Annotated in this window: 54 protein-coding genes and 1 pseudogene (1 of these 55 cut by a window edge); 26 read left to right on the top strand and 29 right to left on the bottom strand. The window is 57.2% G+C overall.

Annotation, left to right across the window (positions count from 1 at the left end; genetic code table 11):
* On the top strand, positions 1-528 hold the 3' end of the coding sequence (locus PFAS1_RS28235; RefSeq protein ID WP_083671770.1) for an amylo-alpha-1,6-glucosidase. Its footprint begins 1,629 nt before the window's first position; only the last 528 of its 2,157 coding nucleotides appear in the window; the start codon falls outside the window, past its left edge; it ends in the stop codon at positions 526-528.
* 8 nt (positions 529-536) lie between these two features.
* Here PFAS1_RS28235 and PFAS1_RS28240 read toward each other — a convergent pair whose 3' ends face one another.
* The 5 genes from PFAS1_RS28240 to PFAS1_RS28260 all read right to left on the bottom strand — a co-directional run bounded on the left by PFAS1_RS28240 (position 537) and on the right by PFAS1_RS28260 (position 6,051).
* Positions 537-794: a DUF1652 domain-containing protein gene (locus PFAS1_RS28240; protein ID WP_076031410.1), complete on the bottom strand. Its 258-nt coding sequence runs from the start codon at positions 792-794 to the stop codon at positions 537-539.
* Positions 795-1,000: 206 nt separating this feature from the next.
* Entirely contained in the window at positions 1,001-2,659 is a 1,659-nt protein-coding gene (locus tag PFAS1_RS28245; protein WP_076031411.1) for an arylsulfatase, read from the bottom strand.
* A 224-nt stretch (positions 2,660-2,883) separates the two neighbouring features.
* On the bottom strand, positions 2,884-3,963 hold the full coding sequence (locus tag PFAS1_RS28250) for an HAD family hydrolase (protein WP_076031412.1): 1,080 nt from the start codon (positions 3,961-3,963) through the stop codon (positions 2,884-2,886).
* Between the two features lie 480 nt (positions 3,964-4,443).
* Positions 4,444-4,890, bottom strand: coding sequence for a hypothetical protein (locus PFAS1_RS28255; protein WP_076031625.1), 447 nt, complete (start codon positions 4,888-4,890; stop codon positions 4,444-4,446).
* A gap of 201 nt (positions 4,891-5,091) precedes the next feature.
* Entirely contained in the window at positions 5,092-6,051 is a 960-nt protein-coding gene (locus PFAS1_RS28260) for a LysR family transcriptional regulator (protein ID WP_076031413.1), read from the bottom strand.
* A 154-nt stretch (positions 6,052-6,205) separates the two neighbouring features.
* On the opposite strand from PFAS1_RS28260, the gene PFAS1_RS28265 reads away from it, so the two are divergent.
* The 4 genes from PFAS1_RS28265 to PFAS1_RS28280 all read left to right on the top strand — a co-directional run bounded on the left by PFAS1_RS28265 (position 6,206) and on the right by PFAS1_RS28280 (position 11,012).
* Complete coding sequence (locus PFAS1_RS28265) at positions 6,206-8,236, top strand: alkyl/aryl-sulfatase (RefSeq protein ID WP_076031414.1); 2,031 nt, start codon at positions 6,206-6,208, stop codon at positions 8,234-8,236.
* 326 nt (positions 8,237-8,562) lie between these two features.
* Positions 8,563-9,831: an OmpP1/FadL family transporter gene (locus PFAS1_RS28270; protein ID WP_076031415.1), complete on the top strand. Its 1,269-nt coding sequence runs from the start codon at positions 8,563-8,565 to the stop codon at positions 9,829-9,831.
* 47 nt (positions 9,832-9,878) lie between these two features.
* Positions 9,879-10,556, top strand: coding sequence for a DUF3313 domain-containing protein (locus PFAS1_RS28275; protein ID WP_076031416.1), 678 nt, complete (start codon positions 9,879-9,881; stop codon positions 10,554-10,556).
* A 27-nt stretch (positions 10,557-10,583) separates the two neighbouring features.
* Complete coding sequence (locus PFAS1_RS28280) at positions 10,584-11,012, top strand: hypothetical protein (protein ID WP_076031417.1); 429 nt, start codon at positions 10,584-10,586, stop codon at positions 11,010-11,012.
* A 26-nt stretch (positions 11,013-11,038) separates the two neighbouring features.
* Here PFAS1_RS28280 and PFAS1_RS28285 read toward each other — a convergent pair whose 3' ends face one another.
* Both PFAS1_RS28285 and PFAS1_RS28290 read right to left on the bottom strand, forming a co-directional pair.
* On the bottom strand, positions 11,039-11,941 hold the full coding sequence (locus PFAS1_RS28285; RefSeq protein WP_076031418.1) for a universal stress protein: 903 nt from the start codon (positions 11,939-11,941) through the stop codon (positions 11,039-11,041).
* A 148-nt stretch (positions 11,942-12,089) separates the two neighbouring features.
* Positions 12,090-12,710: a cell wall hydrolase gene (locus tag PFAS1_RS28290; RefSeq protein ID WP_076031626.1), complete on the bottom strand. Its 621-nt coding sequence runs from the start codon at positions 12,708-12,710 to the stop codon at positions 12,090-12,092.
* Between the two features lie 174 nt (positions 12,711-12,884).
* On the opposite strand from PFAS1_RS28290, the gene PFAS1_RS28295 reads away from it, so the two are divergent.
* Together PFAS1_RS28295 and moaA are read left to right on the top strand one after the other, a co-directional pair.
* Complete coding sequence (locus tag PFAS1_RS28295; protein WP_074875889.1) at positions 12,885-13,736, top strand: CAP domain-containing protein; 852 nt, start codon at positions 12,885-12,887, stop codon at positions 13,734-13,736.
* A 197-nt stretch (positions 13,737-13,933) separates the two neighbouring features.
* On the top strand, positions 13,934-14,932 hold the full coding sequence (moaA, locus tag PFAS1_RS28300; protein WP_076031419.1) for a GTP 3',8-cyclase MoaA: 999 nt from the start codon (positions 13,934-13,936) through the stop codon (positions 14,930-14,932).
* Between the two features lie 2 nt (positions 14,933-14,934).
* Here moaA and PFAS1_RS28305 read toward each other — a convergent pair.
* Positions 14,935-15,543 (bottom strand): annotated as a pseudogene (locus tag PFAS1_RS28305) (DeoR/GlpR family DNA-binding transcription regulator); the annotation flags it as partial.
* A gap of 301 nt (positions 15,544-15,844) precedes the next feature.
* Here PFAS1_RS28305 and speF point away from each other — a divergent pair.
* Positions 15,845-18,040, top strand: coding sequence for an ornithine decarboxylase SpeF (gene speF / locus PFAS1_RS28310; protein ID WP_076031420.1), 2,196 nt, complete (start codon positions 15,845-15,847; stop codon positions 18,038-18,040).
* A gap of 366 nt (positions 18,041-18,406) precedes the next feature.
* Positions 18,407-20,083 carry an MFS transporter gene (locus PFAS1_RS28315; RefSeq protein ID WP_076031421.1) on the top strand — a complete coding sequence of 559 codons (1,677 nt, stop codon included), beginning with the start codon at positions 18,407-18,409 and terminating at the stop codon, positions 20,081-20,083.
* Between the two features lie 76 nt (positions 20,084-20,159).
* Here PFAS1_RS28315 and PFAS1_RS28320 read toward each other — a convergent pair whose 3' ends face one another.
* A complete protein-coding gene (locus tag PFAS1_RS28320; protein WP_076031422.1) occupies positions 20,160-20,582 on the bottom strand; it encodes an HD domain-containing protein in 423 nt (140 codons plus the stop codon).
* Positions 20,583-20,647: 65 nt separating this feature from the next.
* On the bottom strand, positions 20,648-21,019 hold the full coding sequence (locus PFAS1_RS28325; protein WP_046049313.1) for a PH domain-containing protein: 372 nt from the start codon (positions 21,017-21,019) through the stop codon (positions 20,648-20,650).
* Between the two features lie 196 nt (positions 21,020-21,215).
* On the opposite strand from PFAS1_RS28325, the gene PFAS1_RS28330 reads away from it, so the two are divergent.
* Positions 21,216-21,641: a hypothetical protein gene (locus PFAS1_RS28330; protein ID WP_076031423.1), complete on the top strand. Its 426-nt coding sequence runs from the start codon at positions 21,216-21,218 to the stop codon at positions 21,639-21,641.
* Between the two features lie 17 nt (positions 21,642-21,658).
* Here PFAS1_RS28330 and PFAS1_RS28335 read toward each other — a convergent pair whose 3' ends face one another.
* From PFAS1_RS28335 to PFAS1_RS28350, 4 genes are all read right to left on the bottom strand, one after another.
* Positions 21,659-22,138, bottom strand: a complete 480-nt coding sequence (locus PFAS1_RS28335; RefSeq protein WP_074875872.1) for a VOC family protein — start codon at positions 22,136-22,138, stop codon at positions 21,659-21,661.
* A 103-nt stretch (positions 22,139-22,241) separates the two neighbouring features.
* Positions 22,242-24,011, bottom strand: coding sequence for a SulP family inorganic anion transporter (locus PFAS1_RS28340; RefSeq protein ID WP_076031424.1), 1,770 nt, complete (start codon positions 24,009-24,011; stop codon positions 22,242-22,244).
* A 49-nt stretch (positions 24,012-24,060) separates the two neighbouring features.
* Positions 24,061-24,882, bottom strand: a complete 822-nt coding sequence (gene ppk2, locus PFAS1_RS28345) for a polyphosphate kinase 2 (protein ID WP_076031425.1) — start codon at positions 24,880-24,882, stop codon at positions 24,061-24,063.
* Between the two features lie 43 nt (positions 24,883-24,925).
* Positions 24,926-25,588 carry a VIT1/CCC1 transporter family protein gene (locus PFAS1_RS28350; RefSeq protein ID WP_076031426.1) on the bottom strand — a complete coding sequence of 221 codons (663 nt, stop codon included), beginning with the start codon at positions 25,586-25,588 and terminating at the stop codon, positions 24,926-24,928.
* Positions 25,589-25,935: 347 nt separating this feature from the next.
* Here PFAS1_RS28350 and PFAS1_RS28355 point away from each other — a divergent pair, with 347 nt between their 5' ends.
* The 7 genes from PFAS1_RS28355 (at position 25,936) to PFAS1_RS28390 (ending at position 32,830) form a co-directional block, all read left to right on the top strand.
* Complete coding sequence (locus PFAS1_RS28355) at positions 25,936-27,246, top strand: flavin-containing monooxygenase (RefSeq protein ID WP_076031427.1); 1,311 nt, start codon at positions 25,936-25,938, stop codon at positions 27,244-27,246.
* A 24-nt stretch (positions 27,247-27,270) separates the two neighbouring features.
* Positions 27,271-27,687, top strand: a complete 417-nt coding sequence (locus PFAS1_RS28360; RefSeq protein WP_076031428.1) for a RidA family protein — start codon at positions 27,271-27,273, stop codon at positions 27,685-27,687.
* Positions 27,688-27,851: 164 nt separating this feature from the next.
* Positions 27,852-28,529: a DUF1028 domain-containing protein gene (locus PFAS1_RS28365; protein WP_076031429.1), complete on the top strand. Its 678-nt coding sequence runs from the start codon at positions 27,852-27,854 to the stop codon at positions 28,527-28,529.
* A complete protein-coding gene (argE, locus tag PFAS1_RS28370) occupies positions 28,526-29,674 on the top strand; it encodes an acetylornithine deacetylase (RefSeq protein WP_076031430.1) in 1,149 nt (382 codons plus the stop codon). The genes PFAS1_RS28365 and argE overlap by 4 nt, the downstream gene beginning before the upstream one ends.
* Positions 29,675-30,140: 466 nt before the next feature.
* Positions 30,141-31,556, top strand: coding sequence for a purine-cytosine permease family protein (locus PFAS1_RS28375; RefSeq protein WP_076031431.1), 1,416 nt, complete (start codon positions 30,141-30,143; stop codon positions 31,554-31,556).
* Between the two features lie 194 nt (positions 31,557-31,750).
* Positions 31,751-31,969, top strand: a complete 219-nt coding sequence (locus tag PFAS1_RS28385; protein ID WP_076031433.1) for a PLD nuclease N-terminal domain-containing protein — start codon at positions 31,751-31,753, stop codon at positions 31,967-31,969.
* A 567-nt stretch (positions 31,970-32,536) separates the two neighbouring features.
* Positions 32,537-32,830, top strand: a complete 294-nt coding sequence (locus PFAS1_RS28390) for a fructose-bisphosphate aldolase (RefSeq protein WP_074875855.1) — start codon at positions 32,537-32,539, stop codon at positions 32,828-32,830.
* Positions 32,831-33,011: 181 nt separating this feature from the next.
* Here PFAS1_RS28390 and PFAS1_RS28395 read toward each other — a convergent pair whose 3' ends face one another.
* Positions 33,012-33,617, bottom strand: a complete 606-nt coding sequence (locus PFAS1_RS28395) for a LysE family translocator (RefSeq protein WP_074875853.1) — start codon at positions 33,615-33,617, stop codon at positions 33,012-33,014.
* Between the two features lie 601 nt (positions 33,618-34,218).
* On the opposite strand from PFAS1_RS28395, the gene PFAS1_RS28400 reads away from it, so the two are divergent.
* Both PFAS1_RS28400 and PFAS1_RS28405 read left to right on the top strand, forming a co-directional pair.
* Positions 34,219-34,719, top strand: a complete 501-nt coding sequence (locus PFAS1_RS28400; RefSeq protein WP_076031434.1) for an Hcp family type VI secretion system effector — start codon at positions 34,219-34,221, stop codon at positions 34,717-34,719.
* On the top strand, positions 34,712-35,398 hold the full coding sequence (locus tag PFAS1_RS28405; protein ID WP_076031435.1) for a DUF4225 domain-containing protein: 687 nt from the start codon (positions 34,712-34,714) through the stop codon (positions 35,396-35,398). The genes PFAS1_RS28400 and PFAS1_RS28405 overlap by 8 nt, the downstream gene beginning before the upstream one ends.
* 11 nt (positions 35,399-35,409) lie before the next feature.
* Here the strand turns inward: PFAS1_RS28405 and PFAS1_RS28410 are convergent, their stop codons facing one another.
* From PFAS1_RS28410 to PFAS1_RS28435, 6 genes are all read right to left on the bottom strand, one after another.
* Positions 35,410-35,832 (bottom strand): hypothetical protein, encoded by a 423-nt coding sequence (locus PFAS1_RS28410; protein ID WP_074875847.1) that lies wholly within the window; start codon positions 35,830-35,832, stop codon positions 35,410-35,412.
* Between the two features lie 381 nt (positions 35,833-36,213).
* Entirely contained in the window at positions 36,214-36,663 is a 450-nt protein-coding gene (locus PFAS1_RS28415; RefSeq protein ID WP_076031436.1) for a hypothetical protein, read from the bottom strand.
* 67 nt (positions 36,664-36,730) lie between these two features.
* A complete protein-coding gene (locus PFAS1_RS28420; RefSeq protein WP_007895886.1) occupies positions 36,731-37,279 on the bottom strand; it encodes a cupin domain-containing protein in 549 nt (182 codons plus the stop codon).
* A gap of 444 nt (positions 37,280-37,723) precedes the next feature.
* A complete protein-coding gene (locus tag PFAS1_RS28425; RefSeq protein ID WP_074875843.1) occupies positions 37,724-39,010 on the bottom strand; it encodes an NAD(P)/FAD-dependent oxidoreductase in 1,287 nt (428 codons plus the stop codon).
* 55 nt (positions 39,011-39,065) lie between these two features.
* Positions 39,066-40,556, bottom strand: coding sequence for an aldehyde dehydrogenase (locus PFAS1_RS28430; protein ID WP_076031437.1), 1,491 nt, complete (start codon positions 40,554-40,556; stop codon positions 39,066-39,068).
* Positions 40,557-40,765: 209 nt separating this feature from the next.
* A complete protein-coding gene (locus PFAS1_RS28435) occupies positions 40,766-42,142 on the bottom strand; it encodes a glutamine synthetase family protein (RefSeq protein ID WP_056745147.1) in 1,377 nt (458 codons plus the stop codon).
* 280 nt (positions 42,143-42,422) lie between these two features.
* Here PFAS1_RS28435 and PFAS1_RS28440 point away from each other — a divergent pair, with 280 nt between their 5' ends.
* From PFAS1_RS28440 to PFAS1_RS28460, 5 genes are all read left to right on the top strand, one after another.
* Positions 42,423-43,184 (top strand): gamma-glutamyl-gamma-aminobutyrate hydrolase family protein, encoded by a 762-nt coding sequence (locus tag PFAS1_RS28440; RefSeq protein WP_076031438.1) that lies wholly within the window; start codon positions 42,423-42,425, stop codon positions 43,182-43,184.
* A gap of 371 nt (positions 43,185-43,555) precedes the next feature.
* Positions 43,556-44,698, top strand: coding sequence for a polyamine ABC transporter ATP-binding protein (gene potA / locus PFAS1_RS28445; RefSeq protein ID WP_008151829.1), 1,143 nt, complete (start codon positions 43,556-43,558; stop codon positions 44,696-44,698).
* A 29-nt stretch (positions 44,699-44,727) separates the two neighbouring features.
* A complete protein-coding gene (locus PFAS1_RS28450; protein ID WP_162493971.1) occupies positions 44,728-45,609 on the top strand; it encodes an ABC transporter permease subunit in 882 nt (293 codons plus the stop codon).
* On the top strand, positions 45,606-46,490 hold the full coding sequence (locus PFAS1_RS28455) for an ABC transporter permease subunit (RefSeq protein ID WP_076031439.1): 885 nt from the start codon (positions 45,606-45,608) through the stop codon (positions 46,488-46,490). Before PFAS1_RS28450 ends, PFAS1_RS28455 begins: the two co-directional genes overlap by 4 nt.
* A 225-nt stretch (positions 46,491-46,715) precedes the next feature.
* Positions 46,716-47,813, top strand: a complete 1,098-nt coding sequence (locus PFAS1_RS28460; protein WP_076031440.1) for a polyamine ABC transporter substrate-binding protein — start codon at positions 46,716-46,718, stop codon at positions 47,811-47,813.
* 282 nt (positions 47,814-48,095) lie between these two features.
* Here PFAS1_RS28460 and thpR read toward each other — a convergent pair whose 3' ends face one another.
* Positions 48,096-48,635, bottom strand: a complete 540-nt coding sequence (gene thpR, locus PFAS1_RS28465; protein ID WP_076031441.1) for an RNA 2',3'-cyclic phosphodiesterase — start codon at positions 48,633-48,635, stop codon at positions 48,096-48,098.
* A gap of 60 nt (positions 48,636-48,695) precedes the next feature.
* On the opposite strand from thpR, the gene PFAS1_RS28470 reads away from it, so the two are divergent.
* Positions 48,696-48,890: a hypothetical protein gene (locus PFAS1_RS28470; RefSeq protein ID WP_033056474.1), complete on the top strand. Its 195-nt coding sequence runs from the start codon at positions 48,696-48,698 to the stop codon at positions 48,888-48,890.
* 14 nt (positions 48,891-48,904) lie between these two features.
* Here the strand turns inward: PFAS1_RS28470 and PFAS1_RS28475 are convergent, their stop codons facing one another.
* Positions 48,905-49,258: a DUF1428 domain-containing protein gene (locus PFAS1_RS28475; RefSeq protein ID WP_076031442.1), complete on the bottom strand. Its 354-nt coding sequence runs from the start codon at positions 49,256-49,258 to the stop codon at positions 48,905-48,907.
* A 16-nt stretch (positions 49,259-49,274) separates the two neighbouring features.
* The gene (locus PFAS1_RS28480) at positions 49,275-50,342 is read right to left on the bottom strand and encodes a hypothetical protein (RefSeq protein ID WP_076031443.1); all 1,068 of its coding nucleotides are present in this window, start codon (positions 50,340-50,342) and stop codon (positions 49,275-49,277) included.
* 351 nt (positions 50,343-50,693) lie between these two features.
* Here PFAS1_RS28480 and PFAS1_RS28485 point away from each other — a divergent pair, with 351 nt between their 5' ends.
* Positions 50,694-50,954, top strand: coding sequence for a hypothetical protein (locus PFAS1_RS28485; protein WP_074875826.1), 261 nt, complete (start codon positions 50,694-50,696; stop codon positions 50,952-50,954).
* On the opposite strand, the gene PFAS1_RS28490 is transcribed toward PFAS1_RS28485, so the two are convergent.
* Genes PFAS1_RS28490 through PFAS1_RS28510 form a run of 5 tightly spaced genes read right to left on the bottom strand, consistent with a single transcriptional unit; the run spans position 50,926 to position 56,521 of the window.
* Positions 50,926-51,873 carry an NAD-dependent epimerase/dehydratase family protein gene (locus tag PFAS1_RS28490; RefSeq protein ID WP_074875824.1) on the bottom strand — a complete coding sequence of 316 codons (948 nt, stop codon included), beginning with the start codon at positions 51,871-51,873 and terminating at the stop codon, positions 50,926-50,928. The two genes, PFAS1_RS28485 and PFAS1_RS28490, sit on opposite strands and share 29 nt — an antisense overlap.
* A 3-nt stretch (positions 51,874-51,876) precedes the next feature.
* The gene (locus tag PFAS1_RS28495; RefSeq protein ID WP_076031444.1) at positions 51,877-52,992 is read right to left on the bottom strand and encodes an HlyD family secretion protein; all 1,116 of its coding nucleotides are present in this window, start codon (positions 52,990-52,992) and stop codon (positions 51,877-51,879) included.
* Between the two features lie 6 nt (positions 52,993-52,998).
* On the bottom strand, positions 52,999-53,847 hold the full coding sequence (locus PFAS1_RS28500) for a hypothetical protein (protein ID WP_076031445.1): 849 nt from the start codon (positions 53,845-53,847) through the stop codon (positions 52,999-53,001).
* Between the two features lie 2 nt (positions 53,848-53,849).
* Positions 53,850-55,178, bottom strand: coding sequence for a glycosyltransferase family 2 protein (locus PFAS1_RS28505; RefSeq protein ID WP_076031627.1), 1,329 nt, complete (start codon positions 55,176-55,178; stop codon positions 53,850-53,852).
* A 5-nt stretch (positions 55,179-55,183) separates the two neighbouring features.
* Positions 55,184-56,521, bottom strand: coding sequence for a TackOD1 domain-containing metal-binding protein (locus PFAS1_RS28510; RefSeq protein ID WP_472515473.1), 1,338 nt, complete (start codon positions 56,519-56,521; stop codon positions 55,184-55,186).
* Between the last annotated feature and the right edge of the window lie 184 nt (positions 56,522-56,705).

The raw sequence follows: 56,705 nt of genomic DNA on the forward strand, positions 1-56,705 counted from the left end.
AGTATTTTTTATAACGGCTGGGGCGTTCGAACACTCGAAACCGGAGCCGTGCGGTTCAACCCGATGTCATATCACAACGGTTCGGTCTGGCCACACGACGTAGCCCTCTGCACAGCGGGTATGGCCAGGTATGGCGAGCATCTGGGCGCTGTCCGTGTCCTGAGCGGAATGTTCGAGGCCGCGACCTTCTTCGGGATGCGATTACCAGAACTGTTTTGCGGGTTCAAGCGCGGTCCGGGAGAGGCGCCGGTTGCCTACCCGGTGGCCTGTTTACCCCAAGCCTGGGCAGCAGGTTCCATTTTTATGCTGTTGCAGGCATGTCTGGGCATCACCATCGATGCCTCAGACTATCGAGTAGTTGTCAGACAACCTCGACTGCCCATTGGTATTGACCGTTTAGAGGTTCGGGAACTGACGTTTAATCAACACCGTGTCGATCTCGGTTTCCAACGGATCGGCGAACGCGTCGCCGCTTACATAGAGCGGCAAGACGGCCCGAATCTGATTCGGCTGGACGTAAAACTTTAAATTAGCTGTCAGCCAACAGAGTTCTGACAGGGAAGCTCTGTTTTCAAAGCCTGCATTTCACCTCGTAATTCGCTGATCAACTCCGCGATAGCGCGGCTGGAGGTTAGTGTTTCGGTTCTGACACCCGTGACCAACAACTCCACGTGATCCGTTGACGGGTCGATCACTTTTATCATGAGCGATCCATCCGGATTTGCGGTGCAGGTGCAAGAAAGAGGCAGAAAACCACATTCAATGATGTGGCGAAGCTCAAGTCTGGAGATCATGACTCACGCCCTCAAAGTCAAAGGTGGTTTGCGTTTCTGTCTAGTAATAATAGGCAAGCCGCCTCGCGGCTGACCGGGATCGCGACCAATTGCATCAGTGGGGCTCCGACCGGCAAAGTCCTGCCTCTCTCGACGGTTTTTTTTAAAGAACCCGACTCTCGACAGTGGCGACCTCCGGAGAGGCCGCCATTTTTCAGCGGGTTTGATCAGTTGCCGTTAGGCAGTGACAAGTTGATGCCTTCTTTTTTCAGCGCATCACGCACGTATTGGAATTTCTGGTATTGCGACAGCTCAATCGGTCCGTCATAGCCCATGCTTTGCAATTTGCGTGGCGGGTAATCAAGGTAGGTTTTCATCAATTTCATGATCGCTGCCGAGATCGGCACCATGGTCCAGGTCCGCTCGGTAAAGTTGTTCATGAACAGGTCGTAGCGTTCTTGCGGGTCTTGCCACAATTCAAAAACCTGCGGGACGGTGGCCACATACTTTTGTGCGCCTTTCCAGCCCAGGTTCGAGTCCACGGCGAGACCGCCTGTTTGTGCGCCATCGTCGCCTCGCAGGTTGAATACCGCTTTGTAGTTCCCGACACGCGCCGCGCCTGGGGACAATTCATTCTCGGTAAAGTAGAACCACTCTTTGCGCGGCGAAGAGGCGCTACCGGTGAGTACTGGCGTCATGTCGTAACTGTCGAAGATGATCGGCTGGCCTTCGCGATCCTTCTCGGGCAGCTTCACTCCAGCCACTGAGGCGAAAGTCGCCATCAAATCCAGGCCACCGAGTATCTCGTGGTTTTTTGTATTCGGCTTGATCTTGTCTGGCCAGACGGCAATGGCCGGTACCCGGTTCCCGCCCTCACGCACCGTGCCTTTGGTGCCGCGAAACGGGGTGTAGCCAGCATCCGGATAAACGTCCTGCCAGGCCCCGTTGTCGGTGGTGTAAACCACCAGCGTGTTCTTATCCAGGCCGAGTGCCTTGAGCTTATCCATGATGCGGCCAATATGGGTATCGAGTTCGACGACCGAATCGGCATATTTGGATTTGGACATCGATTTATGAACGAACTCCGGGGCCGGCAAGTTCGGTTGGTGCACTTTCATGAAGTTGACGTTGATGAAAAACGGCTTGTCCGATTTTGCCGCTGTGTCGAGAAACTCCAGCGCAGCCTTTTCGACATAGTTATCAAAAAAAGGAATGCCGACCACGCCGGGTTTACCATCCACGACAGGCGTATCCACGTATTGACCATTGACCTTGAATTCTTCAACCACCTTTTCGCCGGCCTTGCCGGACAGCGCGCCTTGGGTCACCTTCTGGAACATCTCGCGGGTTTCCGGATCCATGTCGGGGAACCATGTTGGGTCGGCGTAGGTATAGGCATTCAGGTGATACAGACCGGCGTACTTCATCACGTCATAACCCTGGGCATTGGGCAGCGCGTAGTCGGCCTCGCCCAAATGCCATTTCCCAGTGAAATAGGTGTCGTAGCCGCCGGTCTTCAATACGGATGCCAGCGTCCATTCGGCTGCTGGCAAACCACCGCCCTGGCCCTGGAAAGCCACGGTGGTCATGCCGCTGCGATTGGGGATGCGCCCGGTTTGCATGGCCGCCCGGCCAGGGGTGCAACTCGGCTGTGCATAGAAGGAGTAGAACGTCACACCTTCTGCCGCCAGCTCATCGATTTTGGGTGTAGGCATGCCGCGCCCGATCCCACCACCATAGGGGCCCAAATCGCCATAACCGGTGTCATCGGAGACAATTAACAGGATATTAGTCTTTTCTGTTTGAGCGGCGTGGGCAAGCCCGTTCAATGACAACAGTGCAGCAAACACGACAGACAACTTGAAACGATCCGATAGCTTATTCATACCAGCAACCTCGTTGTTTCATTATGTTGGCCGGTGACAAGTGCACAACTGCATTGATTCTGGGTGCAACGACCACCGTGCGATTAGCCTAAGTACTGCATACAGAATCATTCCCCCTTGTTATATGAGCCCGTACGGTTTAAGGCGCACGAGGGAGTCTAGTGCGGTTTTTTGCCGCTAAGCGGGGTATTTGCTCATACGTAAAACTCACCTGCAGCTGCATTTCACTCGAATGCAAATACCTTCTTCCAATCCTTTTTCATGCTGATGATCGTCCAGCCATCTCGCTTTGCCTGGTCGTAGAGGGGTTGAGTAAAGGTGCCTACTTTGGTATCGGGCAGTGCTTGAGCCGGGCCATAGGCATATTCGCGCTCAGCGTCATCATGCAGCACCAGCATCACCAGTCGCGCGCCCTGCCCTGCCTTGGTGTACTCCAACATTTGCTTATCACCGGTGGAGTTGCCAAAAGCCGCATTCGGCTGACGGCCCGTCATCAGATAGATGTTCTCTGGCTTGCCGGCATCGTTGTCGTTGAGCACTACTTTGGGTTGCTTGATCAACTGCGGTTTACCGCTCTTATCGTAGACATACTCGGTTGCTCCAGCGCTACCGACGACCTGCTCTGGAGGCACGCCATAAATCTTCTCGGAATAGGCGCGAACGAAGTCCTGACCACCCCCGGTAACAATGTAGGTCTTGTAACCATTGTCACGCAGGTACTGCATGACTTCCTTCATCGGCTGATACGTCAGCTCGGTGAAAGGACGCTTCCAGCGAGGGTCACGGGCTTCGGCCAGCCAGGCACGAACTTGCTGCCTGAACTCATCCGTAGGCATGCCACTCAGGGTCACCATGGCGATTTTCAGGTAGTCATCGAGGGTCAGTTTTGCCATGGCAGCGCGGTCGCCCGAAAGAACCGTCTTGAAGGGTTCGACGCTGGCCAACTCCGGTTTTTCCTTGACCACCGCAGGAACGCGGCTCAGGCAATAAAACAATTGGCCATACGCGGGATGCTCGACCCATAGCGTGCCGTCCTGGTCGAAAGTCGCGATGCGTTCGCCTGGTGAAACGAACTGGCTACCACCTTCCTGGGTCGTCGCTTTGACAAATTCCACGATGGCTTGCTTGGCCGGCCCTTCATTCCAGGACGCCAAAGGATCGGCAGCGAACGCCGCCGTCGAAGCTATCAGGCTCAGCCCGAGTATGGCGAGGGGCTCGCGATAACGTCGTTCGACGCGCGAGCAAAGCCGGTTCGTAGAGACTGCGGAGTTCCAGGTACGCTGCATCCAGATCATGAGCTTCATGAGTTCTACCTACTGTGGATGGGTTAATCATTGGCGGCTACATGGCCGCTCACTCTGGCAAGGACTACAGCAGTCAGTTGGGAGTCCAGTGTAGTGCTCAATGCAGGAACGGGGCACGGGTTGGACTTTTGAACGAAGTGCGCCTGTTTCCATGACTGACCTGTTGTCCGGGAAGTACTTCATCGTCGTGCGCACGACACCTGAAGTGTGGCAGCGTCGATCTTTTTTACGGGGATATAACACAAGCGGTTCGGTGAAGCGTTTTCTACTTTCGGCCACCAAATTTGGTTGATTAATGCAGATCGGGTTCGAGCTTTTTGTTCCTTCGCTCAACTGCAAAGCTCTCATGCAAAAAAAACGGGCGCCTGTTTCGGACGCCCATCGTTTATGGCAGCTGATCAGCCACGGCGTTAACATCAATTCCTTCTCACAGAGCAACTGTCCGACCGACAACATGTTCCAGTTGTTCATCGCATCATTTCAGTGCTTTGCCTGCGCGACATCGCCGCAAAAGATATCGACGCTGCCATCTTCGGGTGATGTCCGTACGACGATGGAATATTTTCCGGAAAGCAACTCTGATGTTGCGACAGGCGCATTACGGTAAAAGCTCCAACCGTTGGACCCTGCTTCGCTTTTTGTATTGACCTTATTGTTCATTGCATAGGCGACTGGCCCGGGTTGCTGGCAACTGCCTTTATTGATGAACGTAAAAATGCGCGGGGGCAGGATGGTTCCGTTCGGAACACCCGTGATATAGAAGTCAAAATTGGTTTGATTGCCTTCGGCGGTCAATATGGCGTTACCAGTGTGACCTACATTGGCGTGGGTCGCAGCCAGAGGCAAATTCATTGAGTGGTTTGAACCGGTACTGCAACCGAACAGACTTGCCATGAGTAGCGCGAACGGGACGATGCGGGTATTCATAAACAACCTCCAAAAGTGGAAGAAGTGCATGGGGGAACATTGGGTATAGCTCATAAAATAAAGGTGCTGTTCTCAATAAATCCGCATTGAGAAACTTCGTACTGGTCAGTCACCGTCCAGGCAAAAAATGGAAGAATCGCAGGCAGCGTCCGCCACGCTCAAGCGGCGGCTCTGAGACGGGGCATTCGCACGTTCTGTGCTTTACGCTTCCATGATCTTGATCAACAGACTTTCACGTTGGCGAACGTCGGCCTCCACAGCCCTCACTTCTTTCATGTACACCTCTACCGCAGGCGGCAGCGAACGCTCCTTGAGATAAATGAAGCCATAGCGGGTACGCAGTGCGAGGTCTTGAACCGGTAACGGCACGATTTCACCCGCCGTGAATTCGCGTTCGAACGTCGACAGATTCCCCAGCGCCAGGGCATTGCTGTTCTCGACGAATTTGATGATTTGCATGGGCACATCAATCTCGATGGCCGGGACGAAGTCTCCGGTCAGCGCATCATAGGCACCCGCACAGCCCAGCGTTGCCGGAAGCAAGTGGGTCGCCAATCGCAAGGGAATGCGCGACGCCACCCATGGGTAATCGAGTGTTTGCCCCAGTGTCAGGGAACGGTTTTGCGCCAGCAGTGGATGATCGGGACGGCAAAACAGCCGGCCCTCATGTTCCCCCACCAACTCGCAGGTGAGTTCTTCCCGGCCTTGCAGCGTACTGATTTCAGCGATCCCCAGATCTACCACGCCTGTCAGGACCTGATGCGCCACCTCGCGCCATCCGGCCACATGTGCCGTCACCTTGATTTGCGGATGCCGGGCATGCATCCGCGCAATGCTGGCATAGCCACTGATGATGCTCGGGTAAGGGCCAAAAGCGACTTTCAGTGCGCCGATATCCCCGCCCGCGAGCAAGGCAATGTCACGCCGCAGATCCTGTTCTGCCATCAACAGGCGCTGACTTTTCTCCTGCAGCAGATGACCAAATGCGGTCAATACAACGCCGTCGCTCCGTCGATCGAACAGCGTGACTCCGAGCTCGCGCTCGAGCAATTGGATGCTTTTACTCAGCGCCGGCTGAGACACACCCAACGCTTTTGCCGCCCTGCCAAAGTGTGCGTGTTCGATCAATGCCAGAAACTGGCGTAAACGGGTGGGCGTCATCTCATAACCTTTATGCTATCGAACATCACTAAACAGGAATTTTTTGGAATCAGATGAATATGCTATTCATGGTTCTGCTGGTCAAGCTGACAACGCCTAAGCCTCGCGTTGCCTTGACGCCCTGGAACATTCATCTGGCGCAGGAACCTTCTTCATGCACAAAAAGACCCTTCATCTGGCAGTGGCAATCACACTAGGTACTGGTATCAGTCCTTCAGTCTTTGCTGCCGACGCAAACGGCGCAAAAGCTGAGCCATCGCCAAACGTGCACTTCGATGACAAGGGCAAGGCGCCTTCGTCCTATACGGTCGAGTTGCAGAATAACCTGCGCAAGACATTGCCCTTTGCAGACAAGCGCGACCTCGAAGAAGCCAAAAAAGGCTTCATCGCCGCACCGCCCTACAAAAAAATCATGGCTGATGCCGGGAATGTCGCGTGGGACATGGGCAGCTACAACTTCCTGCTCGATGGTAAGGATTACGACAGCATCAATCCGTCGCTGCAGCGCCAGGCCGTGCTGAATACGGCCTATGGCCTCTATGAGGTGGTTCCGGAAAAGATTTATCAGGTTCGCGGCTTTGACCTGGCCAATATCACGTTCATCAAGGGCGACACAGGCTGGATTGTCTTCGACACGCTGACCTCAAAGGAAACCGCCAGGGCCGCGCTGGAATTCATCAACGAAAAACTGGGCAAGCGACCGGTCGTGGCGGTGGTGTTCTCCCACTCCCATGCTGATCATTTCGGCGGCATTCGCGGTTTGGTCGACGAGGCCGATATACGTAGCGGCAAAATCCCGTTGATCGCTCCACATGGCTTCATGGAGCATGCCGTGGCTGAAAACGTCTATGCCGGTAACGCCATGAACCGACGGGCGTTCTTCCAGTATGGGTTCATGTTGCCGCACAGCCCTTACGGTCATGTCGACATGGCCATCGGTAAAAACACGTCCATTGGCAACATGGGCCTGATCGAACCCAACCGCTTTATTACCAATGATTTCGAGACCTTGACCATCGACGGTGTGGAGATGGAGTTCCAGAGTACGCCAGGCACTGAAGCGCCCGCTGAGATGAATACCTGGTTCCCCCAATTCAAAGCTTTCTGGGCAGCCGAGAACATCACCGGCACCATCCATAACATTTACACCCTGCGCGGTGCCCTGGTCCGCGACCCACTGGTCTGGTCGAAAAACATCAACAACGCGTTGTACCGCTATGGCCAACAGGCAGACGTCATGTTCGCCTCGCACAGTTGGCCGCGCTGGGGCAACGAGCGGATTCAGGATGTCATGCGCGCACAACGCGATGCCTATGCCAACCTGAACAACGCCGTACTGCACGCTGCCAACCAGGGCGTCACCATCAACGAGATTCAAAACGTCTACAAGTTGCCCGAAAGCCTGAAAAACAACTGGGCGACTCATAGCTATCACGGCTCGGAAGAACACAACAGTCGCGCAGTGATCAACCGCTACCTGGGTTACTGGGATGCCAATCCGGCAACGCTGATGCCGCTGTCGCCGAAAGATTCAGCCCCGCTGTACGTGGAAATGATGGGTGGCGCCGACAAGATCATGACCAAGGGCAAATCCTTGTTCGATCAGGGCAAGTACCGCGAAGCCTATGAAATCCTCAACAAGCTGGTGTATGCCGAGCCCCGGAACAGCAAGGCCAAGGACTTGCTGGCCGACGTTTATGAACAAGTGGGTTATCAGAAAGAAAGTGCCGGTGTGCGCAATAGTTTCCTCTCGGCAGCGTATGAACTGCGCCATGGCATGCCCAAGGGCGTGCCACCAAAAACCGGTGGGGCGGACATGATTCGCGGCATGAGCACCGAATTATGGCTGGAGTATCTGGGCATTGCCCTGGATGGCAGCAAAGTCGCGGATCAGCACTTCACTTTCAACCTCAAGACACCTGATAACGGCGAGCAGTTTGTCGTGGAGTTAAGCAACTCGACGCTGACCAACATCAAGGGACAGCAAGCCAGCAACGCCGATCTCACTATCACCCTTGACCGTGTTGATCTTGAAGGTGTGATGGCCAGGAAAACCGGTTTCGATCAACTTGTTGCAGCTGGCAAGGCCACTTTCGAAGGTGATCGTAAACCGTTCGAACTATTAATGGCGGCCATCACCCCGTTCACTCCAACCTTTGAACTCCTGCCGGGTACCCGTCAGTAAGTTGATAAGGGCAGCGCTTCATCCTTTCAGGGTGAAGGTATTGGGACGTTCCCTTAGTTTCATGCCGGGACGGAATGCCTTCACCACTGCTACAACTCTATGCTGCTATTGAATTGGTAATTATTCCGGTCGCCTGTTGGCTGCTGCGACTTTGCGACCCAGATTAAGCCAAGACAAGCGCCGGCAACTTTATTCGTATCTTGCCCCTTCCAATATCGAGAATATGAACTACCACTTATGAGTGATCGAACCATGCTGGTTCAATGCTTTCTCGATGATGGCTATTACCCTTATTTCGAAAATGCACACTTGCCGGGATCTAATCCATGCAAACCAGATCAGGTGCAATGCCCGCCTTCACGTTATTGGCCCTGTGCAGTCAGCAAGCCTGGGCCGGCGGTATCATGCTCTACGAAATCGGCACCGATAACGTTGGCCTGGCCAATGCCGGTGCCGCCGCCCGTGCCCAGGGCCCTTCGACTATTGCCAGCAACCCGGCGGGACTGAGCTACCTGCCAGGCACGCAGATCACCGGTGGCTTGCAGGTGCTGTATGGCGACCTGAGCTTCGATCGCGATGCCGACACCAATGTGCCTGGCAGCGGCAGTGGCAATGCCCTCGATCCGATTCCCGGCGGCAGTTTTTTCATCAGCCATGAACTGGACGACCGCTGGAGCGTCGGCTTCGGCCAGTACGCCGACTTCGGCCTGGCGGTCAACTACGACAACGAGTGGTCCGGGCGCTACTTCGCGCAGAACGCCAGCCTGGGTGGTTTGTCATTAGTGCCCAGCGTGGCTTACCGCTTTGACGAGCAATGGTCGGTGGGGCTCGGCGTAAAAGCCATGTACGGCATGCTCCAGGCCCAGACCGCGATTGACCGCTCGCCGTTCGGCTTTACCGACCGCGGGGACGGCCAGTTCAAATACAAGGACAACGATTGGGGGTTCGGCGCCAACGCCGGGTTGATTTACGCCCCGCAAACCGGCACCCGCATTGGCCTGACCTACACCAGCAAAGTCGACCTGGATTTCGAAGACGGGCTGGATGTCAAGGGCAACGGCCCGGCGCTGGATCGCCTCAACGGCCGGAACACCCAGCTTGACATGACCGTTCCACAAACGGTCACCCTGAGCCTGTTCCAGCAACTCGACCGACAATGGGCCTTGCTGGCTTCGGTGAACTGGCAGGACTGGTCGGAGTTCGGCGACATCGCCGTGCAGGTGGACACCACGGCGCTCGGAGCCCAGTCAACCACGGTGGACGCACACTTCAAGGACACCTGGCACCTGTCGCTCGGCGCGCAATACCAGGCCACGCCGCAATGGCTGTGGAACGTCGGCGTGGCTTACGACAGCAGTGCCGTGTCCGACCATAATCGCACCGTGACCGTACCGATGGCTGAATCCTGGCGCCTTGCGACAGGAGCCACCTATGCGCTGAACAAGGTCACCGACGTCAATGTCAGCTGGGCCATGATCTGGATTGGCGACATGCCAGTGGACCAGACCAAAAACGTTTCGGGCAATCGAATTTCCGGTCAATTCGACAGTGCCTGGATTCAAGCCGTGACCGGGAACATGACCTGGCGTTTTTGAGTGCTTTGCCACACCAGAACGACTTCATCCGAGGAGCACACAGCATCATGAATCTGTCCCGAAATTTGCTCATCGGTGCCACCGTGGCCGGGCTTCTGCTCGGCGGTTGCACTTCCAAAGTCACCGAGAAGGAACAGTACTCCGGCTACCTGTCCAACTACGACAATCTGCAGGAAGTAGCCACTCCCAGTGGCGGCACGACGATGCGTTGGGTGAGCCCGTCGTGGAACCCCGATGCGTACAACACGATTGCGTTCGAGCGTCTGGAACTGTATCCGGCGCCCAAGCCCAATGAGCGAGTCAACCAGCAGACACTCGATGACATCCGCAACTACATGAGCAGCAAGGTCAGGGCAACGCTGGGGCAGAAGTACCGCGTAGTGTCGCGCTCGAGTGCCGCGCCAAAAGGCTCGAAAACCTTGATCATGCGCGCGGCGATCACCGGGGTGAGCGCTTCGAACGAAGGCATGAAATGGTATGAAGTGGTGCCCATCGCCGCCGTCGTCGGGGCGACACAAGCCGCTACCGGTCACCGCGACCAGGACACCGAGCTGTATATCGAGGCCGAGCTCGTCGACGAGAAAAACAACGAGATCGTGGCCAGGGTTGTACGCAAGGTGTTCGGCAAGCAGCTGTCAAACGAGAGCCAGAAAATCACCGCGCAGGATTTCAAGGCCGCGATTGACAAGTTGAACGCCGATCTCTGGGCATTCATCCGCAGTTGAATCACTCCCGATAAAGGAATGGCTGACATGGCTACTCATGCATTGCGTCGACTCTCGAATTTGCACAGGCCTTTATTCATCGCAGCGCTCATTGTCAGCGCACTTGCGTTAAACGCCTGCGCCACAGTGGATGCGCAGACAACCGCCTACGTTGGGGTCGAGCATCCCGCGCCGACCCTGCCCAGCGACGTGCAGATATTACGCACCGAACCGACGCGCCCCCACGTACGGCTGGGTGAAATCCTCATCGATGCCAGCGTCGAACCCGCACCTCCTATCACCCAGGTTGAACAGAAGCTACGTGAAGAAGGCGCCAAGCTGGGTGCAAACGCGGTGGTGGTGGTTTACGACCAGATCCAACCCGTCGCCGCTTACGTGACGGGTCCTCTGTGGAGCCGCAACATCGATTCGATTCAGGGTCGCAAGCTCAAAGGCATTGCCATCAAATACCAATGAGGAGGTGCACAGCGTCGCCAATACATTCACTGATTCGCAGACCCGCTAACGGCAAAAATGTTGCAGGGCACCTGGTACAGAACATGCTCTGTCGTACTGCCCACCCATTTGCCCAGTCCCTTGCGATGCGCATTTCCCATGACGATCACATCGGCCCGGTGATGGGCTGCAAAGTCGGCCAGGGCTTTGCCAGGTGGCCCTTCAACGAAGTGTTGGCGCTCAGTGGGCACACCGTAGTGGTCCGCCAATGCGCTAAATGACTTTTGCAGTGACTTGCGCACTTCATTGCTGAAACCTGGCATCGTCACGGCACCAGCGCCTGCGTCGGATATATGGGTCAGCGACAGATCGTAGGCATGCAGCAAATGCAGTTCCGCGCTGCATTGCATGGACAATCCGTTCGCCGCCTGGATGATGCGATCGTTGATGCCCGTAATCTGTGTCTCAGGTTGTGACGGATCGACTGCCGCCACGACCACCCGCGGAAGTGGACACCTGATTTCACTGACCAAATGCACCGCCACCGGACATTCGCGCAACAGGTGCCAATCCAGAGGCGTAATGAAAACGCGCTTGAGTGCTGATTCGTGTTGCACGTCCTTGATCACCAGATCCGGCTGCATTTCTGCCACATGCCGAAGTATTTCTTGCAGCGCAGTCCGCGTAACAAGCACTTCGGTACTCACCACGACCCCGCGCGCGCGTATCAGATCGGCCTCATCCTTCAACCATTTTTCGTTTTCTTGCTGACAGGCCTCACGAAAACGTGCACCCGCGCTCTTCAAACCCAACAGGTGGGACTCTTCGATAAACACCGTGATGTGCAGCGCTGCGCCAGTGGCTTGGGCTATGGCGACAGCTCGCTCCAATGCCGGAGTGTGACGCATGCCTGGACCGGCTATCAGAAAGAGTCGTTGATACTGGCTCATGTAACACCTCCAAACGTTCCGGGATATCTAGCTCCCCCAGCGCTCTCGCCTGTCACACCACCGACGATTTACCATCGCCTCAACTATCGGGATCGACACTATCAATATACGCCTGTGAATGGCGAAGACCTCATCCATGCAAACATCCCTACTTCGCCGACCCGGCACGCGGCTTATAAAAAAGAAACATCGAGGTCTCGGTGGTCTTGATGTATTTCCTGGCCCAAGCGGGTTTCACATTCCTGTCGTGAAAATACATTGCGCCGTGGGTTCGGTCGTTCAGTTGCTTGTTTAGCGCCTTGCGCGCGATTTCCTTGGCTATCGTGTATTGGGATTCTTCCTCGACCTGATCCGAGCGTCCATCGCACCACCACGAAAACTGACAATTTCTGGTTTCCGAACCCTGCTTGACCACGGCGCATACCGTGTCCGGAAAGCCCTCATGGCCCAGGCGGTTCATGACGACACTGGCCACGGCTTCCATGTCGGTGGTCGATTTTCCTTTGGCTTCCCAATAGATGGAGCGGGCCATACAGGTGATTGCATCGTCCAGCGGCGACGCACCGGCGGGATCGACTGCCTGAACTTCGGAGGTGGTGATGGCTTCGGACTTGGGCACTGGTACATCGCTGCCCTTCTCCGCCGCTTTATGCTCAAGAACTTCGGCCTTGTCCTCAGCCATTTCCTTTTTTTGCTGCTGCTCAGACGCGATGGCCTGGCCGGTGAAAAGGGTTATTGCCAAGCAGGTGGCTATCCAGACAACTCGCATGATCGACCCTTCGGATGGAACCGCAAGCACGCCGAACTGGCGACTTTGCTTGATTGTAGTTGCCAGAATCGATTCCAACAGACGGAGAAAAAAACTGTCTTCGGTCGTAAAAGTCATTGCGCTCGCGGGGCGGAAATCGCGCATCATGGGCGCAGTCAGCCCAAGGGGATTTCCATGCGTTTCAAATCATCTGCTATGCGTCTTGCCACGTTGTCACTGGGGATGTTGTTTGCCGTGAATGCGTTGGCGGTCGACGAGAAACAACTGATTGATTCGATCAACCTCTACCGCAGCCAGGTGCAGCGCTGCGCAGGTCAGGTCTCGCAGGAACTGCCACCGCTGGCCGGCGACCCACGGCTGGCGCTGAACGCCAACAGCGTCGGCAATCTGCAGCAGGCAATGGCCAGCGCGGGTTATCCGATGAAGAATGTACAGGCGATCAGCCTGTCCGGGCCGCGTGATGCGCCATCGGCGATGAAAGCCATTCAGGAAAGCTTTTGCCAGATCGTGCTGGACCCGCAATTCGTCGATGTCGGCGTCAGCCATCAGGACCGCGAGTGGCGCATCGTGCTGGCGCGCCCACTGTTGAGCGCTCGCCTGGGCGACTGGCAGGCGGAAGGCCAAAAGCTACTGGCCGAGCTCAACATCGTACGCAGCCAGCCGCGCCAGTGCGGCACGCAATCCTTTGCCGCCGCCACGCCACTGACCTGGAACGCCACGCTGGCGACGGCGGCCGAGGAGCATGCCCGGTCAATGGCCAACAACAATTACTTCGATCACAAGGACCGCGATGGCCGCATGCCGGGTGACCGGGCTGAATTGGCCGGTTACAGCGGCGGGCAGGTCGGCGAGAACATCGCTGCCGGCCAGGACACCGTGCGCAAGGTGGTCGAGGGCTGGGTGTCCAGCGCCGGTCACTGCGCCAACCTGATGAACCCGCAGTACCGGGAGTTGGGCGCGGCCTACGCGGTTGATCCGAAGAGTGATCCGGGGATTTACTGGACGGCGATGTTCGGGGCGCAATAAGTTCGGAACGCCCGATAGAAAAAAACGGAGCCCTGTCATGGGGCTCCGGTTTTTTTTGCAATCAAATCCTTCATCGACCCTGTCGATCAGCCGGTCATTAATAGTGATTGGACGCCCCTCTAAAGTTGCTCTTAGTCTGCGCACAACAATTCCGGGGCTAGCGGAATACTCATTTCACGGATGCAGGCGAAAGGTTCATGTCAGAGCGAGTCTTGATCGATGGGTTCTCCAGGCGAGTGGACTATCTGCGGATGTCTGTCACCGACCGCTGCGATTTCCGTTGCGTGTATTGCATGGCCGAAGACATGCAGTTTCTGCCCCGCCAACGGGTACTGACCCTGGAAGAAATCTATCAACTGGCCGAAAGCTTCGTGGCGTTGGGCACCCGCAAGATCCGCCTCACGGGCGGCGAACCGCTGATCCGTCCAGGCGTGGTGCAACTGTGCGAAAAGATCGCCGCCCTGCCCGGCCTGCGTGAACTGTGCATGACCACCAACGGTTCGCAGCTGGGCAAGCTCGCAACGCCCTTGTTCGAGGCCGGGGTCAAACGGCTCAACATCAGCCTCGACAGCCTGGACCCGCAACGCTTTCGTGAGCTGACGCGCACCGGCGATCTGGCGCAGGTCATCAGCGGCATCGACGCGGCCAACGCCGCGGGATTTCGCCACACCAAACTCAATTGCGTGGTGATGAAGGGCCGTAACGACCATGAGATCAACGATCTGGTGAGCTTTGCCATCGACCGACATCTCGACATTTCTTTCATCGAAGAAATGCCGCTGGGCACCATTCATGAACACAGCCGCGCCGAGTCGTTTTACGCAAGCAGCCACGTACGTGAGCGGATCGCCGAGCGCTACACGTTGATCGAGTCCGCCGAGTCGACCCAAGGCCCGTCGCGCTACTGGCGCCTGGCCGAGGCACCGCAGATTCGCCTGGGGTTTATTTCCCCACACAGCCACAACTTTTGTGGCACCTGCAATCGGGTTCGGTTGACGGTGGAAGGCCGTCTGCTGCTGTGTCTGGGCAATGAACACGCCGTCGATCTCAAGGCCGTGTTGCGCAGCCATCCCGGACATCCCGAGCGCCTGGAAAAGGCCATCATCGAGGCGATGAAACTCAAGCCCTATCGACACAATTTCGAAGTGAACGACGATGTCCAGGTGGTTCGCTTCATGAACATGACGGGCGGCTGAACTCACGCCTCCACTTGCACCACCTCGATCCCGAGTTTCCGATAGTCCTCGACATTGCCCGACGCCACGTGGCGTTCGGTGATCAGGGTATGAATGCGCTGGCATGGCGCGACCACGAAAGGCTCCACCGCCCCCAGTTTGTCGGCGGTGGTGACAGCAACGACATGGGAGGCGCTGGCGAGCATCGCCTGTTTGACCGGCACCTCATCGAAATGCAGGGAGCTGATGCCGACTTCCGGGTGAATCGCACAGACGCCCGTGAACAGCAGATCAGCCTTGATGCCCTCGATCAGCCGCAGGGTTTCATGCCCGCTGGCCGACATGGTCGCGGGGTTGAGTTGTCCGCCGGCCAGAATCACCGTAATGCCTTTGTATTCGGCCAGGGTGATCGCGATCATCGGCGAGGCGGTAATAGCCGTAATGGCAATGTCCGACGGTAGCGATCGGGCGATCTGCAGCGTCGTGCTACCCGAATCGAAAATCACAATCTGGCCGTTGTGTACATGGCGTGCGGCGAGTTGTGCCAGGTGGGTTTTCACCTCGTCGGTTTCACTGACGCGGGTGAAATAATCCTTGCCGGTGTCCTTGGGCCGCGGCAACGCGCCATCACATGTGTTTTGGATGAAAACTTCATGAATCTAAATTTTGTCTTCGCCTGCATGATCGTGGTCTCGTTCGCGATTGCGTTGGGCCACGCCTGATCAGCGGAAACCAAGGGGTTGCCGAGGCAGAAGTGGTCGAGCGCCTGTCGGCAGTCCTTGGCAAAAGCCAGTAGAAAAGCCGTAATCCTTCCCAATAGGGTCTAAACCAGTGTCCACATGATGTGGATCAGGGACCATTGAAGGCTGCCTCGCTAAATTGATCTCTTGAAAAAAGCCGACAAGTGACTGTCCGCCAGGAGATTTCCCCCGCATGAAAGCAGCCCTGAAAATTGCCGCCAGTGATTCCGCGTTCGAGTGTTTCCAGACCTCCCGAGAAGTCATTCCACTCAATCAAACCGACTACACCGATATCGCGGTTGCGGTGTTCTCTGTCGAGGATGTGATGGCGGGCGCCCTGGACACCTTGCAGCGAACCGGTTTCGATATCCCCATTTTCCTCGTTGCCTCCCCCGGTTCCGGCAACCGCGCCCGGGACGTCTACCAGCACCTGCAAGATGTTCTGCTTCAGGTAAATGGCATTTTTGACCCCTCGCGCAACAACGCTGAATACCATGGCAACCAATTGGAGACCGCGGCAAAAGCCTATGAAGACAGTCTGCTGCCGCCGTTCTTCGACGCGCTCAAGCACTACACCGAGTCAGCCAACGCGACCTTCGCCTGCCCGGGTCACCAGGGCGGCCAGTTCTTTCGCAAACACCCGGCGGGCCGGCAGTTCTTCGACTTCTTCGGCGAAACCCTGTTTCGCGCCGACATGTGCAACGCCGACGTCAAACTCGGCGATTTGCTGATCCACGAAGGCCCGGCGCTTCTGGCGCAAAAACACGCCGCGAAAGTGTTCAACGCCGACAAGACCTACTTCGTGCTCAACGGCACCTCGGCGTCGAACAAGGTGGTGACCAACGCATTGCTCACGCCTGGCGATCTGGTGCTGTTCGACCGCAACAACCACAAATCCAATCACCAGGGTGCATTGATCCAGGCTGGGGCTACCCCTGTTTATCTGGAAACCGCACGCAATCCTTATGGGTTCATCGGCGGGATCGACGCCCATTGTTTCGAAGAAGGCTACCTGCGCGAACTCATCAGCGAAGTCGCACCGGACAAGGCCCGACTGCCACGGCCGTTTCGCCTGGCGATCATTCAGCTGGGCACTTATGACGGCACCGTCTACAACGCCCGGCAAGTCGTCGATCGCATCGGCAAACTGTGCGACTACATCCTGTTTGACTCGGCGTGGGTGGGCTACGAACAGTTCATCCCGATGATGAAGGACTGCTCGCCGCTGCTGCTGGACCTGCATGAAAACGATCCCGGCATCTTTGTCACGCAATCGGTGCACAAACAGCAGGCGGGGTTTTCCCAGGCCTCGCAGATCCACAAGAAAGATCGGCACATCAAGGGCCAGGCCCGTTATTGCAGCCATGCGCAGCTGAATAACGCCTTCATGGCCCAAGCCTCCACCAGCCCGTTCTACCCGCTGTTCGCCTCGCTGGATGTGAACGCGCGCATCCATTCCGGCCGTAGCGGCCTGCGCCTGTGGGAGGACTGCGTGAAGTTCGGCATCGACGCGCGCAAGTTGATCCTGGAAGCGTGCACCATGGTTCGCCCCTTTGTGCCGGACACCATTGACGGTCGCCCCTGGCAGGACCACCCCACCGAAGACATCGCCAACGACATCCGCTTTTTCGAGTTCCATCCGAAGGATCGCTGGCACGCCTTCAGCGGTTACGCCGACAAGCAATACTTCATCGACCCGTGCAAGTTGCTGTTCACCACGCCCGGCATCGACCCGGTCGATGGCAGTTACACCGACTTCGGTATCCATGCCGGCATCCTCGCCAACTTCCTGCGCGAGAATGGCATCGTTCCGGAAAAGTGCGACCTGAACTCGATTCTGTTCCTGCTCACCCCGGCCGAAGACTGGGCAAAAATGACGCATCTCGCCTCACAGATCGCGCGTTTTGAACGCTTCATCAGTGATGACGCGCCGATGAGCCGGGTATTGCCGGCCATCTATGCGCAGCATCAGGAGCGCTATCGCAACTACACCATTCGCCAACTCTGCCAGGAGATGCACGACCTCTACCGCACCCACGACGTGCAGCATTTGCAGAAGGCAATGTTCCGCAAGGAACACTTCCCGAAAAAGGCGATGAACCCGCAAGCAGCGCAGTTCGAATTCATCCGTGGCAACGTCGAACTGGTGGCGCTGGCTGACGCGCAGGGTCGCATCGCTGCCGAAGGTGCCCTTCCCTATCCACCCGGCGTGCTCTGCGTGGTGCCCGGGGAAATATGGGGCGGCGCGGTGCTCAAGTACTTCCTGGCGCTGGAAGAAGGTATCAACTCGCTTCCTGGCTTCACGCCGGAACTGCAGGGTGTGTACTTGAAACAGGAAGGCGATCGCATTCGAGCCTATGGGTACGTGATCAAGACGCTCCCACATTAAGTGACGCGCACATCATTTGTCGGAGCATGGCTTGCCCGCGATGGGGCCCTCGGGAACGCCAACAGCATCGCGAGCAAGCTTTGCTCCTACAGGGCTGGTTTGCAGAGATCTCATTCAGAAAACAATTGCCGCGCCGGATCGTGATGCGGCTCACAGGGGGGAATCAGCCTTGGGGCGAACTTGATGGCGAGTGGATATCTGCGAGAAGCCGATTATGCTTCAGTAAACCTTGCAGCGATGCGAGGCCGTCAGCCTGTGTGCATGCTTCGCGCAATCCGTAATCCGACGACATCAGTCCCAGGGCCTGGGTGCGGCAAAAAGGTAACGAGGTACTCCGGCCTATAACAAGAACGACGGAGAAAACTCATGGCCGCAATCGACAACACTTCCACGAGCAGCGCGCCCCGCCACGGGATCACCAAGGAGGAGCGCAAGGTCATTTTTGCCTCGTCCCTGGGCACCGTATTCGAGTGGTACGACTTCTACCTTTATGGGTCTCTCGCGGCGATCATTGCCAAACACTTCTTCGCCGGCGTCAATGAGACAACCTCCTTCATCTTTGCGCTGCTCGCGTTCGCTGCGGGCTTCGCGGTACGCCCCTTCGGCGCCATCGTGTTCGGCCGACTGGGGGACATGATCGGACGCAAACATACCTTTCTCATCACCATCGTGATCATGGGTATTTCCACCGCCGTCGTGGGCTTTTTGCCGGGCTACGCGACCATCGGCGTGGCGGCGCCGATCATCCTGATCACCCTGCGCCTGCTGCAAGGCCTGGCCCTGGGCGGTGAATACGGCGGCGCGGCGACCTACGTGGCCGAGCATGCGCCGAAAGGCAAACGGGGCTACTTCACCTCGTGGATCCAGACCACCGCGACCCTCGGCCTGTTCCTCTCCCTGCTGGTAATCCTCGCCTGCCGAACCATTCTCGGCACCGAAGCGTTCGAGGCCTGGGGCTGGCGGATTCCCTTCCTGCTGTCGATCCTGCTGCTGATCATTTCGGTGTACATCCGCCTGCAACTCAGCGAGTCACCGGTGTTCTTGAAAATGAAGGAAGAAGGCAAGTCGTCCAAGGCGCCGCTGACCGAATCCTTCGCCCGCTGGGAAAACCTCAAGATCGTGATCATGGCCCTGCTCGGCGGCACTGCCGGCCAGGCCGTCGTCTGGTACACCGGGCAGTTCTACGCGCTGTTCTTCCTGCTGCAAACGCTGAAGATCGAAGCGCAGACCGCCAACCTGCTGATTGCCGGCTCTTTGCTGATCGGTACGCCGTTTTTCGTCATATTCGGCAGCCTGTCCGACCGCATCGGCCGCAAGGGGATCATCATGGCCGGCTGCATCCTGGCGGCAGTGACCTACTTCCCGATCTTCAATGCGTTGACCCAATACGGTAACCCCGACGTGTTCGTCGCACAGGAGAAGAACCCGGTCACGGTGGTCGCCGATCCCGGCCAGTGTTCATTCCAGTTCGACCCGGTGGGCAAGGCCAAATTCACCAGTTCCTGCGACCTGGCCAAGACCGTGCTGGCGAAAAGGGCCATTCCCTACCAGAACGAGAAGGCCGAACCGGGGACCGTCGCGCAGGTCCGCATCGGCGGCAAAGTGATCCAGAGCTTCGAGGGCACCGGCATGCCGGCCGCCGACTTCAAAGCCAAGAACGACGCCTTCGCCGCCACCCTCGGTACCGCGCTCAAGGATGCCGGCTACCCCGAGAAGGCCGACCCGGCCAAGACCAATTACCCGATGGTGCTGCTGCTCCTGACCATCCTCGTAATCTACGTGACCATGGTCTACGGCCCAATCGCCGCCTGGCTGGTGGAACTGTTCCCGGCGCGCATCCGCTACACCTCGATGTCGCTGCCCTACCACATCGGCAACGGATGGTTCGGCGGATTTCTGCCGACGGTGGCGTTCGCCATGGTCGCGGCCACCGGTGATATCTACTACGGGCTGTGGTACCCGATTGTCATCGCCGTGATGACGGCCATTCTTGGCACGTTCTTCCTGCCGGAAACCAAGGATCGGGACATTCATCACACCTGAGGCTGGCACTCGCCCTCTCCTGCCAGGGAGAGGGCGATCTGGAAGGGAATGGGGACAGATCTATTTATTCGGCTCGTCAGGAACGCAACACGCCAATCGCCCGCCGATATTTTTCAACGCGTTCCAGGTCTTCCCACGACGGCTGCGCGATCCGCGACAAGTCGCTGTTCTCTTCCAGGTCCGCCAGTTTCACCACCCGGCCTATCGGGTTCTGCGCCGCGCGTTCGACGAAGGTTTCATAGGACTCGCCCGGCACTTTAGTGACGGACTCGATGGCGGTCAGAACGGCTTCGCTGAAGCCTTCCTTGCGCAGGTCATCAAGGCTGATGCCGCAGTCCTCGACCACGTCATGCAGCACCGCGACGATGCGTTCCTCCAGCGTATTGACCCGCAACATGACTTTCAGCGGATGCAGAATGTAAGGGGTGCCGCCCTTGTCGACCTGGCCTTCGTGCGCGGAGGCGGCGATGGCAATGGCGCGTTCCAGTGTCTGGCTCATGTCGCTCTCCCTGGGTAATCGGCGTTCGCATTGGAGCTCGCCGTAATAACCGTGAAAATCGGGGCTCAGCCCAACAAATGCTGTGAGATAAGTTTGGAAATCTCGACCATTGACGTCCTGCCGGTGAATTCAAACTTCACTCTGCCCAGCGCCGAGAAGTAGATTTCCAGCTCAGAATCCAGGTCGAACGTGCCCGAGGTTTCCACGGAGTAAGCGACGATGTTTTTGTAGGGCAACGAAGTGAAGTCTTTTTTGCTGCCGGTGATGCCTTGCACGTTCACCGCAATGATTCGCTTGTTGGTAAACACCACGCCATCGCGCATGGATTTGTAGGCATCAATGACCTGTTCACCGTCCAGCAGCAGCGCGGTGACTCGCTCCGCGTACTCGTTGTTTTGCTTGAGTTTGAAAAAGCCTTTGTTGTTGAAATCGATCATCCGCCATCCCTTCCTTAAAGAGTGTTCCCTGGATTGCCAGCGCGTGGCGCGGCGAGCATACCATCGGGCCTGCGCTTTTTGCCCCCCCGCCCACAGCGGATCCGAAAACCAATGGAACCCCGCGCTTCATCGCGTTTTCAAAACCGTATCAGCGCTGATTTTGTTCAAACAAGGCGCCATTGGAGAGGAAATCGCGATGAACAGTAGACTGCTGTTTTTGCTGGCCAGCCTAAGCCCGACCCTGGTCATGGCTGAAGGCTGTGATGTGCTGACCCGCTCTCAAAGCCCTTCGGTGCCGGTGGTCGAAACGCATAGCTGTTATGAGTACGAAAACATGCCGGTGAACGCGATCGATTGGTCATGCAGCAACGAGAGCAAAGAAATGCTGACCAGCACCAAGAAAAAAGTCGAACAGTGCGCCGATCATTCTCAGGCCACTTGCGTCGCCACGTTGACGCAAGAGTCACTGGCCAATCCTCACTCCACCAGCAAGGACAAGAGCAGCACATCGCTGATTATTCCGAACAATGCCAAGGTCACTACGTATTACTACGGCGCTGAGCACTTGGGTCAGGCAAAAATTGATTGCGAGTCGGGTGGAGGGCACTGGAAAACCCAGTAGCCCCCAAGCAGCGCTGGTTAACCCTTAACAGCCGCTTCAATCGCAGCGATGTCGATCTTTCCCATCTCCATCATGGCGTCGAACGCGCGTTTGGCCGCGGCTTGATCAGGATTGGCTATCGCGGCGCTCAGAACCCGTGGGGTGATCTGCCATGACAATCCCCACTTGTCCTGGCACCAGCCGCATACGTTTTCCTGGCCGCCGTTTCCGACAATCGCGTTCCACAAGCGGTCCGTTTCGGCTTGGTCGTCGGTCGCCACCTGGAATGAAAAAGCCTCGTTGTGCTTGACCCCCGAGCCCCCGTTCAGCCCGAGACAAGGAATGCCCATCACCGTGAACTCAACCGTCAGGACATCGCCCTGCTTGCCTGCCGGATAGTCGCCAGGCGCGCGAAGAATAGTTCCCACCTCGCTGTCCGGGAAGGTTTTGGCGTAGAACGTCGCAGCCTCCAGCGCGGTGCCGTCGTACCACAGACAAATCGTGTTTTTGCTGATCATCCTGGTGCTCCAGAAGAGGAATGGGTTCGCTCATTCTGGTACGGATTGTCTCTTCGCGCACCTAGAAGGCAGGAAACCCCAAGCGACTCGGCGCCGATGCGACTCAGCGCGCGCCCTCCACTGGATGGATCATCAGGTAGCTGTCGACGGCATTGCCGATGGTTGGAAAGAACGCCGTTTCGCCAAGCCGCGCGAACAGCCCGAATCGCTTCAGCTTGTCCTTGACCGGGTCTTTCATCTCGGCCACGCACAACTTGATGCCCGCCGCGTGCAAGGTGTCGTCCAATTCAGCCAGCATGTCGGCGGAGGTCACGTCCACACTGGTGACGGGTTCTGCCGCCACCACCAACCAGCGCACGGGCGTAGGCGATGCTGCCACCGCATCAAGCACTCGGTCATTGAACAGTTCGGCATTGGCGAAGAACAACGGCGCATCCCAGCGAAACAGCACCAGGCCGGGGATAAGGTGCGCGTCGGGATAGCGCTGGATGTCGTGGTAGCCCTTGACGCCATCGACTCGCCCCAGTACCGCGGAATACGGCCGCCAGCCATCCCACAGAAATTCGATCACAGCGATCACGATGGCCAGCCCGATGCCCTCGATCGCACCGAACACAGCCACCCCGACGGTGCAAACGATCGAGAGCCAGAATTCCCAGCGCTGGATGCGATAAATACGTCGCAGGTCAGCGACTTCAATCAGGCCGATGGCCGACGCGATCACGACCGCTGCCAGTGCGCTGGTGGGCAAGTTCTGCAACAGGTTGGGGGCCACCATCAACAGCAGGGCAACGGCCAACGCGCCGACCACCCCGGTCAACTGGGTTTTGGCGCCAGCGGCTTCGGCCACGGGGGTCCGTGAGGAACTGCTGCTGATCGCAAAGCCCTGGAAAAACCCAGCCGCCAGATTGGCAAAACCGAGCCCCGCCATTTCCTGGTTCGGATCGACATAGGTGCGGGTCCGTGCCGCATAGACACGCGAGAGCACGCTGGTGTCGGCGAACGACACCAAGGCAACGGCGCACCCGCCGATGAGCACGGGGACAATATCGGCGCGGGTAATCCAGGGGATGGCGAACGCAGGTAACCCTTGTGGCAGAACACCGAGGACCGACACACCCGCACGCTCGGCAAGGTCCAGCACACCGACGGCGATGGTGGCGCCCGCCACGGCGATCAGGATGCCCGGTACGCGCTTGAAGCCCTTGAGCAGCAGGATCACGATCAAGGTAGCGGCGCCGATCGTGAACGCAGCCCAGTTGGTCTTTCCTTCAATCACCGCGTTGAAGATTGCCCATATGTTTCTCAGCGGGCCATCGGACTCAATCGAAAAACCGAAAAACTTGGGCAGTTGGCTGATCAATACGGTCAGCGCGATGCCGTTCATGTACCCGTAGCGGATCGGCTTGGAAAGCAACTCGGTAATGAAGCCCAAACGCATGATGCCCGCCAGGATACAGACGACGCCTGAAACGATCGCCATCATGCTTGCAAGTGCGACGGCGCGATGCGGATCACCGCCCGACAAGGGCAGGACGACAGCCAGGATTACCGCGGCCAGTGAAGAATCCGGGCCGAGCACCAGAATCCGACTAGGCCCGAACAATGCATAAGCGAGTAGCGGAACGATGGTCGCATAGAGGCCATAGATGCCGGGTACGCCCGAAGCCACGGCATAGGCGATGCCGACGGGCACCAACATCGTGGTGAGCACCAGCCCGGCCATGATGTCGTGACGCAACCAGGCAATCTGGTACTCGCGCAACGTGCGAAGCCCGGGAAGCCAGCGGCTCCAGCCGGATTGCACGCTGGTATTGCGGTGTGCAATCCGGCCCGGTTCCGGGACGGGAGACGAAGCATCCGAATCGCTCATAAAGCTATGGCCTATAGGTGTACCGCGCAGATCCGCTTGAACGTGTCCGTCAGAATTTTTCGGGCACTCGCCGGTGCGGATAATCCGGCTCTTTATAGCCACCTGGTTTCTGCCGCTTGGGCAACACCACCTCCTCGCGTGGGACTTCCTTGTACGGGATGCGGCTGAGCAAATCGGAGATGATGTTAAGGCGCGCCCGCCGTTTGTCGTTGGAGTTGGCCACCAGCCACGGGGCATGATTGGTGTCGGTTGCCTGGAACATGTCGTCACGCGCGCGCGAATAGTCATACCAGCGGCTGTATGACTTGAGATCCATGGGGGTCAACTTCCAGATTTTGCGCCCATCCTTGATGCGCTCCTGAAGCCGGCGGGTCTGCTCCTCTTCGCTGACTTCCAGCCAGTATTTGAGCAGGATCACGCCCGAGTCGACGATTGCCCGCTCCACCAAAGGCGTTGTCTTCAGGAAACTGGCCACCTGCTCTTTGGTGCAGAACCCCATCACCCGCTCGACGCCCGCCCGGTTGTACCAACTGCGATCGAAGATCACCACTTCGCCGGCCGCGGGAAGGTATGGCAAGTAACGCTGGACATACATCTGGCTTTTTTCTCGATCACTCGGCGCCGTCAGCGCCACCACCCGAAAGACACGCGGGCTGACGCGTTCGGTGATCGCCTTGATCGTTCCGCCCTTGCCAGCGCCATCGCGCCCCTCGAAGACGATGCAGATCTTGACGCCCTTGGCTTTTACCCACTCCTGTAACTTGACCAGCTCGACATGCAGGCCACGCAGCTGCTCGAGATAATCCTTGCTTTTAAGTTTCGTGGTTTCAGCAGCTTTACTCCTGGGGGCTTTTTTCTTGTCTTTTGCCATGTTCGAGACCTCACCAATAAACAGCCTAGGGTTTGCCATCTGCTCATCCGCCGAGGGCGATGATCGCAGTAATCAGTACAGCGCCGGTGACGGCCATCGCGAGTCCGCCTTGCCACGGTTTTGCGCCGGCGTACGTCGATAGCATCCAACCGGCGATGAACAGCACCACAAGTCCGACCAGGTTAGACATGCGCACAGCGAGCGCTGTCTGGTCGAGCAACAGAAACGGCACGACTAGCGGGAATGTCGAGAACACCACCAACAGGAAAACGCCGACAGCGCCCTTGAAATCATCCCAACCGAGATTCGGTTGTACTGGCATGGATGAATACTCGACCAGGCGGCGGCGCAACGATTCCAGCTCATCAGGGCCGGCTGCTGCGGCAAGACGCGGGGGTAACGCCTCGGCAATGAGCGCTTGCCCGGCGGCGGCATCCGTCGCATCACGCAGATTGGTGCGAAGCGTACGGTTACGCGTGCGCTCGATCAGAGTTCGCAGCAAATACATCACCGCGTCTGCCAACCCCCAGGCAAGGTTGCAACCCAGCGCGGCGATCATCATCGTCCGTTCCTCCTCCTGACCAGATGTGGCCACGCTGATCGTCCCAGTGAACGTCATTGCCATGAGCAGGCCGAAAATGACCTCCGTGACACGGTCGACCGGATCAAGAACACGGGCCCGCTTTTGCTCTCCAGTGCTTTGCATGCGCTCATCCTCGCCACGGCGGCCGTGTCAGCGTGATCCTGGTTTTCAGCCGTGCCGGGGCGGTCAAGACCCGCCATCGGCAAGCACATCGAACAGCTTAGTTCAGACTTGATCTATCACAACGCGACCTATCCACAACGACTGCTCTTTTGCGCTTGCACTTTGTTTTCAAGGAGATTTCTCTGAGCGCCATTCCCCGTGTCCGGACTCGATGCCGTTCTGCATCAGTTATTTATACTCAAATGCCAGCTTAATAATATTTTACCGATACCAGGGTGATCCCTAGTCTTGACCCCAAGAAATGGCAGGCCGTTACCGACCTAAATCCAACTTCGAAGGGTATTGAGATGACCACTGAAAAAATAAAAACAGATACGCTGATTGTTGGCGCCGGTCAGGCTGGCGTGGCCATGAGTGAACACTTGAGCAAACTCGGGGTGCCGCACCTGGTGCTGGAGCGCAACCGTATCGCCGAACGCTGGCGCACCGGACGCTGGGATTCGCTGGTGGCGAATGGTCCGGCCTGGCACGACCGTTTTCCCGGTCTCGATTTCGACGACCTCAGCCCCGACGACTTCGCCCCAAAAGAACGGGTCGCCGACTATTTCGAAGCCTACGCCAAAAAATTCAACGCCCCGATCCGCACCGGCGTGGACGTGCTGAAGGTTGAGCGCAATGTCGGTCGCCCGGGCTTCACCATTGAAACCTCTGAAGGCGTGATCGAGGCCAACCGCGTGGTGGCCGCCACCGGGCCTTTCCAGCGTCCGGTCATCCCGCCGATTGCGCCGAAAGATCAGCCATTCACCCAAATCCACTCGGCCGAATACCGCAACCCGGCGCAACTGCCCGAGGGTGCAGTGCTGGTCGTCGGCGCCGGTTCGTCGGGCGTGCAAATCGCCGATGAACTGCAGCGTGCCGGCAAGAAGGTTTACCTCTCGGTCGGCGCCCACGACCGCCCTCCTCGCGCCTATCGCAACCGTGATTTCTGCTGGTGGCTGGGTGTGCTGGGCGAATGGGATCAGGCCGCCATGAAACCCGGCCGGGAACACGTCACCATCGCGGTCAGCGGCGCACACGGCGGCCGTACGGTGGACTTCCGTGGCCTGGCCCATCGCGGCATGACGCTGGTGGGTTTGACCCAATCCTTCAACGGTGGCGTAGCGACTTTTCAACCGAACCTTGCCGAGAACCTGGCGCGCGGCGATGAGAACTATCTGGCGCTGCTCAACGCCGCCGATGCCTACATCGAGCGCAACGGCCTGGACCTGCCGGAAGAACCTGAAGCGCGCATGACCTTTTCCGATCCGGAATGCGTGACCAACCCGATTCTTGAACTCGACCTGGCCCAGGCCGGCGTGACCTCGATCATCTGGGCCACCGGTTTTGCCACGGATTACAGCTGGCTCAAGGTTGATGCCTTCGACGACAACGGCAAGCCAGCGCATCAGCGCGGCGTCTCGAGCGAGCCGGGCGTGTATTTCCTCGGCCTGCCGTGGCAGTCCCGCCGCGGGTCTTCGTTCATCTGGGGCGTTTGGCACGACGCCAAGTACGTGGCGGATCACATCGCCATCCAGCGTTCCTACCTCGACTACCACGATGCCGCGCAACGCGAGGCTGAAACCGTCCCGGCCGCCCATAAAGCAACCGTCAGCGCTTGAGCCATTTTTCTTTAGGAGCTTCAAATGTCCACGCCAACCCATACCCGTATTCGCATGTTCAACACCAAGGAAACCTACCCGAACCAGAGCCTGGACAATGACCTGTGCCAGGCCGTCCGGGCCGGCAACACTGTGTATGTTCGCGGTCAGGTCGGGACTGATTTCGAAGGCAACCTGGTGGGCCTCGGCGATCCGCGAGCGCAAACCGAGCAAGCCATGCGCAACATCAAACAGTTGCTGGAAGAGGCTGGTAGCGACCTTAGCCATATCGTTAAAACCACCACTTACCTGATCGATCCGCGGTATCGCGAGCCGGTTTATCAGGAGGTCGGCAAGTGGCTTAAGGGCGTGTTTCCGATTTCGACCGGGTTGGTGGTGTCCGCACTGGGGCAGCCGCAGTGGTTGATGGAGATTGATGTGATTGCGGTGATTCCCGACTAAGGAAGTAGACCGAGGCGCGGCCTTCGCGAGCAAGCCCGCTCCCACAAGGGATCTTCTGTGACCACAGATTTGTGTACGACGCAGATCCCCTGTGGGAGCGGGCTTGCTCGCGAAGGGGCCCACCCAGACACCCATTTCGCCAAGGCTAACCAAGGAACAACCCCATGACCTTCTCCATCGCAGCACGTTGCCCCGAAACCGGTCAGTTCGGCATTGCGATCAGCTCCTCGAGCATCGCCGTCGGCGCCCGTTGCCCCTGGCTGCTGCCGGGTGTCGGCGCCGTCTCCACACAAAACATCACCTTGCCGTCACTCGGCCCGGAAGTCCTCGGTCTCATGGAACAGGGCCTTGCACCGGCCGAGGCACTGGACAAAGTACTGACCCGCAACGGCTACAGCCAATATCGCCAGATCACGGCGATTGACCATCTCGGCCGCACCGCGCATTTCAGCGGTTCGCAAACCCTGGGTAACCACAACGCCGTGTCCGGCGACCAATGCGTTGCGGCCGGCAACATGCTGGCGGACCGTGCAGTGATCGAGGCCATGGTCGAGGCCTTCGAGCATGGCGAAGGCCAACTGACTGACCGCCTGCTCGCGGCCATGAAAGCGGCCATCGCCGCGGGTGGCGAAGCCGGGCCGGTGCATTCGGCGGCGGTGGTGGTGGTCGGCGAACTGACCTGGCCGATCATCAACCTGCGGGTGGATTGGGCGGATCACGATCCAATCGGCCAGCTTGAGAAACTCTGGGACGCCTATCGCCCACAAGTCCAGGACTACATCGACCGCGCCCTCGCCCCCGACAATTCCCCTGGCTACGGTGTCGCCGGAGACGACCGATGAGCAACACCCGCGATTTGCTGAAAACGTTAATAGCGTTCGACACAACGAGCCGCGAATCAAACCTGCAGCTCATCGAGTTCGTGCGCGACTACCTCGAACGCTTCGACGTGCCTTGCGAACTGCTCTACAACGATGAACGCAGCAAGGCCAACCTGTTCGCGACCATCGGCCCAGCGGACCGGCCGGGCATCGTGCTGTCGGGGCACACCGACGTGGTGCCCGTCGACGGCCAGCCATGGACCGTTGCGCCGTTCGAACTCACCGAGCGCGACGGCAAACTGTACGGTCGCGGCACCGCGGACATGAAAAGCTACATCGCCTGCGTACTCGCCCTGGTCCCGTCGCTGGTGAACGCCACGCTGCGGCTGCCGGTGCACATCGCGCTTTCCTATGATGAAGAAGTCGGCTGCCTGGGTGTGCGTTCGTTGCTGTCGGAACTGGAAAAGCGCCCGGTCAAACCGATGCTCTGCATCATTGGCGAACCGACCGAGCTCAAACCGGTGCTGGGCCATAAGGGCAAACTGGCGATGCGCTGCGACATTCACGGTGAAGCGTGCCATTCGGCGTACGCACCGCTTGGGGTCAATGCGATTGAATACGCCGCCGAACTGATCGGTGAACTGGGGCGGATCGGCAACCGGCTCAAAGCCCCCGAGCATCACGACGCCCGTTTCGATCCGCCGTTCAGCACCGTGCAAACCGGCGTGATTTGCGGCGGCAAGGCACTGAACATCGTCCCCGCCGATTGCCGCTTTGACTTCGAAATCCGCGCCCTGCCCTCGCATGATCCAAGCCACGTTGCGCAGGAGCTGAAGGCCTATGCCGAGCAGCAGGTGTTGCCGCGCATGCGGGCGGTGAGTGAGCAGAGTGAAATTCGATTTAGCGAGTTGTCCGCGTATCCCGGGTTGGCGACCGATGCGCAGAGCGAAGCGGCTGAATTGATTGCTGCGTTCTCCGGCTCCCGAGAATTTGGCACCGTCGCCTTCGGCACCGAGGGCGGCCTATTCGATGCGGCAGGCATTCCCACCGTCGTCTGCGGCCCCGGCAGCATGGATCAAGGCCATAAACCCGACGAATTCGTCAGCCTCGAACAACTGACAGCCTGCGACGCCATGCTCCATCGAATGCTGCAATCAATCAGCTAATTCGCCCCCCCTGTGGGAGCGAGCCCGCTCGCGATGAGGCCATGTCAGCCAATATCAATGCAGCTGACCCACCGCTTTCGCGAGCAAGCCCGCTCCCACAAAAGCGCGTCCGCAACGGGTCCCTGTAGCAGCTGGCGAAGCCTGCGTTCGGCTGCGAAGCAGTCGCAAAACCTGACGACTCGGTGCATCAGGAAAACCGCGTGCGCAGGGTTTACGACTGCTTCGCAGCCGAACGCAGGCTTCGCCAGCTGCTACACGTTGCGCGGTGTTTCGACGATCCAATCCCCTGTACCCCACAGGTTTTCGGCGACCACCCGACATACATTTTTTAGCGTCTATACCCACAAACTTACTAATTTATCTCTCACTCCCCACCGCACATCATCAACTCCAACAAGAAAAGCGTCGCCCCCGTGCAGCGCTCACCGAAGTACGTCCACGTACTCAAATTGCCTTGGAGTCCGTCATGGTTACCGCAGCAACAACCTCCGCCCCGCTCATCGAAAAACACACCATCGGCTACGTGCCGCCCGAAGATCGCCACGGCAAAACCCGCGACCTGTTCACCCTCTGGTTCGGCGGCAACATCGCCCCATTACCCATCGTCACCGGCGCCCTCGGCGTGCAAATGTTCCACCTGAACCTGGTGTGGGGCATCGTCGCCATCCTCGTCGGCCACCTGGTCGGCGGCGTGCTGATGGCGCTGCACTCGGCGCAAGGCCCGCAAATGGGCATCCCGCAAATGATCCAGAGCCGCGCCCAGTTCGGCTCCCTCGGCGCGCTGCTGGTGGTGCTGATCGCCGGCATCATGTACATCGGCTTCTTCGCCTCCAACATCGTCCTCGCCGGTAAATCCCTGCACGGCGTGGTCGACAGCGTGCCAGTGCCGGTGGGCATCGTCATCGGCGCCCTCGGTTCGGGCATCATCGGCATCATCGGCTACCGCTTCATTCACGTGCTCAACCGCATCGGCACCTGGGTGCTCGGCGCCGGAATCGTGCTGGGCTTCGGCTACATCTTCACCCACGTGCAGACCGCCGACTTCCTCACCCGCGGCAGCTTCAACATCTCCGGTTGGCTGGCCACCGTATCGCTCGCTGCGCTCTGGCAAATCGCCTTCGCGCCCTACGTCTCCGACTACTCGCGCTACCTGCCGGCCAACGTTCCCGTGGCCGCAACGTTCTGGACCACTTATTTGGGCACCGTGCTCGGCTCCAGCCTCTCGTTCATCTTCGGCGCCGTCGCCGTCCTCGCCACACCCGTCGGCCTGGACACCATGGACGCCGTCAAACTCGCCACCGGCTCCATCGGCCCACTGATGCTCGTGCTGTTCCTGCTCAGCGTCATCAGCCACAACGCCCTCAACCTCTACGGCGCCGTACTGTCGCTGATCACCCTGGTGCAGACCTTCGCCTACCGCTGGATCCCCACCGCCAAAAGCCGCGCCGTCCTCTCCATCATCGTCCTCGCCGCCTGCTGCTTCGCCGCCGTCGGCGCCTCCGCCAACTTCATCGGCCACTTCGTCGACATGGTGCTGGTGTTGCTCGTGGTACTGGTGCCGTGGACCGCGATCAACCTGATCGACTTCTACGCGATTCACAAAGGTCAGTACGACATCGGCTCGATCTTCAAAGTCGACGGCGGGATTTATGGCCGGTACAACCCGCAGGCACTGTTGGCCTACGCGATTGGCATCGTGGTGCAGATCCCGTTCATGAACACGCCGCTGTACGTCGGCCCCATCTCCGAACACATCAACGGCGCTGACTTGTCCTGGCTGGTAGGCCTACTCATCACCTCCCCGCTCTACTACTGGCTAGCCAACCGCGACACCGCCTACAAACGCCGCCTCTCAACCGGAAAACTCGCCAACTCGATCTAACTAATCCCCCAATCCCCTGTGGGAGCGAGCCTGCTCGCGATGAGGCCATGACAGCCAATATTGATTGAGCTGACAGCCCCCCATCGCGAGCAACCCCACTTGCGCCTTGCCCGCGACTACCCAAAAACCCCGAAATTTTATGAACCCCGCCCACACCCACCCACCTAACTGAATGACTATCAGGAGGGTGAACAATGCAAACCGAAACCATCTGGATCGTACTCGCCGCAATACTTGTGCTGGTCGAGGTATGGGCCATCAACAAAGTGCGCAAAGCCGAAGGCAAATCCAGCAACAAACTCGTATGGATGGTGGTAATCGTGTTTGTACCGCTGTTCGGGCTGATAGCGTGGGCAGTGGCCGGACCGAAACACACCGATCAGAACCCGCATTCACCGCAGGCCAGGCAATAACGTTGCATGCTGTGCGGTAAGGATTTTTTGAACGGCGCAATCGCAAACAACAAAGCCCCGAAGATTCGGGGCTTTGTTGTTCCTGACCACCCGATTTCATAAACCTGACATCCGAAATTCGCGTAGGAATTCACCCTTTGTGGCGAGGGGATTTATCCCCGTCGGGTCGCGAAGCGGCCCCAAAACCTGCCTCCCCTTTCCCAAGACACTCCACACGACCCGAATCACCGCAACAAGCCCGAAAACAGTGGCATTCAGCCTTGTCACAACAAACGCCCAACCGTCCTACAGCCCGGTTGTGAGTAGAAAAATGACCGCCTATATTCGACCTGTCGCTGACCGCAGTTAGCGATAGGGTTTCGCAGCCCTCGAGATTGACACCAAAGCACTGTCAGGCATGATGCAGCCGACTTCGACTGCATCGTGTTTTATGGCGGTTGTGTGCGGGAGACTTACGGGTCTGCCGGAACTGGTGTAAATCCCCCGGTCTGCGAACCCGCACACAGCTGCCACCCATTTGTTTCGCAGCAGAAAGGTGGCAATTCTTCTTTTGTGAGGATTTACACCATGAAAACCCAAAACCCGCCCCACCGCTTCACCCCTATGTCCCAATTCGCCACCGACTACCCCGTCCTGCTCATCGACAGCGACGCCCCACTCCAAGAACTCCACAACTGCGTCAGCGAACGCCTCAGCGCCGTCCTCAAATACCTGCACCTCATGGCCTGCACCAGCCTGCCGGACTATGCCGAGAACGACATCAACACCGTCACCAACATCGCCCGGATCATGGTCCAGGATGTGAGCGATGTGTTTCGGGTGATTGAGCAGCGTGGGTTTGATACGCCAAAAGGTCAGTGATCATTTCAACCCCAATAAAAACCCGCGTTGATGCGGGTTCTTATACTTGATCATTACGGGCAATGACGGTGGAGTTTCAGGCGATCGCGGCAAGCATCTACCGATCATGATCACTAAGAATGTCGATAAAACTTCTGAAAGAAAAAAGTGACAGATCTATTTATTCAAATAGATCTGTCACCTACGCCATCATTTCTCCACTAATAAGATGGTGCAATTTCCATATAGAGAATGCAATCAGATAAAAGCCACTCAGCCAGCTTAGTATTTTAAAATTCACCCGACCAGACAATGTATTACTTACAGCACCCCCTCCTAACACATACACCATTTGACAAGTAAAGCTACCGATAAAAAAGCCTGAAAGAAAGGCAGGAATATTGACCGCTGCGCCACCCGAGTGATTGGCAAAAACGTAAGAAGTAATTGCCACGATGGTCAGTGGATTAGTAATCGTCAAAGCAAAAACGGAAATAAATCCAGCCTGTTGCGAAACCGATATGTCAGCACCCGCAGACATGAATATTTTTACACCCAAGTAAAACAGATAAACTATAGATGCAATAATCAACAGACCTTGAAGTTGAAACACAAAAACACTCACAAGTGTGGCACTCATCAATGCAACTGCGGCATATAAAACATCGGCGATAGCGGCACCTAACGCACTTGGCACTGCACTCATTCGCCCAAACAAAACTGATTGCCTCAATACAATTAAGGCAATCGGCCCAAATGAAATCGATAGCATCATAGAAAATAGCAGAGACTGCTGAAAATCTTGCATTACTTTTCGACCACCTTAAATACTCCACGCTGGCGCGATAATGAGGACGATTAAAATCTTCAGCCAGCAATATTATTGCAAGTAGCATCGTATAACGCTTGTTCATTTTCCCTTATATTAAACGCATTCCTGAATGCTCATCAGATTCTCTCCGTGTATTCCTTGGTTTTATTATTGTCGATCCTTGTTGCGCTGTCCTGCGCTGGAGAAATATTCAATCTCACAAAAAAAATGTCAACAGTTTTTTCTAAAAATACTCTCGAACCCGTAGATGCCTATGTTGCAGTCCTAGCCTGAGACGTCCGAGCTAGAGGGTCGCGACTATGAAGAAATCCAAATCTGAAAATCAGCGATTGCTAGTAACTAACTTGTACGAAATATGAGTCAGAATATTCATACCTTAATTTACTACCTTTTTTAAGTAAGTCGTCATTCACATAAATTAAGAGTCTGCTTGTAGGATTATTCCTCGCCTAAATTCTTTACCCGCCGCAAGACAAGTCTGAACTTAATTAGTTGCTGAATCACCTCGTCATACTCCCTCTAATGCAAATGTTACGCTCGAAACAACGCGAGCAGCTGACTATAAGGAGTGGCACATATGGCTAATCACGGTTACATGAGCATGACCGGCAAACGACAAGGTTTGATTTCCGCCGGTTGTTCTGGCCTGAATTCAATCGGCAACAAATGTCAGATTGATCATGAAGACGAAATCATGATTCTCGCGTATTCGCACAACATGATTACGGGCAATGACGGTGGAGTTTCAGGTGGTCGCGGCAAGCATCTACCGATCACGATCACGAAAAATATCGATAAATCTTCACCGTTGTTGGCCAGCGCACTTCATGAGCGCGAGGAGATAGAGTGCACGATCCATTTTTATCGAACATCACCAACTGGCGGCCAGGATAAATATTATTCAATACGGCTCACGGGTGCGAAAATTGCGCATATCAACCTTCAAGTCCCTCATGCCATTCATATGAATGATGCACAACCACAAGAAATGGTATCCATTCGTTATCGTGATATTAGCTGGACGCACATTCAGGGAAGTACGTGTGCTTATAGCACTTGGGGAAATGAGGATGAGTGATGAATCCTGTGACATTCACGACGTTACTAAAGCTGCATCGAATCTTGTAGCGTTCGGGTGCACTATCGGCGCTACGCAGTTATACGATAGCTTTTTGCAGCTTCAATTTAGTTCGATTGTTTCATCTTTTGCTAACGAGATTATCCAAGCGGTTGATGAAGGCTTGATCAGTGCGCAGCAGGGCTTGCAACAGCTCAGAGAAGAATATGCCGATTTGACGGCCAAAGCGATGTTTTACACTCAAAATGGCATTGGGATCTTAGCGGGTGCAATTCAAATTCAAACTGGGGTTTCATCACTCGCAAACTCAAGAGGTATTAAATTAGCCAGTGGGTTAACCTACGTTGCGCATGGAGCAAACAATATTTATGAAAGCGCAGGAAATATATACAACGGACCTGACGCGCCCAGCACAGTAGGGCCAGTTAGAAAAACATACCAACATCTAGCCAAAGACACTAAAATCGGAAACACTATCTATTATTCTATGGACTTAGGGCTATCAGCTTTCGGCGCAATGAGTTTAGTGCGTAAAACCGATACGCTAGAACTTTTCAGGGAAGATCCTATCAACTATGAACGAGCGTACAGACAAATGGGGAAACTAGCACTGGCCTTTGAAGCATTGATCGATACAACCACAATAAAAAACATAGCAGAAGAAACAGCTTTAGAATGAATTCAATCACATCACTTTCTTCGACGCAGCCTCATTATATAAATGCATAAACAGGCAAAAACCAACATAAAAACAGCCACATTAACGATAAACGAAAGATTGCCTTGCGGCGAAAACTCTTGATCAATTTGTAGAGCAATAACGGCAGTCCAGAACAAAGAACCGATAAAAGCGCCAAAATACGCAACCCAAGCAGAGTCTCTTTCGGGGTTAAAATCCCGCCCAAGTAAAACATCAATATAGCTGGGAAAACAGTAATAAAAATTAACAAACAACAAAAAGACAAAAAAAACACCCAGCACCAGCCAATAATAAACCCCACTTATAGGGACCACTTTTTCTATTAACCAAACAAGCAATGCCGCATAAAACATCGAAAGCATGACAGCTAGTGAATCCGAAATTAAAACGGTAAAGAAAACCCGCAACCGCATTAACACCCCCTCAAACAGTCTGATGGTTTTTTGAGCTTCGATACAACCAGTTCATGCACCCAAAACCATAACCATATTATTACTATTGCTCACTCTAAAAACGCCCTAAACGAGCGACGATCCGAAGAGCCCTACACACCACTTCTTTTTTTCTTACGTATTTTTCCCAACGCCACAGACGCAACTCACCAAAAAACCAGGGCTATAGAGGATCTTCAGAATGGAAAGCTTTTGTCTGAGTAATAAAGATGTTTTTAAAGCGGCGCAAAAATAAAAAGTCCGAAACCTGATCAGGAATCGGATTTAATAAAAAAAGGTGACAAAAAAAGGTGACAGATCTATTTATCCAAATAGATCTGTCACCTTTTTTGCTGGAATTAATTAGCGCCTGCGACCCGGCTTCCAAACATAGTGAGAAAAAACAAACACGGCACATGCAAAAGCAAAAAACAAAACCCCAATGGCACCCCAATGAGGTAAATCACTCAAGAATTTGATCTTATCTATCTGAGGGATAAAAATTATGGTCCCAATTGAAGCGCCGATGAAGATTGCTATCCAGGAAGCTCGCACACTGGTGTACCTGCCATTGAACGTCTCATCGAGTTCCATTCTCCGCAACCTTGGAACGTAGTAGCGCAAGCCGAGAAAGCAAAAAACCACATAAACTGCAAGGCCTACAGCATAGAACTGCGTGTCTTCCAGGATTATTACCTGCATCAACCCCAACATAAGTATCACGGAATAAAACGCTGCACAGGCGAAGACCATGATCCATACCCAGAGGTAATAGCCAATTGTTCGAATATCCTTCAACACATAATCCATCATGAGTACAACGTTCAAAAACTTCAGGGCCCTGCATCCAATGCAGGGAAACACTGAAAAAGTTAACTAATTAGAAGTTAGCCGGCGTATTCGCACTAATAATCTCCGCCTCATCCGCCCCAATATTCCGAAACCGATGCGGCAGCGTCGTCGGAAAGTAGTACCCATCCCCGGCATTCAACACACTAATCTGCCCATCCACCGTGAGCTCAACCGTCCCCCGCGTAACCAGCCCACACTCCTCCCCTTCCGAATGCACAATCGGTTCTTCCCCCGAACTCGCCCCCGGCGCGTATTGCTCGCGCAACAGGCGCATCTGCCGACTCGGCACCGAAGCGCCAATCAGCAGCAATCGCAGCCCATGACGACCGAGATCCGGCTGTTCATTGGCGCGGAAGACGTATTGATGTTCGCGGGGCGGTTGGTCGAAGGTGAAGAAGTCCGCCAAGGACATGGGGATGCCTTCGAGCAGTTTTTTCAGGGAGCTGACGGAGGGACTGACGCGATTTTGTTCGATCAGGGAGATGGTGGCATTGGTGACGCCGCTACGCCGGGCCAGCTCGCGCTGGGAGAGTTTGTAGCTTTCGCGTACTAGTTTGAGTCGTGAGCCCGTGTCCATGACAGCCTTATGCGAGGAATACTTAAGGGTTATGGGGGTGGATGGCGGGCGACTTTTGGCCGCGAAAACACCGCTTCCCTGTCCCGGAAATTTGAAAGGCGGGTATTAAATCACGTTTGGTTGTGTTGCTCAGCAGGTTCGATGAATGGGTGGGTGAAAAGGTTGTTTTGTCCTGGGGTTGGGTGGTTTGGGTGTGGAAGGTGTAGGTGTGGTTGGTGTGTGTCAGTTGGGGTTGATAGTGACTGGTATGGCCTCATCGCGAGCAGGCTCACTCCCACAGTTTGGATTTGGTTGGTCACGGATTTTGTGTATGGCATGGATCTCTGTGGGAGCGGCGGTGCGACGATTCGACTTGCTCGCGAAGGCGGTGTCTCAGCTACATCATTGTTGGATGTTAAGCCGTCTTCGCGGGCAAGCCCGCTCCCACAGGGATTGTGTTGACGACTAGATGCCGAAACGGTCCCGCAGGGCGTAATACGCGGCGCCCATGGCGGTGAGTGGGGCCTGGAAGGTGCGGCCGCCGATCATGGGCATGTGCGGGAGCGAAGCGAAGGCGTCGAAGCGTTCGGCGTCGCCGCGGATCATTTCCGAGATCAGTTTGCCGGCCAGGTGCGAGCAGGTGACGCCGTGGCCGCTGTAACCTTGCATGTAGTAGGCGTTTTTCTCGATGCGGCCGAATTGTGGCATGCGCGACATGGTCAGCAGGAAGTTGCCGGTCCAGCGGTAGTCGATCTTCACGTCCTTCAGTTGCGGGAAGGTCTTGAGGATTTTCGGCTTGATCAGTTGCTCGATGTCGTCCGGTTCGCGGGCGCCGTAGACCACGCCGCCGCCGTACAGCAAGCGGTTGTCGGCGGTGAGGCGGTAGTAGTCGAGCAGGTAGTTGCAGTCTTCGACGCAGTAGTTGTTTTTGATCAGGCTGCGGGCAACCTTTTCGGACAACGGTTCGGTGACGACGATTTGCGAGCCGCACGGCATGCTTTTGCGCGTGACGCGGTTGTCGAGGTCTTGCGGCAGGTAGGCGTTGCCGGCAATCAGCAGGTACTTGGCGCGAACCACGCCTTTGGCGGTGCGCACGGTGATCGGTTCGCCGTAGGTGATTTCCACCGCTGCCGATTGTTCGTAGATTTTGCCGCCCAGGCCGATGATGGCCGAGGCTTCGCCGAGGGCCAGGTTCAGCGGGTGGATGTGGCCGCCCTGCATGTCGAGCAGGCCGCCGACGTAGTTGTCGCAACCGACTTCGCGCTTGATGTCCGCCGCGTCGAGCATTGTCAGGTTTTTGTTGCCGTAGCGTTCCCAGCTGCTTTTCTGCTCGGCCAGGCCTTTGAGCTGCTTTTTGTTCAGCGCGGCGAAGATGCCGCCCGGGCGGTAGTCGCACTGGATGTCGTAGTGCTGGATGCGCTGACGGATGATGTCGGCGCCTTCGAAGATCATGCTGCCGAGGACTTCGGCGGTTTTGTCGCCGTAGCGTTCTTCGATGACATCGACGTCGCGGCTGTAGGAGTTGACCAGTTGGCCGCCGTTGCGACCGCTGGCGCCGAAACCGACTTTGGCGGCTTCGAGCACGGTCACACTGTAGCCCGCTTCGGCGAGGAACAGCGCCGAGGACAAACCGGTGTAGCCGGCGCCGATCACGCAGACGTCGCATTCCACCAACTCTTCAAGCACCGGGAAGTCGCCGGTGAAGTTGCGGGTGGCGGCATAGTAGCTGTTTACATGTGTTGTTTGTTTCATAGGTTTCTCCGATGGCCGCTGGCACCTGCCGGCGACCGTCGCTTTTTTATAGGTGTTAGAGCTTGATCCAGGTCGCTTTGAGTTCGGTGTATTTGTCGAACGCGTGCAGCGATTTGTCCCGACCGTTACCCGACTGCTTGTACCCGCCGAACGGCGCGGTCATGTCGCCGCCGTCGTACTGGTTGACCCAGACACTGCCGGCACGCAAGCCGCGCGCGAAGGTGTGAGCCTTGCTCAGGTTGCTGGTCCAGACGCCTGCGGCCAGGCCGAAGATGCTGTCGTTGGCGATGGCCAGCGCTTCTTCTTCGGTGTCGAAGGTGATCAGCGACAGCACCGGGCCGAAGATTTCTTCGCGGGCGATGGTCATGGCGTTGGTCACGCCGTCGAAGATCGCCGGTTCCACGTATAGGCCACCGGTGGCTTCGAGGGTGCGGCTGCCGCCCGCGATCAGTTGCGCGCCCTGGTCTTTACCGACCTGGATGTAGCGCAGCACGTTTTCCAATTGACGCTGATCGACGACCGCGCCGACGGTGGTTTCCGGATCGAGGGCGTGCCCCGGTTTCCAGGCTTGCAGTGCTTCCACCAGCAGCGGAATGAACTGCTCGCGAATCGAGCGTTCCACCAGCAAGCGTGAACCGGCGGTGCAGACTTCGCCCTGGTTGAAGGCAATCGCACCCGCCGCCGCTTGGGCTGCCGCGCGCAGATCCGGCGCGTCGGCGAACACCACGTTCGGGCTCTTGCCCCCTGCTTCGAGCCAGACGCGTTTCATGTTGCTTTGGCCGGAATAGATCAGCAGTTGCTTGGCAATTGCGGTCGAGCCTGTGAAGGCCAGCACGTCGACGTCCATGTGCAACGCCAGCGCCTTGCCGACGGTGTGACCGTAGCCCGGCAGGACGTTGAATACGCCTTTGGGGATGCCCGCTTCCAGCGCCAGTTGGGCGATGCGGATCGCGGTCAGTGGCGACTTTTCCGAGGGCTTCAGGATGAACGAGTTACCCGCCGCGAGGGCCGGGGCGAATTTCCAGCTGGCCATGATCAGCGGGAAGTTCCACGGCACGATGGCGGCGACCACACCCGCAGGCTCGCGGGTGATGAGGCCGAGTTGGTCGTGCGGCGTGGCAGCGACTTCGTCGTAGATCTTGTCGATGGCTTCGGCGCTCCAGCGGATCGCGTTGGCGGTCGCCGGGATGTCGATGTTCATCGAGTCGTTGATCGGCTTGCCCATGTCGAGGGTTTCGAGCAGGGCGAGTTCTTCCTGGTTGGCCAGGATCAGGTCGGCGAAGCGGATCAGGATGCGCTTGCGTTCGGCCGGGGCGAGATTGGCCCAGATGCCGGATTCGAAGGTGCGGCGTGCGACGGCGACTGCCGCATTGGCGTCGGCTTCGTCGGTGCTGGCGACGTTGGCCAGGAAGCGGCCGTCGACCGGGCTCATGCATTCAAAGGTGTCGCCGCTGAGTGCCGGGCAATATTGGCCGTCGATGAATGCGCGGCCTTCGAGTGTTAGGGACTGGAAGCGTTGTTCCCAGTCGCTGCGAGTGTTTGTCATGGTTGTGACTCGACGCAGAGGAATAAGTAGTGGGGCTGAATGCCGCTCAACCAGAGAGTTGAAATGCAGTCCCCTGTGGGAGCGGGCTTGCTCGCGAAAGCGGTGGATCAGTCAACACTGATGTCGCCTGACACACCGCCTTCGCGAGCAAGCCCGCTCCCACATTTGATTGGTGGTGTCTGCAGAGAATGCGTACACCACTTGGCCCATCAAACCGTGTGCAAATACCAGTTGTACTCAAGGTCCGAGATGGAGTTTTCGAACTCGGCCAGCTCGCTTTCCTTGCACGCAACGAACACGTCGATGTACATCGGGTCGATGTAACGGGCCATGACTTCGCTGTCGTCCAGCTCGCGCAATGCATCGCGCAGGTTGTTCGGCAGGCTCTGCTCGTTCTGCTCGTAGCTGTTGCCTTCAACCGGTGCGCCCGGCTCGATTTCATTGGTCAGGCCGTGGTGAATACCAGCCAGCACCGACGCCATCAGCAGGTACGGGTTGGCATCGGCGCCCGCTACGCGGTGTTCGATGCGCACCGAGTCCGGCGAACCGGTCGGCACACGTACCGCAACGGTACGGTTGTCGATGCCCCAGCTCGGCGAGTTCGGCACGTAGAACTGCGCGCCGAAACGCCGGTACGAGTTGACGTTCGGGCACAGGAACGCCATCTGCGCCGGCAGGGTCTCGAGCACACCGCCGATCGCGTGTCGCAGCGCGGCGTTCTGCTCGGGATCCTCGCTGGCAAAGATGTTGTTGCCTTCTTTGTCGAGAATCGAAATGTGCACGTGCAAACCATTGCCCGCCTGGCCCGGATACGGCTTGGCCATGAAGGTGGTGTCCATCTCGTGGTCGTAGGCGATGTTCTTCACCAGACGCTTGAGCAACACCGCGTAGTCGCAGGCCTTGATCGGGTCGTTGACGTGGTGCAGGTTCACTTCGAATTGCGCCGGGGCGCTTTCCTTGACGATGGCGTCAGCAGGAATGCCCTGCTCTTTCGCGCCTTCGAGGATGTCTTGCAGGCAATCGACGTATTCGTCCAGGTCATCGATCAAATACACCTGAGTCGACATCGGACGTTTGCCGGAGACCGGCGAGCGTGGCGATTGCGGACGACCGTTCACGTTGTCCTGGTCGATCAGGTAGAACTCGAGTTCGAACGCAGCGCAAATGGTCAGGCCCATTGCATCGAACTTGCTCACGACCTGACGCAGCACTTCGCGCGGGTCAGCGAAGAATGGCTGGCCTTCGAGTTCGTGCATGGTCATTAACAGTTGCGCGGTTGGGCGCTTCTGCCAGGGCTCGATGCTGAGGGTATCGGGGATGGGGAAGCAGATTCGGTCTGAGTCACCGATGTCCAGACCCAGGCCGGTGCTTTCCACCGTAGAACCGTTGATGTCCAGAGCAAACAGAGAGGCCGGGAGGTTGATGCCTTTTTCGTAAACCTTATGAAGACTGGTGCGCTCGATGCGCTTGCCGCGCACCACACCGTTCATATCCGCAATCAGAAGGTCGACGTACAAAACCTCAGGATATTTCTTAAGGAATGCGTTTGCTTCGTTGAGTTGAACGGTACGCAGAGGGACCGACATGATGCACCTATTAGCTGTTAATTATTATGTTCACTACCTTGTTGCGAGCCCAGTCAACCCGAACGGCAAAGTGAAGTCAATAGCGAACACTCAGCCTCTCAACCTTTATTTTCGGGCCTTTCTTGGGCACGAGAGTGCCAAATCAGTCTTGCGCACCGTGTAAATCCTGAAGATCGGACGTGCGGCGTTTAGAATTTTTTACATGAGAGTTGTTAATTAAAATCAACAAGGCTAAGCTCCGGAAAAGCTCGTTCAAGTGTGAAACTTCGAGGTGATAAAAATGGCACTCAAGCCATTGATCGGCGTTACAGCCTGCGTCAAACAGATTGGCCTGCACCCTTACCACGTCAGCGGCGACAAGTACTTGCGTGCTGTCAGCGTCGCGGCTTTGGGGCTGCCAGTCATCATTCCTTCCTTAGGCGACCTGACCGAGATCGATGACCTGCTCGCGCAGCTCGACGGTCTGCTGCTGACCGGCTCACCCTCGAATGTGGAACCCTTCCACTATCAAGGCCCCGACAGCGCCCCCGGCACGGATCACGATCCGCAACGGGACGCCACCACCCTTCCTTTATTGCGTGCGGCCATTGCGGCAGGCGTTCCAGTGCTCGGCATCTGCCGGGGCTTTCAGGAAATGAACGTGGCGTTCGGCGGCAGCCTGCATCAGAAGGTCCACGAACTCCCGGGCATGCTGGATCACCGGGAAGCGAATCATCCGGACCTAGCGGTGCAATACGCACCGGCGCATGCGGTCAACGTGCAACCGGGCGGTGTGTTCCAGGCGCTGGATTTGCCGCAGGTGTTCCAGGTCAATTCGATTCATAGCCAAGGCATCGACCGATTGGCGCCCGGCCTGCGCGCGGAAGCCGTCGCGCCGGATGGTTTGATCGAAGCGATTTCGGTTGAACACAGCCCGACTTTTGCCGTTGGCGTGCAATGGCACCCGGAATGGCAGGTGCTTTCGAATCCGCCCTACTTGAGTATTTTCCAGGCGTTCGGTGATGCATGCCGGCGACGGGCGGCGCTACGTAACAAGCGCTGACTCCAACCACGAGCAAATCAATTTACTGCCCCCGAGAGTCAGGCGGGCGTGCCTTTGCGCGCAGGTCCCTCACGACACCAACAAACGCGATAACAACAAGTACCACCAGGCAGCCAGGATGGCGGCGCCGAATAAGCCCGAGCATGGGCGATGCCAGTGAGCCAAACGCAACACCCCTGTGGGAGCGAGCCTGCTCGCGAAGAGGGAGTGTCAGTCGACATTGATGCTGCCTGATACACCGCTTTCGCGAGCAAGCCCGCTCCCACAGGGGATCACCGTTGAATTGACTGGCGTCGTACAGCTCGGGCTTGCAATCAACTATTAAGTCAGGCCGCGTTGGCCCGACGACTGAAACCTGTTGGGAGTTTCACATGGCAAATGCCTCCAGCATCTACAGGAAGGCTCTTGAAGGTCACCAGTCACCGAAAAAGGTGCTGGTGAAAGTCGACCGCGTCACCAAGAAATTCGACGAAACCACCGCGGTGGACGATGTCTCGCTTGAGATCCATCAAGGGGAAATCTTCGCCCTGCTCGGCGGTTCCGGTTCGGGCAAATCGACCCTGCTGCGCATGCTCGCAGGCTTCGAGCGCCCGACCGAGGGGCGGATTCTGCTCGACGGTGTCGACATCACCGACATGCCACCGTACGAACGGCCGATCAACATGATGTTCCAGTCCTATGCGCTGTTCCCACACATGACGGTGGCGCAGAACATTGCGTTCGGGCTGAAGCAGGATCGTCTGTCCACCAGCGAAATCGACGCCCGCGTTGAAGAGATGCTGCGACTGGTGCACATGACCCAATACGCCAAGCGCAAACCGCATCAATTGTCCGGCGGTCAGCGTCAGCGCGTGGCCTTGGCTCGCTCCCTGGCCAAGCGTCCGAAGCTGTTGCTGCTCGACGAACCGATGGGCGCGCTGGACAAGAAGCTGCGCTCGCAGATGCAACTGGAGTTGGTCGAGATCATCGAGCGCGTCGGCGTGACCTGCGTGATGGTGACCCACGATCAGGAAGAGGCCATGACCATGGCCCAACGCATCGCCATCATGCACCTGGGCTGGATCGCACAGATCGGCAGCCCGGTAGACATTTATGAGGCGCCGGTCAGCCGCATGGTCTGCGAATTCATCGGCAACGTGAACGCCTTCGACGGCACCGTTGTGGAGGACCTTGAAGGTCACGCGATCATTCACAGCCCGGACCTCGAGCAGAAGATTTACGTCGGTCACGGCGTCAGCACCTCGGTGCAGGACAAGTCGATCACCTACGCCATCCGCCCGGAAAAACTGCTGGTCAGCACCACCCAACCGGACACCCGCTACAACTGGTCCAGCGGCAAGGTGCATGACATCGCCTACCTCGGCGGCCACTCGGTGTTTTACGTGGAATTGCCTGGCGGCAAGATCGTGCAGTCGTTCATGGCCAACGCCGAACGCCGTGGCGCCCGTCCGACCTGGGACGACAAAGTCTACGTGTGGTGGGAAGACGACAGCGGCGTGGTACTGCGCTCATGAAAACACTCAATCAGCGGTTTATGCGGCTGATGCCGAGTGGTCGAAAGCTCGTCATCGGGATTCCTTTCCTATGGCTGTTCCTGTTCTTCATGCTGCCGTTCTTCCTGGTGATGAAGATCAGCTTCTCGGAAGCGGCCCTGGCCATTCCGCCTTACTCGGAGATCTACACTTTCGCCGAGCAGAAGTTCCAGCTGCTGCTGAACCTCGGCAACTACACGTTGCTGACTCAGGATGAGTTGTACATCTCGGCCTACTTCGGCTCGTTGAAGGTGGCGTTTTTAAGCACGTTGATGTGCCTGGTGATCGGTTTCCCGATGGCCTATGCGATCACCAAAGCGAACAAGGAAACGCAAAACGTTCTGCTGCTGTTGATCATGATGCCGACCTGGACTGCGATTCTGATCCGCGTCTATGCGTGGATGGGCATCCTCAGCAACAACGGATTGCTCAACGGTTTCCTGATGTGGACCGGGCTGACCGATCACCCGATCGAGATCCTCAACACCAATACGGCCGTGTACATCGGCGTGGTTTACGCCTACTTGCCGTTCATGGTGTTGCCGCTGTACGCCAACCTGGTCAAGCACGACGGCAGCCTGCTGGAAGCCGCTTCGGACCTGGGTTCGAGCAACTTCAACAGCTTCTGGAAAATCACTGTGCCATTGGCCAAGAACGGGATCATTGCCGGCTGCATGCTGGTGTTCATTCCGGTGGTCGGTGAATTCGTGATTCCGGAACTGCTGGGTGGCCCGGAGACGCTGATGATCGGTCGCGTGCTGTGGCAAGAGTTCTTCAATAACCGCGACTGGCCGGTGGCATCTGCCCTGGCGGTGGTGATGCTGTTGATCCTGATTGTGCCGATTCTGCTGTTCAACCGCAGCCAGGCCAAAGAGATGGAGGCACGGGGATGAAACGCTTCGGATTTTCAAAGTTCATGCTGATTTTCGGCCTGTCGTTTATCTACCTGCCGATGTTGATTCTGGTGATCTACTCGTTCAACGCCTCGAAACTGGTAACCGTGTGGGGTGGCTGGTCGTTCAAGTGGTACGCCGGCCTGCTCGACAACTCGCAACTGATGGGTTCTGTGGTGCGCTCGCTGGAAATCGCCTGCTACACCGCGATTGCCGCGGTAGCGCTGGGGACGTTGGCGGCGTTTGTGCTGACGCGCGTCACACGCTTCAAGGGCCGCACGTTGTTCGGTGGTTTGGTGACGGCGCCGCTGGTGATGCCGGAAGTGATCACCGGTCTGTCGTTGTTGCTGCTGTTCGTGGCGATGGCGCAGATGATTGGCTGGCCGATGGAGCGTGGCATCGTCACCATCTGGATCGCTCACACGACGTTCTGCGCAGCGTATGTGGCGGTGGTGGTTTCGGCGCGTTTGCGTGAGCTGGACCTGTCCATCGAAGAAGCGGCCATGGACCTCGGGGCGAAGCCGTTCAAGGTGTTTTTCCTGATCACCATTCCGATGATCGCGCCGTCACTGGCGGCCGGCGGCATGATGTCGTTTGCCCTGTCGCTGGATGACCTGGTGCTGGCGAGTTTCGTGTCCGGCCCGGGCTCTACGACCCTGCCGATGGAAGTGTTCTCGGCGGTGCGTCTGGGCGTGAAACCTGAGATCAATGCCGTGGCCAGCCTGATTCTGCTCGCCGTATCGCTGGTGACCTTCCTGGTCTGGTACTTCAGCCGCCGCGCCGAAGCGAGCCGCAAACGTGCGATCCAGGAAGCGATGGACCAGACCGCCAGCGAATCCTGGCAGCAACCTAAAAAGCAGATGACTGAAGCGACGGCATAGTGTCATTGCCGATGAGGTAAGTGAACTTCATCCTGTGGCGAGCGAGCTTGCTCGCGCTGGGTTGCGAAGCGACCCCAAGGATTCTGGCAACCCTGCCAATTTTGTGAGTGCTGCGCACTCAAGCGGGAGCAAGCTCCCTCGCCACAGGGTTTGTGTTCGCTGCACAGGTTTTGTGTTCACTGCATTTTGCTGCGTGATTTTGAATAAAAAAATGGAGTTGTACCGATGAAAATGTTTGGCAGGACTCTGCTGACACTGTCCTTATTGGGCGCGATGACCACCGGCGCCCAGGCCAATGACAAGGTACTGCGCGTCTATAACTGGTCGGATTACATCGCCCCGGACACCGTCAAGAAGTTCGAAGACGAGACCGGGATCCGCGTGACCTACGACGTGTTCGACAGCAATGAAACCCTTGAGGCACGGCTGCTCGCCGGCAAATCCGGCTACGACATCGTCGTGCCGTCCAACAGTTTCCTGGCCAAGCAGATCAAGGCTGGGGTCTACCAGGAACTGGACAAGTCGAAGCTGTCGAACTGGAAAAACCTCAACCCGGTCCTGCTGAAAAATGCTGCCGCCAGCGATCCCGATAACGGCCACGCCTTCCCGTACATGTGGGGCTCGATCGGCATCGGTTTCAACCCGGAGAAGGTCAAGGAAGTGCTCGGCAGCAACGCGCCGACCAATTCCTGGGACTTGCTGTTCAAACCGGAAAACGCCGCCAAGCTGAAAGCCTGCGGCATCAGTTTCCTCGATTCGCCGACCGAGATGCTCCCGGCCGCCCTGCACTATCTGGGCTATCCGGTGAACTCTCAGGACAAGAACCAGATCGCCGAAGCGGAAGCACTGTTCATGAAGATTCGCCCTTCGGTGGCGTACTTCCATTCGTCGAAATACATCTCCGATTTGGCCAATGGCAACATCTGCGTGGCGGTCGGTTACTCCGGTGATGTGCTGCAAGCCAAGGCGCGCGCCCAAGAGGCTGGCGACAAGGTGAAGGTCGATTACAGCATTCCCAAGGAAGGCGCCGGCAGTTTCTACGACATGGTCGCTATCCCACGGGACGCGGCGAACGTGGAAAACGCTTACCTGTTCATGAACTTCCTGATGCGCCCGGACATCATCGCCGAGATCACCAACAACATCGGCTACAGCAACGCCAACTCGGCAGCCACGCCTTTGGTGGATGAAGCGATCCGGGATAATCCAGGCTCGTATCCGTCGCAGGCGGTGATGGCGACGTTGTACGCCATTCCAGACGTGCCGATTGGTGTTCAGCGGGTGATGACCCGCGGGTGGACGCGGGTGAAGCTCGGCAAGTAATTCACTCGAAGCCGCCATCGCGACATCCAACATCAAAATTGCAGCCTACCATGATCGTTCCCACGCTCCGCGTGGGAATGCAGCCCGGGACGCTCTGCGTCCCTTCCAGAGCCGAACGCGGAGCGTCCGTGGAGGCATTCCCACGCGGAGCGTGGGAACGATCGGTTTCAAAGTTTTCCGTTCACGCAGCGCCTTACCACCGCTGCACTCCTGTCTGTAGAACGGCCTCACCTGGCTTCCTCGGTTAAGGTGAATTTGGGCGCCCTCCTCGGGCGCCTTTTTTTATGAGGCAACGAGCGGCCACTCGGCCAGCGCTCGGTAGCGGCCCTTATGGGATTCGAACAGAGTGAAGTGATCGGCCCGTAGATAGAACTCGGGCGGTGTCGCGGACTCTGGCACCGGCACTCGGTAATCACGCATCAATGTCAGATGCGGCCGGAACTCCTTCGGCGAGTCCTCAAACCCGAACGGCAGCATGGCCTGCTCAAGCGCATACACCAACCGCAGCAGCTCCGGGGATGCCTGCTCCGGCGCGAGCACCAACACCCCTGCTCTGCGCCAGACATCCAGCCGATCGAGCGCCACCCTCAAAGGCACGCCCGGCGTTCGAATACTGGCTGCGGCTGTGCAGATATCGGCGATTTTTGCCACCTCGACAGCCCCCAAGAACATCAACGTCAGATGAAAGTTTTCCACCGGCACCGGCCGGCCATCCCTGAGCCCGAGTGCGCTGCGCCATTGGGCAATGGCTCGACGTTGCTCGGGCGTGCAGTTCAAGGCAAAAAACAGGCGTTTTAACGGCTCATGGGATTCGTCGCTCATCGCTGGCACCTCCTGACATCCAAGTTATAGTTCATGCAAACGATTCAACTGGAGGGGGCCATGCGCGAGATCATCAGCAAGGAACCGTGGTGGGCCGTGCCACCGAAACCCGGTCAGGATGAGTCCGAGCTGGAATGGGGCTGGCTGGTTCATTACAACGAAGGTGAGCCGCGCTTCGAATTCATCAAAGAGCGGCCGACGGACAGCGAGATTCGTAATCGCAAGAGTTGCAGGATCACCCCGACGCCGGAGTGATCCTGTCGTTGGTTTCAGGCTTTGACGATCATTTCGAACCCGCCAAAGATCAGCCTCTGGCCATCGAATGGCATCGGGTTGACGTCCGGCTGCATGCGCGGATCGTTCATGAGTTTTTCCATGCCTGCATCGCGGGTGGTCTTGTCAGGCCAGACGATCCAGGAAAACACCACGGTTTCGTCTTCCTTGAGTTTTACTGCCATCGGAAACGAGGTCACTTTGCCGTCAGGGACGTCGTCGCCCCAGCATTCGGCGACGCTGAGGGCGCCGCTTTCCTTGAAAATGACCGCGGCGGTTTCGGCGTGCTTCTTGAATTTTTCGCGGTTGGCGGTGGGTACGGCTGCGATGAAGCCATCAACGTAGGACATGGTCGTTCTCCTTGGGTTATGGGGCGATCTGCTGGTTAGTCGGTTCCGGCGGCGCCCAATCGACAGACCCGCTGCCCGAGCTGACCGACGGTACTTCGGCGCTCCCCGCCAGATTGCCCTCGATCTGCGCCGCCATGTACAACGTACCGGCCATCACGCCGCTGGTCGGGTTTTGCACCAGCTTGAGCCAGGCCTTATCGAACGTGTTACCCAGACTGCTGCGAATCAGCGCCTCGCTGTCGGGCCGATCATTGGCCTGGATAAGCGCGCGAATCCCCGCCACCCCTACGGAAATCAAGCCCCCGGCCAATTTTCCCGCAGCGGCAGCCACGGCACTGGCGGCACCTCGCGGGATCATTTCGGCTTCTATCCGTTTACTGGCGCGCTTGGCCACCGGTGCCATGGCGGTGTCTGTCGAATCAACGCCCCTGTCGCCACCGGCCTTGTGGATTTTCTCGATCAGCGCCGCATAGGCCGGCAACGTATTCAGGGGCTGGGTGTGCACGACCTGATAAAGCGAGGCGTCCCTGGCGGGGGGCGGTCCCAGGGCGATGGCGGGAATTTTCTGGATCCGCCCGTTGAGCTGAGCCATCGGCACGCCGTGGCGCTTGGAGATTTTCTGCAGCTCTTCCTGAAGAATGTCGACGTAAAACGCGGTTGCCAGGCCGAGAATCGCGTCAGGATCGATTTCCACCGCGACCGGCGCCAGCACGCGCCGCTGGTATTGCTCCAGCAGATAGGCCGCCAGGCGCTTGGCCGAGGCATCTTGCTCACCCTTGGCGTTGAGGGTGTACCAGCTGACCTTCATCGACAGCCATTCCTGGGTCCAGTAACTGCTGAACCAGGGTATGAAGTTTTCTTCGGTCAGTTGATAGACCCGCGTTCGCCAGTATTCCATGGCACCGCGCGAGTAGATTTTGGCCTGTTCGGTGGCCGATTGTGACGCTGCGACAATCTCTTGATCGACGATCTGCCAGGTGCTGGGGGAAACAATCACCGGCACCACTGGCACCGGGGCAGGCGCAGTCGTGACGCATCCCGCCAACACCACCAACACGGCGACGATCAGCGAACGCACGTTCAAGATCGCGGTTCCTACAGACTTGCCCGAACGGGATGTCCGGTGTTCAAAGGTCTATTAATTTGAGTATAGGTGTCGGTGTTTGTTCGTTTGGGGTTGGGGGTGTTCTTCAGACCGCCTTCGCGAGCAGGCCGGAACAGACAGCGATAATCCCACCATCACTTATGTCGATATCCACCATCGCCACGAATGCCTTTCGCTCGAAAATCGTCAGCGTAGGATCGCCCCTAACCCAACGCAAAACCCCGAATCGGAGGGGCGAATCATGATTATTCATCTCTTGACCTGCCTGGCCCTGACGGCCGTCACCCTGAGCGTTTTTTCCTGGTACGTCCTGTCCGAGGAGCGCACGTCATGATTCATTCCGTGACCCTGGCCGTGAGTTTTGCGGCGTTCGGCAACAACTACTATTCCCAGTCATTCGTTTCGCGCAAAACGCTCGAACTGGTGTTCGACGAAAACTTTGAGGCGTTGTTGATGCCGTCCGCCGCCAATCACTTCAACAATGAAGTGATCGGGCTCAATGATCAGTTCCGATTCTTGAGCGATGTGCTGGAGGAGCACCTGCTGGCGACTGAGATCGCCGCTACCGCCCCCCGGAATCGATACTTCTGAGCAACTGCCCCAGGCCCTCGGAAAAACAGGTCGGCGAGCGCAAGGAAAAACGCTCAAGCAGGCGACTGTTGTCGGCCCGCGAATGCTTGATATCACCGGAACGCGGCGTGTCGTAGTTCAACGTCAGGGACCGCCCCAAAAGCTCGCTCAAGGTCGCCGCCAGTTCGTTAACGCTGGTGGATCGGTTAAAACCGACGTTGACCGGCTCGTTAATCGGTTCTGACTGACTGACCGCCTGTACCAGCACTTTCACCAGGTCATTGACGTACACAAAATCCCTTGTTTGCTCTCCATCACCGTAAACCGTGATGGGGAGCTTTTTTTGCGCCCTCTCGCTGAAAATGCTGATGACACCGGAGTAAGGCGATGAAGGGTCCTGACGGGGTCCGTAAATATTGAAAAACCGCAGGATGACCGGTTCGAGCCCATGTTGGCGGCGATAGAAATCAAGAAAATGTTCGCCGGCCAGTTTGTCGGCGGCATACGGCGTCAGCGGATTCTTGGGCGTGTCCTCAGTGATCGCCATGCCCTCGCCATTGTTGCCATAGATCGCCGCACTGGAGGCGTAAACCACTCGTCGTACGCCCGCCTGGCGCATGGCTTCGCAGATATTCAGGGTGCCGACGAAATTACTCTGGTGAGTCGCCACCGGATCATCGACCGACGCCTGCACCGAGGCCACAGCCGCCAGATGCACCACCGCGCTGCAGTCTTTCATCGCCCGCTCCACCGTCGGTGCGTCGGCGACATCGCCCACAACCAAGGTCAAATGGCAGCGATCAACCGGCAAGTTCGACAATTTTCCACTGGAAAGATTGTCCAGAACCCGAACGCTATAACCGCTTTCAAGCAGTGCTTCGACCAGGTGCGAACCGATGAAACCGGCACCGCCCGTCACGAGAATTCGTTCAGCAGTCATGATTTATTTACTCCCCGGTGCAGTGGTGGGTGTTTTATCCATTGCAATGAAGTCGCTTAACTGTTCAATGAGCTCACGGCTGTCACTGAGCATTCGTTGCCAGTCGGTGGGAAAACGAACATTCAACGGCAGTTGATCGATTCTCCAGCGCGGCGACAGAGGACGGTCGAACCGGGCGGCAACCTGCAGACCCATCTCGCTGGCAGCGAACGGCCCACGCAATACCGTCGGCGTACGACCGGCGCTGTCGACAGCCTGGACCACATGGGCGGCCAACCACTCGCCATCGGGCATGCGAACGCGCAGCGGCTGGCCAATCGCGGCGTAGCTGATGTTCAGCGGTTCCAGATAAATCCACAGCAGAGGCTCTTCCAGCCGCTCAAGGCGCATCAACAAGGTACCCGCCCCGACGTTTTCGCCAGGCGTGACCAACACCTCCGCAATTCGACCGCTCTGCGTAGCCTTGACCGACAACGCGGCGAGGCGCGTTTTCAACCATTGCTGCTCGGCGGTCTGTTGAATGATCTCGCGCTCAACGCTCAACGGCGATTGACGAGCCAGTTGTTCGCGGCGCTCGAACGCCAACAGGTCGGCTTTGAAAGCGTCGAGTTCGGACTGGGCGGCCAGCACTTCTCCACGAGAGACCGCGCCTGATAAAACCAGGTCCTCGAGTACCTGCACACGCTCCTCCGTCCTGCTCACCCGGGTCCTGAGCAACTGACGCTCGCGGGTGTCCAGTTTGGCGTTGGTGGCGGGCACCGATTTCTTCGGCATTGCGGCAAGCTGCGAGAGCCGCGCACGCCATTCGGGATTGTCGAGACTGACCAACGGCTGATCGATCTGGACCTGCTCCCCGGCCATGACAAACAGCTGATCGACCCGACCGGCATCCCGTGCGCGCACTTCAAGAATCGGCAGGCGCAATTGCGCCGGCGCGTCGATCATCACCAGCCCATACGTCAGCTTCGCGCCCAGCCAGATCAAGGGGCTCGCGACCAGGAACAGGATCAGATACCAGCGCGCGCGAAACGCCATGCGTTTGCCCGGCGCGTAGAGCACAGTCAAACCTTGTTCCTGGGTAGGGTTGAGTTCTTTGCGACTATCGAATCGAATCTTCATGACGGCTCACCGTTTTGGAAAGTCTCGCCAGGCTTGCCAGTCAATACCGGCAATCCCCCGTGGTTGCAGCTGTTCACGCCAGATGCTGGTCTGACGCTGCAACTGCTCAGTCGACGCGTCGGCCCAGGATTCAGTGGCATCCAGTTGCGGCTCTGTGCTTTGCGCGAGGCGAAATTGCAGGTCAGGCCAACGTTGGGCGATCTGCTCTGCCTTGCGTGCACTGTTTTTCGGATTACGGGTGTAGATCATAAGGCTGACCTGACGCACGCCCGCCTCGGGAAGCGCGCACGGCAGACAGGTTTTCCCGGGTTTTGCCTCTTCAAACCAACGATGATGGCTGGAGATTTCTACCGGCCATGGGCTGGCTGCGGAGGCTGCGTGCAAGGTGTCGAGCAAATCCTTCAAGCGCTGATCAGGGACTGGCACGCCCAATTGTTCGAGTTCCAGGTCCAGGTGCAGGCTGGTGAATGGAAGCCCTTTCAGTTTGGCCAGTAAATCGGTGAGCTGATGGCGGTCCTGCGGCTCCATCCAGGCCGGATCACCGAGCAACAGGCTGACTTGCACCCCCTTGCCGGCCGCGTCCTGGAGCAATTGCGCCAGCCGTTGGCGCGTGGTGGCAAGGTCTTTCAACTGGGAGGACTTGAGGCCAAGGTAGATCTTGTCCATCCCGGCCTTACGCAATTGTTCGAGTTCCGCCTTGCGTTGATCGGGATCGAGCAATGCTTCGCTGTCCCAGACATAACTGCCTTGGGACCATTGGCTCGACGGCGTCACCGCCGCCTGGGCCGCCAATGGTTGTGCGGCCAGTATCCACGGGGGTAACGACAGCGTCAGCAGCATAAGTATCGATCGCATAATCAAAACCTCGTGGCTCGTTTAAGTACCCACCACGGCGCCATAGAGCTTTCTTCGTGCCCCCTGCGAAAGATCTCGTTGAGCATGGCCACTGCGCTCCAGCACCGCAGGATTAGCATGAACAGCGGGAAGAAAGGCACCAACAACCCCAGGATCACGTCTTTTGCAGGTCGATCGGAGACCATCAACAACATGGCGCCGAATAACATCGCGGTGATCGCCAGGTACAACGCATAAATCAGTATGAACAGGAACAACAGCGTCTTGCCCGGCAGAACAAATAGCGCCAGCAAGGTGTAGCTGAAGATGAGAAACGGCAGCACCAGCTGAAAAAAGAAGCCGCTGAGCAGGATCATCAGAAAGGTCGGCCAGCCCAACAATCTGGGGTTGATGTTGTGGTGATGCTTTCTGATGTACAGAAAAAACAGGTCGCCATCCCAGCGCAAGCGCTGCATCAGAAACTGACTAAGTGTCGCGGGTGCATCGGTGTGTCCAATCGCTTCCGGCTCGAAGGGGATCCTCAAGTCGTGTCGCTTGAAGTAACTCTTGATGCGCAACGTCAGGTCCAGGTCCTCGGCGGTGTGCGTGTTCCAGCCACCGATTTTCACCAGGAAGCTGCGACGGAATGCCCCGAAGGCCCCCGAGACGTTATTGACCAGGTTCCATTCGGCCAGACCGATTTTCGACATGTGGATGGACAACAGATATTCCAGCGCCTGCATGGCGGTCACCCATGAAGCCCAGACATTGCGCACTCGCAGGCTGCCAGCGACCGCCGGCACCGACGGGTCCTCGAAATGGCGCACGATGGAGCTGACCATGTTGTTGTCGAAGGACGTATCGCCATCGAGTGCCATCACGATTTCGCCGCTGGCAAGCGACAGGCCGGCGTTCAATGACGACACCCGCCCGCCCCTCTGCCATTTGGCGATCGGGCGCAAATGGCGTCTGGGGTACAACTTCGGGTCCACGTTGAACTTGCGAACGGCGCTGAGCGTCGGCTGGTTCACCGTGGCTCCGTCCACCACCGGAATCATCTCGATGTGGCCGGGGTACGTCTGCTCGCACAGGCTTAACAGCGTGGTCTGAACGTCCATCCCTTCGCTGTAACAGGTAATGATGCAAGAGACCTTGGGCCGGTAGACACTGATCTTCGGTACGCGGGTACGCCGACGTGCAAACCAGCGCAACACCCCCAGCATCACCATGATCATCAGGGGTAATTCGAAGATCAGAAACAAAGGGAAAAGCATGAAGAACACCCGGCTCAAGCCATCCGGCCCCATGAGCGCACTGAATGCGCTGAAGAGTTGCTCGAAGAAAGGGCTCATGGCGGTCACGCCAATTCACTGGCCAGACGGGCCAGTAGTAATTCGCCATCTTCCTGCTCGAGCAGATCCTGGGGCGCCGTGATGCTGACGACACGCAAGGAAATGTCGCTGACCTCCGGTGCTGAAAACAACTCGGCGACCCGGCTCAAGCGTTGTTTGACGGTTTCCAGGCCCGTGTCATCGGTATGCGGAAGCATGATCCAGAAGTACTCTTCGGTACTGCGAGAGCAGCGGTCCGTGTCCCGGACGGTTTCTTTCAACCGTTCGGCCACGCTATCGATGAAGGCATGACCGTGATGTTCACCCAGGCGGGACAACGTACTGGCCAGGTTGACGAAGCGCAGGCCGAGCACTGAGAAAGCCGGCAGCGGGTAGCGGCGCACGACCTGGATCTGCCAGGTCAGCAGGTCATAGAAATCCTTGCCGCCTAACAGATTGAGTCGACCAAAATGCCTGACCGATTGATCGCTGAATTCCTGCCGGCAGCGGAACCGCCCGGCCTCGGCCAGGCGAAAATCCCTGACCTCGCGTACTCGTAACTTGTCAGGCGTGTGCGACAGCCCGCAATCCAGGCAGCGCGCCTGCACGTCGGCATCGACAAAAAACGCCTGACAGGAGCGACAACGATAGTTTTCCATTGGACGGTCGTAATCGCTGCCGATATGCCGCAACCGGTTCAAGCAGTTGGGGCACAGCAACACCCCGTCTTTGAGAAAGTTTTCCTGTGGCCCCACGTGCCCACAGGTAAAGCAGTGCAATGAAGGTTGCCGCGAAATGTCCAGGGCCTGGCATTCGGCACACACATCGATGTAGTTGAGCCGGCCCGAGCCACACTCCGAACACAGGCGAACGCGATCGACCAGGACCCCTTCTTCCAGCCAGTCCTGCTGCACCATCAAGCTGAGCCAGACAAACGGGTTGATCTGCTCGCTATCAGCCAGGGCGTCCAGCAAGGGGTAGCGATAGTGCTGAGGCACCTCGGGGTCTCGCAGGGCATAAATGTGCGCGTTGTCGCGCAGCCACAACCATGAAAGCACTCGACTTTCAAAACGCTCAGTGGCAGAACCCTGGACGAACAATTTGTAGCGTTCGTGCCATACGCCCCAGAGGGCTCTTATTTCGCTGGAATCGACAGGGCACGCGCCATCACCCAAGGCTTCACACCAGCCGTTCTGATCACGGCAACAGTAAATGAGGCTGTAGCGATAAGGGGGAATCGTACGCAACTTTCGAAGCACCCGCCCGGCGTAAGCGGCTGGCAGGTCCAGCAGCACGACATCAAAGGCGGGGGCAGCCAACAAGCTGGCTATATCGGCAAAGTGTTCAAGTTCTGGACTATTCAAGCTTGGCGCTCTAATACCCAGTATTGCAATCCTTGGAGTTGGAGTCGGCATGACGCATGGCCTCTGCAGACAGACAAGTGCGATTAAGATGAGTTAGAAACACTAGCACCGCAGCAGAAAAACGTCAGCATTATTATGAAGTTATTTTTCAAATGCTCGACTGCCAACATTTTGTCATCGGCGC

Source organism: Pseudomonas frederiksbergensis, from assembly GCF_001952935.1.
Classification (GTDB): domain Bacteria; phylum Pseudomonadota; class Gammaproteobacteria; order Pseudomonadales; family Pseudomonadaceae; genus Aquipseudomonas; species Aquipseudomonas frederiksbergensis.

Bases quoted from the DNA above. Each gene is read 5' to 3' on its own strand.
- PFAS1_RS28240 (WP_076031410.1), bottom strand. From the start codon at position 794: ATGATCTCCAGACTTGAGCTTCGCCACATCATTGAATGTGGTTTTCTG.
- PFAS1_RS28245 (WP_076031411.1), bottom strand. From the start codon at position 2,659: ATGAATAAGCTATCGGATCGTTTCAAGTTGTCTGTCGTGTTTGCTGCA.
- PFAS1_RS28250 (WP_076031412.1), bottom strand. From the start codon at position 3,963: ATGAAGCTCATGATCTGGATGCAGCGTACCTGGAACTCCGCAGTCTCT.
- PFAS1_RS28255 (WP_076031625.1), bottom strand. From the start codon at position 4,890: ATGAATACCCGCATCGTCCCGTTCGCGCTACTCATGGCAAGTCTGTTC.
- PFAS1_RS28260 (WP_076031413.1), bottom strand. From the start codon at position 6,051: ATGACGCCCACCCGTTTACGCCAGTTTCTGGCATTGATCGAACACGCA.
- PFAS1_RS28265 (WP_076031414.1), top strand. From the start codon at position 6,206: ATGCACAAAAAGACCCTTCATCTGGCAGTGGCAATCACACTAGGTACT.
- PFAS1_RS28270 (WP_076031415.1), top strand. From the start codon at position 8,563: ATGCAAACCAGATCAGGTGCAATGCCCGCCTTCACGTTATTGGCCCTG.
- PFAS1_RS28275 (WP_076031416.1), top strand. From the start codon at position 9,879: ATGAATCTGTCCCGAAATTTGCTCATCGGTGCCACCGTGGCCGGGCTT.
- PFAS1_RS28280 (WP_076031417.1), top strand. From the start codon at position 10,584: ATGGCTACTCATGCATTGCGTCGACTCTCGAATTTGCACAGGCCTTTA.
- PFAS1_RS28285 (WP_076031418.1), bottom strand. From the start codon at position 11,941: ATGAGCCAGTATCAACGACTCTTTCTGATAGCCGGTCCAGGCATGCGT.
- PFAS1_RS28290 (WP_076031626.1), bottom strand. From the start codon at position 12,710: ATGCGAGTTGTCTGGATAGCCACCTGCTTGGCAATAACCCTTTTCACC.
- PFAS1_RS28295 (WP_074875889.1), top strand. From the start codon at position 12,885: ATGCGTTTCAAATCATCTGCTATGCGTCTTGCCACGTTGTCACTGGGG.
- moaA (WP_076031419.1), top strand. From the start codon at position 13,934: ATGTCAGAGCGAGTCTTGATCGATGGGTTCTCCAGGCGAGTGGACTAT.
- speF (WP_076031420.1), top strand. From the start codon at position 15,845: ATGAAAGCAGCCCTGAAAATTGCCGCCAGTGATTCCGCGTTCGAGTGT.
- PFAS1_RS28315 (WP_076031421.1), top strand. From the start codon at position 18,407: ATGGCCGCAATCGACAACACTTCCACGAGCAGCGCGCCCCGCCACGGG.
- PFAS1_RS28320 (WP_076031422.1), bottom strand. From the start codon at position 20,582: ATGAGCCAGACACTGGAACGCGCCATTGCCATCGCCGCCTCCGCGCAC.
- PFAS1_RS28325 (WP_046049313.1), bottom strand. From the start codon at position 21,019: ATGATCGATTTCAACAACAAAGGCTTTTTCAAACTCAAGCAAAACAAC.
- PFAS1_RS28330 (WP_076031423.1), top strand. From the start codon at position 21,216: ATGAACAGTAGACTGCTGTTTTTGCTGGCCAGCCTAAGCCCGACCCTG.
- PFAS1_RS28335 (WP_074875872.1), bottom strand. From the start codon at position 22,138: ATGATCAGCAAAAACACGATTTGTCTGTGGTACGACGGCACCGCGCTG.
- PFAS1_RS28340 (WP_076031424.1), bottom strand. From the start codon at position 24,011: ATGAGCGATTCGGATGCTTCGTCTCCCGTCCCGGAACCGGGCCGGATT.
- ppk2 (WP_076031425.1), bottom strand. From the start codon at position 24,882: ATGGCAAAAGACAAGAAAAAAGCCCCCAGGAGTAAAGCTGCTGAAACC.
- PFAS1_RS28350 (WP_076031426.1), bottom strand. From the start codon at position 25,588: ATGCAAAGCACTGGAGAGCAAAAGCGGGCCCGTGTTCTTGATCCGGTC.
- PFAS1_RS28355 (WP_076031427.1), top strand. From the start codon at position 25,936: ATGACCACTGAAAAAATAAAAACAGATACGCTGATTGTTGGCGCCGGT.
- PFAS1_RS28360 (WP_076031428.1), top strand. From the start codon at position 27,271: ATGTCCACGCCAACCCATACCCGTATTCGCATGTTCAACACCAAGGAA.
- PFAS1_RS28365 (WP_076031429.1), top strand. From the start codon at position 27,852: ATGACCTTCTCCATCGCAGCACGTTGCCCCGAAACCGGTCAGTTCGGC.
- argE (WP_076031430.1), top strand. From the start codon at position 28,526: ATGAGCAACACCCGCGATTTGCTGAAAACGTTAATAGCGTTCGACACA.
- PFAS1_RS28375 (WP_076031431.1), top strand. From the start codon at position 30,141: ATGGTTACCGCAGCAACAACCTCCGCCCCGCTCATCGAAAAACACACC.
- PFAS1_RS28385 (WP_076031433.1), top strand. From the start codon at position 31,751: ATGCAAACCGAAACCATCTGGATCGTACTCGCCGCAATACTTGTGCTG.
- PFAS1_RS28390 (WP_074875855.1), top strand. From the start codon at position 32,537: ATGAAAACCCAAAACCCGCCCCACCGCTTCACCCCTATGTCCCAATTC.
- PFAS1_RS28395 (WP_074875853.1), bottom strand. From the start codon at position 33,617: ATGCAAGATTTTCAGCAGTCTCTGCTATTTTCTATGATGCTATCGATT.
- PFAS1_RS28400 (WP_076031434.1), top strand. From the start codon at position 34,219: ATGGCTAATCACGGTTACATGAGCATGACCGGCAAACGACAAGGTTTG.
- PFAS1_RS28405 (WP_076031435.1), top strand. From the start codon at position 34,712: ATGAGTGATGAATCCTGTGACATTCACGACGTTACTAAAGCTGCATCG.
- PFAS1_RS28410 (WP_074875847.1), bottom strand. From the start codon at position 35,832: ATGCGGTTGCGGGTTTTCTTTACCGTTTTAATTTCGGATTCACTAGCT.
- PFAS1_RS28415 (WP_076031436.1), bottom strand. From the start codon at position 36,663: ATGATGGATTATGTGTTGAAGGATATTCGAACAATTGGCTATTACCTC.
- PFAS1_RS28420 (WP_007895886.1), bottom strand. From the start codon at position 37,279: ATGGACACGGGCTCACGACTCAAACTAGTACGCGAAAGCTACAAACTC.
- PFAS1_RS28425 (WP_074875843.1), bottom strand. From the start codon at position 39,010: ATGAAACAAACAACACATGTAAACAGCTACTATGCCGCCACCCGCAAC.
- PFAS1_RS28430 (WP_076031437.1), bottom strand. From the start codon at position 40,556: ATGACAAACACTCGCAGCGACTGGGAACAACGCTTCCAGTCCCTAACA.
- PFAS1_RS28435 (WP_056745147.1), bottom strand. From the start codon at position 42,142: ATGTCGGTCCCTCTGCGTACCGTTCAACTCAACGAAGCAAACGCATTC.
- PFAS1_RS28440 (WP_076031438.1), top strand. From the start codon at position 42,423: ATGGCACTCAAGCCATTGATCGGCGTTACAGCCTGCGTCAAACAGATT.
- potA (WP_008151829.1), top strand. From the start codon at position 43,556: ATGGCAAATGCCTCCAGCATCTACAGGAAGGCTCTTGAAGGTCACCAG.
- PFAS1_RS28450 (WP_162493971.1), top strand. From the start codon at position 44,728: ATGCCGAGTGGTCGAAAGCTCGTCATCGGGATTCCTTTCCTATGGCTG.
- PFAS1_RS28455 (WP_076031439.1), top strand. From the start codon at position 45,606: ATGAAACGCTTCGGATTTTCAAAGTTCATGCTGATTTTCGGCCTGTCG.
- PFAS1_RS28460 (WP_076031440.1), top strand. From the start codon at position 46,716: ATGAAAATGTTTGGCAGGACTCTGCTGACACTGTCCTTATTGGGCGCG.
- thpR (WP_076031441.1), bottom strand. From the start codon at position 48,635: ATGAGCGACGAATCCCATGAGCCGTTAAAACGCCTGTTTTTTGCCTTG.
- PFAS1_RS28470 (WP_033056474.1), top strand. From the start codon at position 48,696: ATGCGCGAGATCATCAGCAAGGAACCGTGGTGGGCCGTGCCACCGAAA.
- PFAS1_RS28475 (WP_076031442.1), bottom strand. From the start codon at position 49,258: ATGTCCTACGTTGATGGCTTCATCGCAGCCGTACCCACCGCCAACCGC.
- PFAS1_RS28485 (WP_074875826.1), top strand. From the start codon at position 50,694: ATGATTCATTCCGTGACCCTGGCCGTGAGTTTTGCGGCGTTCGGCAAC.
- PFAS1_RS28490 (WP_074875824.1), bottom strand. From the start codon at position 51,873: ATGACTGCTGAACGAATTCTCGTGACGGGCGGTGCCGGTTTCATCGGT.
- PFAS1_RS28495 (WP_076031444.1), bottom strand. From the start codon at position 52,992: ATGAAGATTCGATTCGATAGTCGCAAAGAACTCAACCCTACCCAGGAA.
- PFAS1_RS28500 (WP_076031445.1), bottom strand. From the start codon at position 53,847: ATGCGATCGATACTTATGCTGCTGACGCTGTCGTTACCCCCGTGGATA.
- PFAS1_RS28505 (WP_076031627.1), bottom strand. From the start codon at position 55,178: ATGAGCCCTTTCTTCGAGCAACTCTTCAGCGCATTCAGTGCGCTCATG.